The sequence below is a fragment of the Planktotalea sp. genome, from assembly GCF_050633725.1.
GTDB lineage: Bacteria > Pseudomonadota > Alphaproteobacteria > Rhodobacterales > Rhodobacteraceae > Planktotalea.
In genome coordinates, this window is the sequence record NZ_JBOEHB010000009.1 from 57672 (window position 1) to 114019 (window position 56348).

The window sequence follows — 56348 nt, forward strand, 5'->3', positions numbered from 1 at the left end:
CATCCATACCGCCATTGCCAATGAGCAGGTCGGTTCCGCCGCCGCCGATGATCATGTCATCGCCGTCTCCACCTCGAATGGCGTCGTCGCCGTTGTTGCCTTCGAGAACATCATCGCCAGACTTGCCGCGCAGAACATCATCGCCCTTGCCGCCTGTGATGACATCGTCACCGGAACCGCCGCGGATGTTGTCTGCGCCCTCATTGCCTTCGATGACGTCATCACCTTCGCCGCCGCGGATCTTGTCGGATCCCAAACCACCCAGAAGATTATCTTCACCATCGCGACCCCGAATTACATCGTTGTCATCTTCGCCTTCGATAAAGTCGTCGTTCTGACCCCCAAAGAGCGTGTCATTGCCTTCACCACCAAGAATGATTCCCGTGACATTGCTGTTGCCACCGCCTTGATAGAGATCATCGCCTTCGCCCATGTCCACATCGCCGCGAACAAGACCCGAATTGATCAAATCATCACCGCCGTTTTGCAGAATAACATGTCCTTCGATTGATCCTGTGTTCAGGATACTGTCGGTCGCATCCGCCACAGCCGAGCCACGAAGTGCAATCCCGTTAGCGCTAGACGTAACCAGAAGGCCATGGTTGGAAAAGCTGCTGACTGAACCGGACGAACTACCCAATTGTACAGCTTCTTCACCAAGCGAAGAAATTGTGCCATTGTTGATGACATGATAATTCTGTCCGGAAATGCTCAGCCCTTCATTTTCAGCGAGTATCGTGCCGTCATTTATCAATGCGCGTGACCCCGATGCTCCCGACAAGATGATACCCGTAGCACTCCGAGAAACGATCATCCCCGAGTTATAAACCTGACTGTTGGACCCATCTGCAATGTGGATTCCGTGATCTTCGGCAATGATATCACCGGTATTGGTGACAAAGTTGCCACCGCCCGTACCTGAAATAACAACACCATCGCGCACATCAGAAGACACGCGGCCCGAGTTGGTAAACTGATGGAAGCCACCAGATAGTTGAACGGCCTCAAGTTCAGACACGATTGAACCCGAGTTATAAATATCGGTTGAAGACGATGTGCTACGAATAGCATGGCCATCCGAGCTGCTAATGGTGCCTTCGTTGGAAAGCGTAAAGCCGAAGCTGGAATCAATACCGCCCGTGTAACCAGTAATATTGCCTGTGTTCGTGATCGAAAGTCTCGCCGCGGCAACATTAATCGCGTCACCTCCTGACAGAATCGACCCCGAATTGGTCAAAGAATTTTCGGACGCTAGAGCGAGGAAATCAACACCAGTCGTGTCTCCGAAAATCGATCCATTGTTTAATATGTGCGCACCAAAACCATTTGACGTGACTGCTTCGTCCCCAGAGACGAAACTGCCAGTTGCCGAGATATTCACAAGCGATCTATGATCAAGGTAAATACCGTCGCCTTGCCCAACGACTGTGCCAGCAACAAATATTTGCGCGTCTTCTGCGGTGTTCGCGGCGATTACGTCCGCTGTCGTTGTCGACTCGACGACAACCCCTGCATTGATGAAGAGAACGTCGTTGCTTGCAATGGAATAGGCATTGCCAGCCGTAGCAATGTTCGACGTAATTGTATGGATAGCCATAGATAGTGTCCTTTTGAAAAAAGGATTGCGGCCTGCGAAAAAATAAACCGCAACCATTGTATTTAATAAAAATTGCCCCGAACGAGGCGACTACGGCGTCAGAAAAGCAGAATATTTTCGCTTTGTCATCCTTGAATGAGGGTGACTGCGACAGGAAAATCGCTGGGCAATTCGCACCCATAAAATTTGCATATAAAATTCAGCGACTTAAAATGGAGGCGCTCCAAAATAAAACCTCCGATTGTACATCTCCGTTAAGACAGCGCGCCTGTTTCTGCCCCTCTTGCTCTGTTGCGCCACACGATAATTGCGAGCCCTGCAAGGACGAGAGAGCCGATGAAACCTTGCAGTTCGATCCCTTGGAAAAACACTTGGGACATCAATCGGCCCGGAATGAGAGTAAACAGCCCTGCCCCCAACAACCCGCCCATCGCTCCTATCATATGAGATTTATGGGCCTGAATCCGACCTGCGCGGGCTTGGTAGATTGCGCCCGCAAGAGAATAGAGCGTCAGCAACGAAAGCAAATGGATCGGGCTGAAGAGGCCAATCAAGCGGATGTCATGAATTGCAAAAGAGCTTAGCGCGGTGAGAGCCATAACAAGCACCCAAAATCGCCCAAGGAGTTTGTGAACCCGGTCCCCCTTGCGTCTAAGGAGAATGACCGGCGTCAAAACCAACGAAAGCACGGCGCAAACGACATGCATTTGCGTTTCTAGTGGCGCGTTCAAAAGCGGCGAAATGTCCATGGCAAACTTCCTTTTCTTCGACCAAACTAATGCGATAGGAATGCTTAGAATGTTGCGTTCACTTGCGTCACGCGGCTTTGTTTCGAAATGCGGAGGTTCTACGTGACACACGGCCCCATGCAATACGCGCTTCGTGAAGTGCGGCGCGCCTTTAGCGCTCGTGTTTCTCAAGCGATCATGTTGTCCGTTGTCATGCTGCTTGCGATATCTGGGCCTTTCGGAACATTAGAAGTAATGCCCTTTGGCCCTCGTCTGGCCTATTGGGCGGCCACTGTGCCCTCGACCTTCGCCACTGGAGTCTTTGCCTCTTCGCTCGTGTCCGAATGGACGCGAACGTGGGAGCCAGTCTGGATCCGCCGCGCGCTGCCAGCTTTGGCAACCGCCTTGCTCGTCACATTGCTTATGGCGATCATCAACGTGATGGCCTTTGGATCAACATTGTTCCTCGAAAGCGAGATCGGGCCGCTTTTGTTTTCAATCGCGGCGACCGCGATCGTCGTCGCGCTGATTTTGCAATATGTGTTCGACACTAGTTTCCCCCCTGAGAGCGTGACCGATTTGACCGCCCCATTGCTGGATCGTCTTGAACTGGACAAACGCGGAGCATTGATCTCTCTTTCGGTGCAGGATCACTATGTGGAAGTAACTACGACGAAAGGCACCTCTCTGATTTTGTTGCGCCTTTCAGATGCGATACGGGAAACACCACCAGTAGACGGGTTGCAAATCCACCGCTCTCATTGGGTCGCGCGCTCGCATGTGGTTTCGGCAAAGCGAAATGGCGACAAGGCCCTGCTTACGCTTTCTGACGGCCGCGAATTGCCCGCCAGCCGAAGCAACATCAGCGCGCTTAAAGAAGCAGGTATTCTTCCAAAGTAGCCTCGTGCCGCCAAGAAGCGTTTGCCAGGCCCTTTCCCGCATAGTATCGCGGACGGCATGGTTGAATGGAAAATATCTAACGAATTGGTAGACTACGAATCCGCATGCGCAGCGATGGAGCAACGCGCAGCGCAGATCGCAGCAGGTGAAGCAGATGAGCTGATCTGGCTGCTAGAGCACCCCCCGCTTTATACCGCTGGCACTTCGGCCAATGTGACGGATCTAACCGATCCTGATCGCTTTCCGGTGCACACAACAAAGCGCGGTGGGCAATATACCTACCACGGGCCCGGTCAACGTATCGCTTATGTCATGCTCGACGTTGGGAAACGTGGCCGCGATGTACGCGCGTTTGTGCAGCAGCTAGAGACTTGGGTGATCGAAACCCTAGCCGAGTTCAATGTAACAGGCGAAATTCGTGAAGGGCGCGTTGGCGTTTGGGTCGAACGCCCTGACAAGCCGTTGCAAGCCGATGGCACGCTGGCCGAAGACAAGGTTGCGGCAATTGGAATTCGCCTGCGCAAATGGGTGAGTTTCCATGGGATTTCCATTAACGTCGAACCTGACCTAGAGCACTTCACAGGCATCGTGCCCTGCGGCATTACCCAATACGGCGTCACCAGCCTTGTTGATCTTGGGCTTCCAGTCACCATCGAAGACTTGGATGTAGCTCTGCGTCGAAATTTTTCAAAGGTATTCGCAGCGAGCTAACTTTTGTTCTGCCCTTCCAATGCGCTCCCGTGGAGTGGATCAACTTTGAGCAATTGTTTCACAATCACGGGCAGCTCATCCTGTGCCATATACATGGGATAGCGGGTGATATCGCGATAGGACTTAAAATTTCGAGGCAAAGCGATCAGAACACTTCTCGCGAATCGTTCAAGACCGATCTGAGCTGGCCGAGAAAGGATGCTGATGCCTGACACCGTCACTGGAGAGCGCGCGTCCATAAGGACTTCGTAAAAGTAGCTCGTCGTTCGTGCGTCAGGGGTCCAGCTGAAAAACACCGCGGAATACCCGGCACCGTGTTGCATCAAAATTCCCTTATACTCACGTTCCCGCGGCTTAACCCGCACCTCTTTTGGAAGCATTTGTTTCGCATCAAACCCACGCATTATGCGCGACGTTCCTTGTGTGGTTAACTGCAACAAGGTCACAACATAGCTCCCGGGGTTGGATAAGCTATTGCGCCAATTGGCGTACATACCATCGGGAAAATCGTCTTGATCACGGAAAAACTGGTGGCCCTTGGTTACGACGCCAAACGCCTGCACCAGATCACCTTGGATCAAAGTCGCCCGTTCTTCTCGCGGTAACGCCGGCGCGCCGTCCGGCCCAAAATGCAAAGGCTCCAGAACAATCCGCGCATCAACTTTGAAATATTCGCAAATTTTTTCAAGCACGTTGGGCTTGGGAAACGATTGGCTCGCGATGTACCTGTGGAACTGAACCTTACCGATTCCCAAGTCTCTCGCAACCGAAGCAATCGATTCTCTCTTGGAACACAATAACCTGAGGTTCTGACCAAAGACTTCGTTAACACTCATAAATCACCTAAACCGAGCACCAAGCATAGTTCATGACCAGGGAATCACAAAATTAAGGCAAAATGGAACGGCAGCTTTATGCCGCCCACCTATGCAGCACTAAGATTCGGGCGAACTGGTTTGCTTGAAATCTCTCTCAACCATTGAAACGATCCGAACATCTAGCGATGTGGCCACAGCCGACAGAAACTCCGTTCTGCTAACGGGGATATAACCGGACGTTTCAACGGCAACTTTCTCAACCAACTGCGCGGCGCGGCGCAATTGCTCGATAGCTTGCTCTAAAAGCAAGTCGTTGGCTTCAGGATTAGGAGAGCAAGGGCTTGCGTCAACAGGAGTGTGTGAGTGAACGTGTTGAAGGTTATCGAAAGTTACAGACATGCACAAAACCTAGGTGTCAATCGTTGTTGGGAACGAAAATACACAAGAATCCACACGCTAAAAGTGCATCAATTGTGAACGCTTGGCGGAATGCGGATACAAATCTGTATACAAAGGATGCGGGGCACACGATTTTTGAGACCAGCAGTATCAAAGTAACGGCCTGTTCACAGATTCCCTATATCGAGGCGGTCTCAGATCAAGAGAGTGCGACAATTTTTGTTGATCTGCGTCAAAGTCAGACATTGAAGCGGCGGTGGAAGCATTCTAGAACCTGAATGGAATAGTGGGCGCAAGAAGACACTCTTTTTGCGCCTTTTGAACACATCAGCAGGAGGCACGCATGGCAGACGCAGCCATTCATGGCCATGAACACGAAGATAATCGCGGATTCTTTACCCGCTGGTTCATGTCCACAAATCACAAAGACATTGGTATTCTATACCTCTTTACCGCAGCGATAGTTGGCTTCATTTCCGTTGCCTTCACCGTTTACATGCGTCTAGAGCTCATGGATCCAGGTGTGCAGTATATGTGCCTCGAAGGCGCGCGCATCACAGCTGCGGCAGCTGGCGAATGTACGCCAAACGGCCACCTTTGGAACGTTTTGATCACAGGGCACGGCATCTTGATGATGTTCTTCGTTGTGATTCCCGCGCTTTTTGGCGGCTTTGGTAACTACCTGATGCCACTTCAGCTTGGCGCGCCTGACATGGCGTTCCCGCGTTTGAACAACCTCTCCTACTGGATGTATGTTGCGGGTACGACGCTGGCAGTTTGCTCCGTTCTGTCTCCGGGCGGCAACGACCAACTCGGCTCCGGCGTTGGTTGGGTTCTCTACCCACCGCTTTCCGTGAACGAGGGCGGTATGTCCATGGATCTCGCGATCTTTGCGGTTCACGTCTCTGGTGCCAGCTCCATCCTTGGTGCGATCAACATGATCACAACCTTCCTGAACATGCGCGCTCCGGGCATGTCCCTATTCAAAGTGCCTTTGTTCTCATGGTCGATCTTTGTGACAGCGTGGCTGATCCTGCTTTCCTTGCCAGTTCTGGCGGGTGCGATCACGATGCTTTTGACAGACCGTAACTTTGGAACAACCTTCTTTGATCCAGCAGGCGGCGGCGATCCGATCCTTTACCAGCACATTCTCTGGTTCTTCGGTCACCCAGAAGTTTACATCATTATTCTTCCTGGCTTCGGCATTATCAGCCACGTCATCGCGACATTCTCTCGCAAACCAGTCTTTGGCTACCTGCCAATGGTTTGGGCGATCATCGCGATTGGTGCATTGGGCTTCGTTGTTTGGGCGCACCACATGTACACGGTTGGTATGTCCTTGACGCAGCAGTCCTACTTCATGCTGGCGACAATGGTGATTGCGGTTCCGACAGGTGTTAAGGTCTTCTCTTGGATCGCCACCATGTGGGGCGGCTCTATCGAATTCAAAACACCAATGTACTGGGCATTTGGCTTCTTGTTCCTCTTCACAGTTGGCGGCGTAACAGGCATCGTTCTGTCCCAAGCAGCCGTGGACCGTGCATATCACGACACATACTACGTTGTTGCGCACTTCCACTACGTGATGAGCCTTGGTGCTGTCTTTGCGATCTTTGCGGGTATCTACTTCTACCTGCCAAAGTTCTCTGGCCGCATGTACCCTGAATGGGCAGGTAAACTGCACTTCTGGGCAATGTTCGTCGGCGCGAACTTGACCTTCTTCCCACAGCACTTCTTGGGTCGTCAGGGCATGCCACGTCGTTACATCGACTATCCTGAAGCATACGCATACTGGAACTATGTCTCCAGCTGGGGCGCGTTTATTTCCTTCGCATCCTTCGTCTTCTTCATCGGCGTTATCCTTTACACTCTGCGCTCTGGCGCGAAGGTTACGGAAAACAACCCATGGAACGAATTTGCGGACACGCTTGAGTGGACACTTCCTTGCCCACCACCAGAGCATACGTTCGAGCAGCTTCCAAAGCAGGAAGACTGGGACAAGGCACCGTCGCATTAACGCACGGGCCTAACCTGAAAAAACAACAAAGCCCCGGCGTAACGCGCTGGGGCTTTCTTTTAGGCCAATGGCCAACTCCGACAATATGCGACTTGGACTAAGCAATGCCCTACAAATGGTCCCCCGAAGAACCAAACGGTAAAACCATCCTGCGCCTCTGGCCACATCAATCGCTACCGCAACGCGGCATGGCTGCTTTCGTTCTAGGAACCTTCGGCATGATTTCTTTGCCGCTTTTCGGGCTTCTTGGAACCAAGCTGCTCTGGGGGTTGCTTCCCTTTCTCATGATTGCAGTGGGCGGCATTTGGTATGCGCTTGATCGCTCCTACAAAGATCGCAACATTCTAGAAACGTTAACAATAACACCCAATGAGACGACATTAGAGCGGAGCAATCCGCGCGGCTCCGATCAGCATTGGAACTGCAATACATATTGGGTGCAAGCCACGCTCCACCCGAAAGAAGGCCCCGTTCCCAATTATGTCACTCTGAAAGGTGGCGGCCGGGAAGTTGAAATCGGAGCATTTTTAGCAGAAGAGGAACGTATCGCCCTCTTCGCAGAGCTTCAGCAAACACTGTCAAAACACAGATCGAGATAAGCCGATGAAACAATCAGCCAACCTAACGCGATGGAAACGGCTCGCGTCACTCCTCGGTGCTCGTCTTAATTTTTCCGCGTCAAATCCGTCACACGCCCAATCGGCCGCACTTGCTTTGCGTCAAAGCTCGTTCAGCGCCCCTGCTGAAGGGGTGACATTTATTGTTCCGCTCGTATCCAAGGACCAAGTGCAAGACTGGGACACGGTCTGCGATAAACTGAACGGCACACTGGAAAGCTTTGTGCAGCAAAGTAACCCGAACTGGAAAGCACTGGTTATCGGCCAAACCAAGCCGCAGACATTGAACGAAGATCCAAGAATTACCTTCCTCCCCTTCACACAACCGGTTGAGGGCAATGACAAATGGGTCAAACTCAAGTTCGGGTGCGGCGCCCTGCCCGATCATGGATGGCAGTCTGGCTATGCGATGAGTTTTGATGCCGACGATCTTGCTCATGAGAGCCTCGTTGAAGAGGTTCTCAAACAGCAAAGATCTGGCTACCTCGTCACTGACGGATATCTTTTTGATGCAACGACAAAAGAGATTGCGCGCACTGGCAAGCAGTCTTTGCTGCATCCCCATAGAAAACCATTTTGGAAACTGTGTGGGTCATGCGCCGTTTGGCGTTATGACTTGGGTAACGGAAATGGAGAAATCGAATTCCTTCAAGAAACCCTACAACATGAACACCGCATGTTTCCCTACTTTGCGAAACTCGCCAAACGGGGCCTGACCCCGTTAGGTTTTCCTGCCGCGCTCTACCTCATTAATCATGGGGACAATTTCTCAGAGCGACGTGGACGCGGCGGGTTCAAGACCCGCCTCGTTGAGAAATATGCAATCAGCGACGCAGAACAAAAACGCGAAGCCTTGCAGCCTTTTCCCGATCTTTAAACGCAGGCAATGCCCCTAGCCTGCGCAAAGACGATCTTTGACGACGGGACCAACTGAGCCAAAATCCATCTGACCCGTATAACGGGTTTTGAGAATTCCCATAACCTTGCCCATATCACGGATCGAATCTGCTTCGACCTCTTTGATCGCGTCATTCACCGCTTGAGCGACTTCAGCCTCATCAAGTTGGCGCGGCAAGAATTCTTCAATCACGATAATCTCAGACCGCTCCCGCTCTGCCAAATCAATCCGTCCGCCCTCTTCATAAGCGCGTGCGCTTTCGAGGCGTTGCTTGGCCATTTTTCCAAGGATAGCAAGAACTTCCGCCTCATCGGCGCCTGCTTCGCGTCCTTCAGAACGCGCTGCAATATCGCGATCCTTTATCGCAGCGTTGATCAAGCGCAGTGTTGACAGGCGATCAGCCGCCTTGTCGCGCATCGCTTGCTTAAGCGCCGTGCTAATTTTTTCGCGCATAGTAAATCCCAAACCCATCCCCGGTTGCTCAGAGCCTTGGACCATAGTCAAAGGTAGCGCACGGCGCAAGAGTCTGGATTTTATTTAACCCATTGATTTAAAACAATTTCGTTTTTAGTCTTTCTCTTGACCTTATAAGGGCTGGCACATAGTTTCCGCCAAGTTTAGCTGCCAAAATCGCAAAACCGAACATTGGGGAAATGCCACATGCCCACGTCAACAAAGACACTCGCAGATGTTAAAAACGCCGTAAAGCCAACAGCCTGCCTCGCGTTAGCGGATGGAACACTGCTGTATGGACATGGGTTTGGTGCAACTGGAATCACCGTTGCAGAGCTTTGCTTTAACACTTCGATGACCGGATATCAGGAAATCATGACCGACCCGTCATATGCGGGTCAGATCGTAACCTTCACTTTCCCGCATATTGGCAACACCGGTACAAATAGCGAAGACGATGAAACAGGTGATCCTGTTGCGGCCGGCATGGTCGTCAAATGGAATCCCACAGAGGCATCCAATTGGCGCAACACTCAAGAATTGGGCGATTGGCTTGCCGCACGCGGACGTATCGCGATCGGCGGCGTTGATACACGGCGCCTGACACGTGCTATTCGACAGCAGGGTTCGCCACATGCGGCGCTTGAGCACAACGCTGATGGCTTTTTTGACACCGACGCATTGGTTGCCAAAGCGAAAGAGTTTGCTGGTCTCGAAGGTCTTGATCTGGCGAAAGAAGTCACTTGCGCGCAAAGCTATCGCTGGGATGAAATGCGGTGGGCTTGGCCTGATGGGTATCCAACCCAGACAGCGCCAAAGTACAAAGTTGTCGCGGTAGATTTCGGCGCCAAGCGCAACATTTTGCGCTGCCTTGCCTCTGCAGGGTGTGACGTCACTGTCTTACCAGCCACGGCAACCGCCGAAGATGTACTGGCACACAATCCTGATGGTGTTTTCCTGTCGAACGGACCGGGCGATCCTGCTGCAACAGGCGAATATGCGGTTCCGATGATCCAAGAGATTCTGGCGCAGGACAACTTGCCTGTTTTTGGAATTTGCCTTGGGCATCAAATGCTTGCGCTCGCAGTAGGTGCCAAGACGATCAAAATGAACCACGGCCACCATGGGGCGAACCACCCAGTGAAAGATCATGACACAGGGAAGGTCGAAATTACATCGATGAACCATGGTTTTGCGGTGGACAGCCAAACCTTGCCAGAGGGCGTCGTTGAAAGCCATGTGTCATTGTTTGATGGCTCGAACTGCGGAATTCGCCTAGATGGACGCGCGGTCTTTTCAGTTCAGCACCATCCGGAAGCAAGCCCAGGTCCACAGGACAGCTACTACCTGTTTGAACGCTTTGCGCAAAACATGGCCGACGCAAAAGCTTAACGCTTAGGTAATTCCTAAGGGCGTTAACGCGTCCTTAACTTTAAAGCTCCCATAAATGGGCCAGATGCTACGACATCTAGCCCAATTATGAGCGATCTAATGCCGCGTATCGCGACGCAAAATTACCCGCCATTACGTCACAAATCCAAAAGCCCCTTTGGCAGGCTTTTGGTCGATCGAGGTCTCATTCGCTCATCCGATGTTTTGGCCGCTTTGGGACGTCAAAGCGCCAGTGATGCCCATCTTGGTCAGATCCTGCTTGCCCGAAATCTGATTACTGAAACTCAGCTCTACCAAACCTTGGCATTGCAATATGGTGCCACCTATTTAGATGCAGAAGCCGTGCCCGCCGATCCTAAGCTTGTGCAGCAGCTTGAGCCCCAAGAGGCATTGCGCCTACAGGCCGTTCCTTGGGCCCGAAACGGGCCTGAAACCCTAATTGCGACCAGCTTGCCTGCCGAGTTTGAAAACACCTGCGCGGCACTCCCGCCCCATTTGCTGCCAGCGACGATGGTTGTCGTGAATAAATCTACCATTGAAGCCGTCGTCTGCGCTTCCGGCAGCGACGTCTTGGCTCAAAGAGCAGAAGTCTCTGTGCCAGAGGATTTGAGCTGTCGAAATTTACCAAATCAAATCAAAACGCTACTTGCGGCTGTCATCCCCCTAGCGCTTATCGCTTTGGCCCTGAACTGGTTCGCGCTTTCTGACCTCTATCGCGCCCTTTTCTTCTTTGCGGTGTCTATGGTCTGCGTCGGGATTGTAATCAAAACAACCGCAGCCTTTCTCCAGCTGGCTTCCAAAACACCGCTGTTTGCAAGGGCAAAGTCCCCCCCGAACAAGTTGCCCAATGTTAGTCTTTTGATCCCGTTGCACGACGAGAGCGATATTCTGGATGCATTGCTACATAGGATTGGCCGACTGACCTATCCCAAAGCGCTTCTCGATGTTTTGGTGATTGTCGAACAAAACGACACCCGAACGCGCGCGCATCTTGAAACCAAAGAACTTCCCTCTTGGATGCGTGTCTTGGTTGTTCCGCCGGGACGAATTACGACCAAGCCCCGCGCGCTCAACTACGCTTTGCCGTTCTGCCGAGGCGACATAATCGGCATCTACGACGCAGAAGACGCGCCCCATCCTGATCAAATTTCCGACGTGGTTTCCGCGTTTCATGCGCTCCCTCATTCGACAGCTTGCATTCAGGCCATCCTCGATTTCTATAACGCCCGCGCCAATGCGCTATCGCGGTTCTTTGCGATAGAATACGCGACTTGGTTTCGGCTTGTTTTGCCGGGCGTTGCGCGTATGGGGTTTGCGATCCCCCTTGGTGGAACAAGCGTGTTCTTTCGCACCAAAATTCTGAAAGAACTGCATGGTTGGGATGCGCATAACGTCACTGAAGATGCGGATTTGGGCATTCGACTGGCCCGCGCTGGGTATCGAACCGCCCTGATTGATTCAGTTACGATGGAAGAGGCAAACAACGCTCCGTGGCCTTGGATTAAACAAAGGTCTCGCTGGCTTAAAGGATATTTGATCACCTACTTCACCCATATGCGCCGACCAGTTCGATTGTTATTTGAACTTGGCATGTGGAAGTTTCTTGGCTTCCAAGCCTTTTTCCTCTCCTCCATAAGCCAATACTTACTTGCGCCGCTCATTTGGTCTTGCATGCTACTCTATCTCGGCGCGCCGCATTGGATGGCCTCTGCGCTACCAGTATCGCTCTTGGCCACGCTTATGGTCGGCTTTATTGCGATGTGGTGTGCAAGCACGATAGTCTACATCATCGCAGTTTCAGGCAAAACGCACCGTCACTTGATCCCTTGGTCTATCTGTATGAGCGTTTACATGTCTCTCGGAACGCTTGCGATTTACAAAGGCGCATGGGAGCTCTTAACTCGACCCTTTTATTGGGAAAAAACCTCGCACGGCCACAGTAGCAAAAATTCCAATCAAAAAGACGTTCACGCGCCGCCAGAATCCAGTTTAAGCCGCGTCACGAAGGCCACCGAGATATGACTGCGTAGCGCGTTTTGCGCAGCGTCTTCATCGCGGTGTGCAATCGCCTGAACAATGGCCTGATGCTCATCCATCGCAACCTCTCCGCGCCCATCAGCAGCGAGCGACGTCGTTGCCATTAGCGCCATCGAGCGATGCACTAGATCAAGTTGCCGCACGAGAAACCGGTTATGAGACGCGAGGTGAATTTGCTTATGAAACCGCCTGTTTGCTCGGGATAACGCATTTGGATCGTCAATGATTTTGCGGTCATCTTCGACCATGTCTTGCAAAACACGCACTTCTTCCTCGGTCGCATGGCGCGCAGCAAGGCGAGCCGCCAGCCCTTCTAGCTCGGCGCGCACGACATATAGCTCGGACATTTGGTTGTGACTAAGGGAGGCGACGATCAAAGAGCGTCCGTCGCGCGTCAGCAGGTTTTGCGTCTCCAGACGTTGCAAGGCTTCGCGAATAGGCGTGCGCGAGACACCAAAGCGGTCCGCAAGATCGCTTTCAACCAAACGATCACCAGGCTTAAAAACACCGACGTCAATCGCTTCCAGAATAAGGGAATAGGCATCCGTTTGGCCTGCCCGCACTTGACCCATGTTAAATACCTCGCCTTCGTTTGCGCGAGACTATGCGTAAGGCCTATAGCAATCAACCTATTGTCGCTGTTGCTTTATCCCGTTAGCGTCCCACGCATGCCAAAGACTGATTTTTCTCACGTGACCACTTGGGTGTTCGATCTAGATAACACCCTTTATCCGCCTCATATGCGTTTATTCGATCAGATCGAGGTGCGCATGACCGCTTACGTGATGGACGCCCTTGGCGTTGACAAAGAACGGGCTGACTATCTTCGCGGGCACTATTGGCGAACCCATGGCACGACGCTGGCAGGGCTAATGCGCGAACACGATGTTGATCCAACGCCTTACCTTACGGATGTGCATGACATTGATTTCACTGTTCTTTCGCCCGATCCCGATCTGCGCTGCGCGGTAAATGCGCTGCCCGGGCGAAAAATCGTTTATACCAACGGATCGGCACCCTATGCCGAAAACGTGTTGGACGCACGAGGATTGGCCGGACTTTTCGATGCGATTTACGGCGTGGAACATGCAGATTTCCACCCTAAACCAGACGCCGCTGCCTTCGAAATGGTTTTCGCAAAAGACGGTGTTACGCCTCACAAGGCTGCTATGTTTGAAGATGATCCTCGAAATTTGGCTGTGCCCCATGCATTGGGCATGCGCACGGTCCACATTGCCGAAGAACCGCTTGATCTGGATCACATCCACCATCACACAGATGATCTAACTGCATTTCTGCGTTCACTTCGTTAGCTTGCGGCGATTTGCCTATAGCGGCGCGGTCGCATCAGCCTATCTCTTAGGTAACAGTGGAGAAAGTCATGGATCACGACATCATCGTTTCAGGCGGCGGCATTGCTGGCCTTACCGCAAGCGCGGCTTTTGCTAGCGCCGGCTTTGATGTTCTTTGTGTCGATCCTGCTCCGCCCATAACCGCGCGCGATGCAAAGGGTGCGGATCAGCGCAGCACTGCATTTTTGCAACCCGCACGACAATTTTTGATCGACATCGGCCTATGGGACAGACTTGCCCCGTTTGCGGCTCCTTTGCAAATCATGCGGATTATTGATGCGGGCGGCCCCGAAGCCGAAGCGCGCATGTCCAAAGAATTTGACGCCTCAGATATCTCCGAACTGCCCTTTGGGTGGAACCTGCCCAACTGGCTATTGCGCCGGGAAATGTCCGCGCATTTAGAAGATCTGCCAAATGTCACTTATCGAACTGGCGTTGGTGCAAATACCCTTTTCACGCGCACGACAGAGGCGCGCGTCGGACTAAGTGACGGCACCCGCGCCCGTGCGCATTTGATTATTGCCGCTGACGGACGCGGCTCGCCGATGCGGGAAGCGGCAGGAATAAACGTGAAAACAACGCGTTATGGGCAAAAGGCCTTGGCCTTCTCGGTGACCCATGAGTTGCCGCATGAGAACGTTTCCACAGAAATTCATCGCACTGGCGGGCCGTTCACATTGGTACCTTTGCCAGACTTTGAGGGCAAACCAAGCTCCGCGATTGTCTGGATGGAGGAAGGCCCGAAGGCCAAAGCACTGGCTGAGATGAGTGTCCCTACGTTTGAAGAGGCAATGAACACCCGTTCGTGCGACGTGCTTGGACACCTCACGCTCAACTCAGCGCGCGCTGTCTGGCCGATTATTTCACAACATGCAGAGCAACTTAGCGGTGAACGAATTGCGCTTGTGGCCGAAGCAGCGCATGTGATCCCGCCGATTGGAGCGCAAGGGCTCAACATGTCCTTAAACGATCTGCGCGCGCTGCTTGATCTTGCAGTTGCGCGCCCCGAAGGCTTGGGCGACGCTACGATGCTCGATGCTTATCACAAGGCTCGTATCGGCGACATTCGGATGCGCGTGGCAGGGGTTACGATGCTCAACCGCACCTCTATGCTGAGCGCTCCGCCACTGCGCGACGCACGCGCCGCGGGTCTGAATGCGCTCTATTCTTTTGCACCGCTGCGCAAGTCTATCATGCAGATGGGCCTTGGTGCCAAGGGATAAGTAAGGTGCGTGAAACCACGCACCTTACGGGCCGTCTCAGAGGACTTGATCGAGAACTTTGCTCAAGCGTGCGACTGTGCCGTCCACATCATAAAGCTTGTCGAGACCAAAGAGCCCAAGGCGGAACGTGCGGAAATCATCGGGCTCATCGCAGGCCAGCGGAACACCCGCTGCGATCTGCATACCAAGGGCCGCGAACTTGCTGCCGTTCTGGATCGCGGGATCGTCCGTGTAGCTGACCACGACGCCAGGAGCACCGAACCCATCGGCCGCGACAGAAGTAATCCCCTTGCCTTTCAGATAGTTGCGCACCGCATCGCCTAACTGCCATTGCGCCGCTTGCAGCTTGTCGAAACCATATTCTTTCGTCTCAAGCATCGTATCGCGGAACGCGCGCAGCGCATCGGTCGGCATCGTCGCGTGATAGGCATGGCCACCGTTTTCATAGGCCTGCATGATCTGATACCATTTCTTCAGATCAATCGCGAAGCTGTCTGATGTGGTTTCTTCCAAGCGTGCCAGCGCGCGCTCTGACATCATTACAAGACCCGCAGACGGGGAAGCGGACCAACCCTTTTGCGGCGCTGAGATCAACACATCAACGCCGCTCGCTTTCATATCCACCCAAGCGCAGCCCGATGCAATGCAATCGAGGACCATCAACGCGCCAACCTCGTGCGCGGCGGCTGCCATGGCGGTCACATAGTCATCGGGCAGGATCACGCCCGCGGATGTTTCCACATGCGGTGCAAACACGATCTGCGGTTTCTCATCGCGGATCGTTGCGACGACCTCTTCAATCGGCGCAGGCGCAAAGGGCGCGCGCGTGTCGTTGCCCGTTTGGCGCGCTTTCATCACTGTGCAGCTCTCGGTGAAACCGCCCGCCTCGAAAATCTGAGACCAGCGGTAGGAGAACCACCCGTTGCGCACGACCAGCGCGTGGGAACCACGCGCGAACTGGCGCGCGACGGCTTCCATGCCGTAAGACCCGCCGCCAGGGATAAGGGCGACACCGTCCGCTTTGTAGACGTCCTTAAGCATTGAGGAGATATCGTTCATCACCTTTTGGAACGCGCCGCTCATGTGATTGAGCGAGCGGTCAGTGAAAACGACCGAAAATTCTTCGAGACCGTTAGGGTCAATAGTGTCGAGCAATGCGGGCATGGGATTCTCCAAAACTAGGTTGCCTCTTTGCTATCGCTCCAAGGTGACATTGGCAAAGTCTACTTTCGCATACTGCCCTAACCCAGCGGACCGGGCCTGCGTTCTTCGCTCAAGAGCACGTTGGCTTCCACATCCCCTGCCCCGGGCAGCGTCATAATTCTACGCCGAAGAACCCGTTCGAAATCTGGAATATCGCGTGCAACCACGCGCAAGCGATAGTCATAAAGACCAAGCACATGCTCAATCGTTTGCACTTCAGGAATGGCGCTGGCCGCACGCTCGAAATCCTCTAAACTGACACGCCCTTTGGTCGCCAGCTTAACGCCCAGAAAAACGGTCACCCCAAAGCCCAGCTTTTCATGATCCAGTACCAAGCGCCGACCACGGATCGCGCCGCCGTCTTGCAAACGCTTCACCCGCCGCCACATCGCGGGTTGGGACATGTCGAAGCGCCGCCCCAATGCGCCTGCCCCAAGCGTTGCGTCTTTGGCCAACGCGCGCAGTATTTTGCGGTCGATCTCGTCAAGTTCGATCATAGCGGCAGGGTCTCGCCTTGTTTGATCCGCGCCACATGCATGAGCGCTTCGATATCCGCGATATGAGGCAGGCTGAGAATCTGTTCGCGGTAAATCTGCTGGTAGTGCGCCATATCGCGGGCGATCACAGAGAGGCGCACATCGACGCGGCCAAGGAAGGTCTGGATTTCAATTACATGGCGCACATCGCGCGCCGCCTCGATAAATTCATCGAACGCGCGCGTTTGGGTTTTGTCGAGCGTGATGCGCAAACTCACCTCTACCGCATAGCCAAGCGCCTGCCAGTCAATCACCGCTTGTTGGCCACCGAGCACGCCATTGGCCTGCATTTTCTCGATACGTCGATAGCAGGTCGCGGGCGTCAGATCACAGCGCGCAGCGAGTTCGGCATTTGGCAGCTCTGGCGCGGCTTGCATCTGGCGAAGTATGCGCCGATCTATGTCATCAAGCATGATTTTCACCGCTTTTCGAAAAATGAAGAATGAAAATATCCATCTGAGGTGAATATAGTCAAAATCAGAAAAGTTCAACGCAGGACATAGCGTAGTTTGCCCTCAATAGCTGATTCCAACCTAAAAGGACGAAACACATGCGCGTTTATTATGATCGTGATTGCGACGTTAACCTCATCAAAGAAGCCAAAGTTGCCATTCTTGGCTATGGCTCCCAAGGTCACGCGCACGCGTTGAACCTGCGCGACTCTGGCGCGAAGAACGTTGTTGTTGCGCTTCGCGATGGCTCCCCTTCCAAAGCAAAAGCTGAAGGCGAAGGCCTGAAAGTTATGGAAATCGCTGAAGCGGCGGCATGGGCGGACGTGATCATGTTCACAATGCCCGATGAGCTTCAGGCAGAGACATACAAGAAATACGTTCACGACAACATCCGTGATGGCGCAGCGATTGCGTTCGCTCACGGCCTCAACGTTCACTTCGGCCTGATCGAGCCAAAGCCAGGCGTAGACGTGATCATGATGGCGCCAAAAGGCCCAGGTCACACAGTACGCGGCGAATACACAAAAGGCGGCGGCGTGCCTTGCCTCGTTGCTGTAAACCAGAACGCATCCGGCAAAGCGCTTGAAATCGGTCTTTCCTACTGCTCCGCAATCGGTGGCGGTCGCTCAGGCATTATTGAGACAGACTTCCGCGAAGAGTGCGAAACAGACCTCTTCGGTGAGCAAGCGGTTCTTTGCGGCGGTATCGTTGAATTGATCCGCATGGGCTTTGAAACTCTTGTTGAAGCAGGTTACGAGCCTGAAATGGCGTACTTCGAGTGCTTGCACGAAACAAAGCTGATTGTTGACCTGATCTATGAAGGCGGCATCGCGAACATGGATTACTCCATCTCCAACACTGCTGAGTACGGTCAGTATGTTTCTGGTCCACGCATCTTGCCATACGACGAGACAAAAGCGCGTATGAAAGCGGTTCTGAGCGACATTCAGTCTGGCAAGTTCGTGCGTGACTTCATGCTCGAGAATGCTGTTGGCCAGCCAACAATCAAATCTTCTCGCCGTGCAAACGATGAGCACCAGATCGAAGTCGTCGGCGGCAAGCTGCGCGACATGATGCCTTGGATCTCTGCGGGCAAGATGGTCGATAAGTCTAAGAACTAATCGCAGGTATCTTTTAAAGTACCGATACAATACAAGGATTGACCTTGGCCTCGGCTGGGGTCATTCCATTTAGGCATGCGCCCATCACCTTCTCCAGAAAATCCCGGCCTAATAAACTGGCTCTTGATCATGTTCCTTGGAATCGTATGGGGCACAGCCTTTCTCAGCACCGCTATCGCGCTGGAAGGGATTGGACCTCGCGTGGTCGCTGCGGGTCGGATTGCCATTGCTGCGCTCGTGTTGAATGTTTTGGCCACAGCAATGGGACAACCGATCACCCGCATCTCAAAAGAAGCAGGTAAGCGCGGCGTCATTTTTGTTTGCGTCATCGGCACGATTGCACTGGCTCTGCCGCTATCGCTTTTGTCATGGGGCCAGCAGCATGTGCCCTCGGCATTCGCCGGAGTTGCAATGACAACGGTGCCAATCCTAGTGCTGCCGCTTGTTTATGTCTTTTCACCAGAAGAAGGGATCGGCCCGCGCCGCATCATCGGCATGGGAATCGGATTTGTCGGCTTGGCCATGCTCGTGGGCAAAGGGGCCTTCGCCCAAACTGGCAGCGATCTTGCCTTATGGGGGCGCCTTGCCTGCATCGGGTGCGCATGTGGATATGCGATAGGCTCAGTCCTCACACGCCGAGCCCCGAAAATGCCTCCGCTTGCCTTGGCCGCTGGCACGATGAGCATGGCGGCACTCATTGTTGTGCCATTTGCACTCTTGACCGAAGATTTGCCTGAAACATTTACATTGCGCCCCAGCCTTTCCCTGCTTTACGCAGCGCTCTTTCCAACCGCGCTCGGCGCGATCATCCGCGTGCGGGTGATCACCACCGCAGGTTCGCTGTTTATGAATATCACCAGCTACATGGTGCCGATCTGGTCTGTCATCTTTGGCATAACATTGCTTGGTGAAGAGCTTCCGCCACAGCTTTTTGCGGCGTTAGCTCTTGTTTTGCTAGGTATATTCATCAGCCAAAGCCGCCAGATCATGGCCGCGTTGCGCCGCTAGTACCGACCAATTTTGATGTTCTTTTCAGTCGCAATCACTTTACCAGCGGAATTCACAACCTTTATGTCGACGCTATAGGTATTTCCGCGCCCACCAGAACATGGTGGCAAATATCCTGCCGACTTATATCTTCCTGTTCCTCGAGCCGCTTTCATAACCTGCGCCCCATGTGGCAGTTTCGCAGACAAGCCAGGCACCGACTTCAACGTCGTCGTGCCTGCTTTGGCTGGCCAAGCGATTATGCCATGTCCGCCATTGCGTGACAGGGGTTGATAGCTCTTGTCATTGAATTCTGCGATGATCCAAGCCGCGCCAGCGGGAACGCCTGAAACCTGCATCGGAGGTGTACTGCCTTTGCCGCCAAACAAAGTGCATTGCTGCCCCTTCGGGACAGATTTCCCGTCCCAGGGCGAGCCAAGTGAAACCGAAATATCAGCGCTTGCGCCGCCCGCGATCAGTGCAAAAGCACCCGCCAAAAGAAAACGTGTCATACCAATTCCTTTCCTGAAAAAGCTTTTGGCAAAACGCTAAAACAATTTCTGATTGAAAGACAGGCCTATGATGCCGTCGCGCGTGCAACCTCGTCCACGATGCGATCAACGACGTTTTCAAGCAAGGCCGGATCTTCGCATTCCGCCATAACGCGGATCAAGGGCTCGGTCCCAGACTTGCGGATCAGCAAGCGGCCCTTACCGATCAATTCCTTTTCAGCGCCAGCGATCACGGACTGGACGCTTTCGACCTCTAGCGGGGCTTGGCCAAGCGAATAACGCACGTTCTTGAGCATCTGCGGAACAGGTTCAAATACGTTCATCAGCTCAGAGGCTTTGTGCCCAGTGCGGGCCATTTCCCCCAAGAACTGCAAACCCGCCATCAAACCGTCGCCTGTGGTCGCGTAGTCGGTCATCACGATATGGCCAGACTGCTCACCACCAAGGTTGAACCCGTTTTTGCGCATTTCCTCAACCACATAGCGATCGCCAACGCCTGTGCGCGCAAGGTTCAAACCCTTACTGTCCAAGTGCCGCTCCAAACCAAGGTTAGACATCACCGTCGCCACCAAAGTACCGCCCTTAAGGCGGCCTTCCTCGGCCCAGCGCCCTGCAATCATTCCCATGAATTGATCGCCATCAGCGACATTTCCGTGCTCGTCCAAAATGATGCAACGATCCGCATCCCCGTCAAGGCAAATCCCCACGTCCGCCCCATGGGCGATTACCGTTTCGGAGGCTGTCGTCGGCTGGGTGGAACCGCAATTCTCGTTAATATTATACCCGTTAGGCGACACGCCAACGGGTATCACTTCCGCGCCAAGCTCCCACAGAACCTCTGGGGCAGCGCGATAAGCGGCACCATTGGCGCAATCAATTACAACCTTCATACCGTCCAGAGACAGATTGCTGGGAAAGGCGGCTTTTACCCGTTCGTTATAGCGATAGCGGCCATCATAGATGTGGCGCGTGCGGCCAATTTTTGTCGGCTCCGCAAGATCGACCCCGCTCTCGACCAATGCTTCTATTTCCATTTCCGCTTCATCAGAAAGTTTAAATCCGTCCGGGCCGAAAAACTTGATACCATTGTCATGATGCGGATTGTGGCTCGCCGAGATCATCACCCCGAGGTCCGCGCGCATTGATGGTGTAAGCATTCCAATTGCAGGTGTTGGCACAGGCCCCATAAGGAAAACACTCATCCCCGTAGAGGTCAGACCCGCAGTCAAAGCGCTCTCAAGCATATAACCAGAGCGGCGCGTATCCTTGCCAATCACCACGCGGTGGACATTGGCTTTGTTGCGTTTGAAATATACGCCAGCAGCGGCTCCAATTCGAAGCGCCATTTCTGCGGTCATCGGATAGGAATTCGCTGTGCCTCGCACACCATCAGTGCCGAATAATTTCCTGCTCATGATCCAACTCCAGTCGTTGATGCCTGCCAAAGTGCGAGCGCTTGTCTTGTTTCTGCAACGTCATGCACGCGCACAATTTGCACGCCTTGTGCCACCGCCGCAAGGGCAACTGCAACAGAACCAGGCGCGCGATCTGCGGCCTTTGGTGCCTGCCCGATATCTCGGATAAATCCTTTGCGCGACGCGCCAAGTAAAATCGGGCAACCCAGCCCATGAAACAGCGATAGTCCGCGAATAAGCGCCAGATTGTGTGCTTGCGTCTTTCCAAACCCTAGCCCCGGATCCACTATGATCTGCTCGCGTCGAACACCAAATCCAACGGCCAAATCTATTTGCCGTGCAAGAAAGTCATAAACGTCGAGCAAAACATCTTCATAGTGCGGCGCGAGCTGCATTGTTTCGGGTAGCCCTTGCGCGTGCATCAAACAAACCGGCGCAGAGGTCGTTGCACAAAACGGTCCAAGATCGGGATCAAATTCAAATCCAGACACATCATTGATGAAATTTGCCCCAGCTTCCAAGGCCGCATGGGCAACCCGCGCTTTGCGCGTATCGATGGACAGAGGGATACTTAACTTTCGTCTGATCGCTTCGATCACAGGCACCGTACGCGCGATCTCGGCTTCAAAGGGAACTTCGAGCGCGCCGGGACGTGTGCTTTCGCCGCCAATGTCCAAAAGATCTGCGCCCGCTGCCACCATTTCGTTCGCGACCCGAAGCGCGTTGGCCGGGCTAGAGTGCTGCCCCCCATCGGAAAAACTATCAGGCGTCACATTGAGAATACCCATGATAACAGGCTGATCGAAGCGAAGACCTTCGATGGGCTTGCGAGCACCGCAAACAATCTTGCGCCAGTCTTCTGGAGTATCATCGAGCGACAAAATACGCGCGGATTGACCACGCGCGAGATGCTCAACATGGGTAAACCAGCAATCCGTGCCAGCGATGCCAAGCGCCTCATCAGGACGGGCATCGCCAGTTTGTGCCAATGGACGGAAATAGTCAGTCATCATTCTATCCAATCAACGAAACATATTTTCAGGAAAACCATCAAAGGTTCTCTTGCTCAAGACGAATGGCGTGAACGGGCATTCGGGCATCTCTAGGTGCCTCAGATCCGATTACCCATAAAGCTCGCGCACCCAGCTCAAAAGCCAGCCACTCCGAGAGCAAAACAGCATCGCCGATGCGATCCAATGGGCCACCAACCCCATCAAGCACAAGTTTGGATGGTGCCCACACGCAGGTTTGGCCATTTTTCATCGACCAATCGAGCTCGGTTCGTGTGCCAACAACAGCGCAGGATGGCTGGCGCGCGGCTAATGCCCATGCTGCCTGCTCGATAGCGAGCAATGCAATTCGGCGCTCCGCCATAGTTTCACATGACACCGCAGCTCCATCAGATTTTGCAGAAACACATAGAACAAGGGGGGCACCCTGTGCGGTTAACTGTTCAAGCCAGCTAGACAGATACTCAGACTTTGCAGCTTCATCGCTAAGGAAAACACAGTTGGGTGCGCTCGCGATGTCGCTATCGGGCGCTTGCTCGACCTCCTGCGCCGCGCGCATGATTTCAACGCCAAGCGCCCCGCCCCCACGATCGAGCTTTTCAATTCGAATGAACACCCGCTCAGCTTGCGGCTCGATCAAGATGCGATCGGCAATCCGTTCGGCCAAGGTCTCAAGCAGATTCAACCGCTCCGCTGCAAGCTCAATGTCAATCGCTTCTGTCACGCGATCATAGGATAAGATCAAATCAACATCATCACGCAGATCTTCACTAATCTGGCGCACTTCAACGACGATGTTAAATTTCAACCGTTGCGTGATCTCACGTTCTAGCTGAAACGCACCTATTTCTACTGAAACAATATGATCACGCAGTGAAATACGATCCAGCATAGGATCAGTGGCGCTCGCTAAAGATCGCTCTTCAGGATGCGCAAAGGCGAGAGAAATTTCACTGCTCAAGAAAGGCGCTCCGCATATCAACAAGATCTAACAAAGACCTTTTCGCCGTTTGGTTTTGGCGCAGGCAAACAGCGCATTCAAGGGGAGTGTCTATTTCTTACTCAGACGCGTGGGCTCTCGGTAGAAATGATGCACGCCAATCGTGGCTGTGCGCGGGAAAACACGGCTCCACTTAGGGCTAACGGCTTTGGTATGGTAATGCGTCGCCCCTTTGGTCAGCGGCTTTGGCATATCCGTCAGCATCAACTTGGCAATCTTGCGCAATCGCACGTAGGCCGCCTTCTCATTGATAACCTCTTTGCGCCCGTCACAGGTGTAGGTGAACTGGCAGGCAAATTTGCGTCCTGTTCCTTGATTGATAACGGCGCACACATTGTCAGGATACCGTTTGCTCGCAACGCGGTTCATGATGACTTCGGCGACAGCGAATTGACCTTTGACCGTTTCGCCGCGTGCTTCAAAATAAAGCGCTTCAGACAAGCACGTCAGATGCTTTCCGCCCGTGGCGGCGGGAAGTCCGTCTAGAAAGCTACGCGTATATTCGATTTCTCCAGCGTGCCCGGAGCTTACTCTGCGAAACAACGCATCGACACGGGCAGTCGACAGTTTGGACAAGACCGCTTCTTCTTTGCGGATCATCGTTGACAACTCACCCAAAACCGCATCCGCGGAGGCAGGCAAGGCCATTGTCATGGCGAAAAATGTCAAAACGAAAGCGCGCATTATCAATCACAAGCATTGTTCAAATCTCGCGCTTGATACCACTAAATGCGTAAAAATCCACCCCGCCGCAAATCAACGATCTGTTGCTGCAAATGTAACAACGCGAAAACCTAGCGCTTTTTCAACATTTTGTGGCGTTATCTTCGCGTTCTACCCTAGCTTGTCGAATATCGCCAGTTGGGCTGCGGCTAAACGCGCAACCGGAACGCGGAAGGGAGAGCAAGACACATAGTCGAATCCCGCCGCGCGACAGAAGGCAATCGATTCGGGATTGCCGCCATGCTCGCCACACATAGACAGCACAAGATCAGCTCGCACCGCCCGCCCTCGTTTCGCGCCCAAGATAAGCAGCTCGCCAACCCCGTCCACATCTAGCGTGTGAAACGGATCTTCGCTGAACACGCCCTGACGGACATAGTCAGACATAAAGCGCCCAGCATCATCGCGCGACAAGCCATAGGTCATCTGTGTCAAATCGTTGGTGCCAAAGCTGAGGAATGTCGCTTCTTGCGCAATCTCTTCCGCCCGAAGCGCAGCACGCGGCGTTTCCACCATAACGCCGAGCTTGTAGTCAAACTCAGCGCCGGTTTCCGAACGTACGGCAGCAGCGACAAGATCAATGCGCATCTTGACCAATTCGACTTCGCGTTTGGCTGAAACCAATGGGATCATGATCTCTGGCACAACCGACGCGCCACTTTTTCCTGCAGTAATCGCCGCCTCGAAAATCGCGCGCGCCTGCATGTCATAGATTTCTGGCACGGTAATCCCAAGGCGAACCCCGCGCATTCCCAGCATCGGATTGTATTCCCCCATTGCATCAACGCGGCGCGTCACCTGCGAAAGTGGCAAATCTAATGCCTCGGCCAATGCGCGGTGTCCTGCATGATCGGACGGTAAAAACTCGTGCAGAGGTGGGTCAAGTAAACGAATGCAAACGGGCAGACCGGCCATCGTTTGAAACAGTTCGGTAAAATCCGCGCGTTGAACAGGCAACAAACGTTCGAGCGCGGCGCGCCGATCCTCGCTGTTGTCCGCGAAAATCATCTCTCGCATAACCGTTAAGCGATCATCATCAAAGAACATGTGTTCCGTTCGACAAAGACCAATGCCTTGAGCCTGAAACGACTTGGCCAGCCGCGCATCCGCAGGGGTATCCGCATTCGCACGAATGCTGATATCCCGTTCTTCGTCGGCCCAGGTGAGCAAAGTTTGAAACGCATCATCCAGCGTCGCCTCTAGCATCGCGACATCGCCTGCTAAAATTTCACCGTGCGTGCCATCAACGGTGATGACATCGCCTTCTTTGAACACCCGTCCCCCTGGCCCGGTCAGCAGTTTTTTGCGCATTTGAAAGCGCATCTCGTTCGCGCCAACAACGCAAGGCAAGCCGATGCCCCGACCGATCACAGCGGCGTGCGACGTCATTCCGCCCCGCTCGGTTAAAACAGCGCTGGCCGCATGCATGCCGCGAATATCTTCGGGCGAAGTTTCACGCCGCACCAAAACACAAGCCTCACCGCGCGCTGCGCTGGCTTGTGCATCTGCCGCAGAAAAGACGATCTTTCCCGTCGCAGCGCCCGGGCTCGCCGCAACGCCGCGACCGACGACATCGTGGGCAAAATCGCGATCAACCTGCTTGTGTAGCAATTCATTCAGCGCCACGGGCGGCACACGCATCAAAGCCTCTTGCTGCGTGATAATCTTATCTTCTGCCAAACGCACAGCAATACGCACAGCCGCGCGCGAATTGCGCGACACCCGCACGCCGTCAAGAAGATGCACACGCCCGTCTTCGATAACAAACTCGGCCTGCATTTCTTCGCGCAGTTTTGTACGCATCAATCCAGCATATCTGATCAGGTCTTTGAACGCAGTCGGGGCCAATTCTTCCAACGACGGTCCACGGGGATCGCGCTCGAGGAACAATGCTTCCGCCCGCCCTTCCAAGGCGTCTCGCCCTTGGCTTTGGCTCAGATATCGCCCCGTTAATTGCAACAGGCCTGTTTGCCCATCAACAAGCTGAATAACCCCAGAGCCACACTCGCCAGTGCCAAACCCAAGCGCCATAGATTGCACAACCAGCCCAAGCCCTGCATCCGCAGGCGCGCCCTTCGCTTGTCGCAGCAAACGCGCAGAGGTACCTTCCCAAGCGCGCGCCATCGAGCGTAGAACCTCGGCCAACTGCACTGCCGGATCTTGGGGGAACGGCTCATCGGTTTCATCCTCAAACGCGTGCAGCGCCGCGGACAGTGACGCCTTCCCTTCCATTCCGATTTCATCAAAAACATCTGGATCAAGCCGCGCGACAAGAACCGCGTAAGAGTGCACAAATCGCGCGTAGAGCGACGCGGCCGCCTCTTCGCCCAAGCGTTCCGACAAATCCACATACCGCGCGTCATTCATGCCGATATTCAGGATCGCGCCGGGGCCGCCCCAGTCTGGATCTTCGGATGAGGGACGCACGCACAGCAATTCACCAGCGTCAAAAGGCGAGAGCAACATACCCAAATCAGGCATTTCCCCGCGTGCAATATTGTGAACAGCGTCAAAAGACAGTCCAACCGTGCGCGGCACAGGCAGATCAAGCCGAACCAAACGCTGCAAACACTTTGTGCGCCCACCGTGCGTCTGCACCGCTACCGGCGCTTCGGGTGTTATCAATGTGACATTAGGATCATTCTGCACTGCGGCATCCTTTCGGGTTGCCTGCAGCATAGGGGCGAATTCGAAGGGCGCAAGCGCGCCCTTCATCTTACGTTAAAACGAGCCAAAAAGGGCGCGTGAATTGAGGATCGCGTCTAGCTACCCTTCAACGCGGGTCAAATCTGCGACAGACCCCACAAGTTTACGAATATCGCTCAGCAGGTTCAAACGATTGCGTCGCACCGTTTGATTGTCGCTGTTGACCTGAACTGCCTCAAAAAACGCATCAATCGGTGCGCGAAGTGCAGCCATGCCCGTCATTGCCGCTGCGAAATCCTCAACATTCAAAGCCGCTTCAATCTTTGGCGTTTCTGCCTCTAGCGCCGCAAACAAAGCGCGTTCTTCGTCCGTTTCAGCAAATTTCACATCCCCGCCATAGGAATATTCAACACCGTCTTTTTCTTCTTCTTTGGACAGAATGTTATTTGCGCGTTTGAAGCCTTGGAGCAGATTGGTGCCGTCCTCGGTCTTCATAAACGCCTCAAGCGCGATAGCACGTTTCACCAACAATGCTATGTCGTCATTGCCTTCCATCGCGATGCAGGCGTCGATCACGTCGTGCCGGATGCCCTGATCGCGCAGATAAACTTTGAGGCGGTCGTGGAAGAAGGATAGCAAGTTTACGGATTTATCAGGAACTTGTGCACCGATCTCGTTCAAACCATCGCTACCATCTCCGTCCAGCGCGTCTTTAACGGCCCTGAACGCTGCGCCAAACACACCATGCTCCGCAATTTCTTGCAGCAGATCATTCAATTCGCTTTGTTCGACATTTGTCGTCGCCTGACCTTTGTTGCGCACAAGTTGCGCGTCAACAAAACGATCAAGGCGCATTGAAACGCTGTTCTCCAAAACCAAACGAATAACACCGAGCGCGGCGCGCCGCAGCGCAAACGGATCTTTCGATCCTGTCGGCTTTTCGTCAATCGCCCAGAAGCCGGTCAGCGTATCAATCTTATCTGCCAAGGACACGGCCACCGAAACAGGCGCGGTCGGCACATCATCGGACGGGCCAAGAGGCGCATAATGCTCTTCAGCGGTAGCGGCCACCGCTGCGCTTTCGCCAGCCGCCTCAGCGTAATAACGCCCCATCAAGCCCTGAAGTTCAGGGAATTCATAGACCATTTCTGAAGACAGGTCCGCTTTTGCCAACTTGGCTGCGCGTTCTGCTTCATCCGCATCCGCGCCAACGACAGGGGCAAGTTCACGCGCCAAGGCAGCGATGCGTTCGATGCGTTCGGATTGTGTGCCCAACTTGTTGTGGAACGTCACATTTGAGAGCGCATCCGTCCAAGAAGCCATATCGGCCTTTGCAACGCGCAGATCGTTTTCCCAGAAGAACTTTGCATCCGACAAACGCGCAAACAAAACCTTTTGGTTCCCCGCAAGGATCGTCGCGCCGTTGTCGGAAGTTTCGCGATTTGCCACGGTGATAAAGCGTTCAATGCGGCCCGTTTTCGGGTTCTTGACCGAGAAAAACTTCTGATGTTCTTTCATCGAGGTTTGCAGCACCTCAGGCGGTAGACCAAGGAAATCCTCTGCGATCTCTCCCATCAAGACGACGGGCCATTCAACAAGCCCCGCGACCTCGCGCAGCAGTCCTGCATCTTCGACCACTTCGAGGCCATTGGCAAAGGCTTGGTTCGTCGCGTCCTGCCAAATCGCATCTGCGCGTTCAGCGGCGCTCAGAACGACGAAAGACCGCTTTAGCTGGGCTTCATAATCCTCAAAGCCGCTTACCGTTAGCTGTTTAGCAGCCATGAAACGATGCCCAAATGTCGTGTTTCCAGCTTTGATGCCGTCCACATCCAACGGCACAACTTCGCTGCCAGCCTCGTCACTTAAAAGGCAAATGATCGAATGGAGCGGACGCACCCACCGCAAAGACCCCGCGCCCCAGCGCATTGCCTTTGGCCAAGGGAAATTACGGATCGCACCCTCGAGAACCTCGGCAATGATGTCCGCCGCAGGGCGCCCCGCTTTTTCAATCGTAGCAAAATATACCGCACCCTTTGGCGTGTCGCGCTCTTCCAATTGATCGCGGGTCAGGCCAGCGCCGCGCAGAAACCCTTCAATCGCTTTGTCAGGGGCTCCAACTTTCGGGCCTTTGCGCTCTTCGCTAACATTTGGACTTTCAGCCAACACACCATCAACGGTTAGGCACAACCGGCGCGGCGTTGAAAAGGCAGCCGCCGAGCCGTAGGTCAGACCAGCTTCGACCATTCCATTGGTGATCAGCTTTTTCAGATCATCCGCAGCTTTGCCCTGCATGCGCGCAGGGATTTCTTCGGAAAACAACTCGATCAGCAGATCAGGCATCAGTTTTGTCCTTCAAATTCTTCACGTGGCGGGCAAGCCTCGCCAACGGGCGAGCCATCATAGGCCTTCGCTCCGCATTCATTCAGTTCGTGCCACGCATACCCGCGTCCATCTTCGGTGATCGCAACGACGCGATCCACGCCATAGGCGATATTTTTATGGCTCAAAAACGTAAGCGCCGTGCCCTCGATCAGCTCCGCGCCCAAAGCCTCTGCATCAAAGCAATCAAACCAAACCGGCGCGTTGCGCGGCTCTGCTTTTTCAACAGCTTCATAGGTTTCGCTGAGCAAGGCGTGGCTCATCGGAGTCGTAAAGCACGCGCGATAGCGGATCGGCGAGCTGTCCGCGTCGATGGCTCGGAAGTCGTCGAACAGGATCGGTTCGGGTTCTCCCGACACGAGAGACACCAATTGCACATCATCGCCGCTCGGCGTGATCTCGTCGTAAAAGGCGTAGACCTGTAAATAATACATAGCCCCGCCAGCAGCCAATGCAGCAAACACAGTAAACCCCGCTAGGAATTGCCCCATCTTCATTGAACGTAACCGCCGGCTTCGGTCAACACAAAGGCGTCAGCGCAAGCTTTGGCCAACGCACGCACGCGTCCAATATAAGCCTGACGCTCGGTCACAGAAATTACTCCGCGCGCGTCAAGCAAGTTAAAGATGTGGCTGGCTTTAATGCATTGATCATAAGCAGGATGCGCCATGATGATGCGTTTCCCCGTCTTTGGATCGTCATGCTCTTGCGCAAGAATGCTGGCGCATTCTGCTTCCGCCTCTTCAAAATGGCGCAGCAAAACCTCTGTGTTGGCAACATCAAAGTTCCAGCGCGCGAATTCTTCTTCGGTCTGCTTGAAAACATCGCCATAAGTCAGCGGGATCGGTGACTGCGGATCATTGTAGGGCATGTCCATGACGTGATCGCAGTTTAGGATATACATCGCGAGACGTTCCAGACCATAAGTCAGTTCACCAGACACAGGCGTGCAATCATGCCCGCCCACCTGTTGGAAATAGGTGAATTGGCTGACTTCCATACCGTCACACCAGACTTCCCAGCCAAGCCCCCAAGCACCCAGCGTTGGGCTTTCCCAGTCATCTTCCACAAAGCGGATATCGTGCATTTCCATGTCGATGCCGATTGCCTCAAGCGAGCCAAGGTAGAGCGCCTGAAGATCGGGCGGGCTGGGTTTGATCAGCACTTGATACTGGTAATAATGCTGCAAACGGTTCGGATTCTCGCCATAGCGCCCATCCGTTGGGCGACGCGAGGGTTGAACATAAGCTGCGGCCCATGGCTTGGAGCCAAGGGAACGCAATGTCGTTGCCGGATGGAAGGTGCCTGCGCCCACCTCCATATCATAGGGCTGCATCATCGCGCAGCCGCGCGCAGCCCAATATGCCTGCAATCGCAGGATAATCTCTTGAAATGATTTAGGTTTTTCTAAGCTCATCACACATGCCACCAAATGGATCGCACGCCGCGCGTGCCTTTGCGCCTGATTAGCCGCTGCGCTGGCGGGGGTCAATCAATCAACATATCGCGCAAATCACAGAAATGTTGCGCAAATGCTGTGGACTAATGCCTAAAAATTGCCGAAAACCGCTCGCAATCTGTGCCAATTCGTTGGGTAAGCTCAGTGCAAGCAACAACTACATGTTCAGCAGTTCGATTATTGAGGCATTTTTCATGGTACGCATAATCCTGTCCTTCATTCTGATTTCTTTTACTTTCTTGCGTCCAGCGGTCGCGCAAGATGCGGCTTGGGTCCAGATCGAAGCCCAACCAAGCTTGACAGCTGCCGAAGAGCGCGCCCGCTCCTATGCGGCGGCCTTGCCAGACGTAAATGGGTTTTCCTTGGGCGGCGGATGGTACGCAGTCGCACTTGGCCCTTACTCGCCAGAGGATGCTGAAACTGTGCTACGTGGATACCGCAACGAAGGCCGCATCCCGCGCGATAGTTTTATCGCGTTTTCAGCCGCATTTCGTCAGCAGTTTTGGCCCGTTGGCGCAAACCTTCTGAATGTTACGCCTTTGGCACCTGCCCTTCCATCTGAGCAAAGCGAAGTTGTCGAAGTCGCTCCCGAGCCCGAACCTGAGCCAGAAGTCGCAGACGAAACACCCCGACAAGCCCGCGCAAGTGAAGCTGCATTAAGCCGCGACGAAAAGAAAGATCTGCAATCGATGCTGCAATGGGCGGGTTTTTACAACGCTGCCATTGACGGATCCTTTGGTCGTGGAACCCGTGGTTCAATGGCCGCTTGGCAAGACGCGAATGGCTATGAAAAAACGGGTATTTTAACAACGCTGCAGCGCGCAGAGCTATACAAACAGTTCACCGCAGTTCTTGAAGGCCTTGATTTGCAGGTCGTCGAAGATAGCGAAGCGGGGATCGAAATGGTTCTCCCAATTGGCGCTGTTAAATTTGACCGTTATGAATCGCCCTTCTCTCACTTTGAAGGCACTGGTTTTGCAAAAGGTGCGAAGGTTATCTTGATCAGCCAAGCTGGCGATCAAAACACATTGTTTGGCCTCTATGACATTTTGCAAACGCTCGAGATTGTTCCGCTTGACGGCGCGCGTTCGCGCAACAAAAACAGCTTTTCCCTGATTGGTGAAAACGATGAGTTTATCTCGCAAACCGAGGTCAGCTTAAAGGACGGGCATGTCAAAGGGTTCACCCTTATCTGGCCCACAGGCGATGAAGAGCGACGCACCCGTCTTTTAGGTGAAATGCAAGCCAGCTTTACGCGGCTGGACGGCGTTCTTGATCCAACAGCTGGAATGGACGAACTCCAGAGCATTGATCTTGTTTCTGGTCTGAAAATTCGGACACCAAAACTATCGCGCTCTGGATTCTATGTGACCACAAAAGGTACCGCCTTGACCACATTGGAGGCTGTGCAATCGTGTTCCCGCATCACAATAGATGGCGATTACGACGCGAAAGTTGTGGCCATGGACGAGGCCAATGGACTTGCCCTGCTCAACCCGGAAGAATCCTTATCGCCATCAGGCATCGCGACCTTCCATGACGGATCACCGAGGCTAAAGAGCGAAATCGCTGTTGCGGGCTATCCGTTTGAAGGGGCCCTGAACGCACCGACACTCACCTATGGTATGCTTGCCGACTTACGTGGTTTGGGCGGTGAGACTGCAATCAATCGCCTAGAGCTGAACGCAATGTCCGGTGACATTGGCGGGCCTGTTTTGAACACGGCAGGCGCTGTGATTGGCATGCTTGCGCCTAAAGATATGAAAGGGCGCACTCTGCCCGAAGGCGTCGGGTTCTCCCTAACCAATGAGGTCATCGCCAAGTTGCTTAGCGGCGCAGGCATTTCAGCGACACCTGCAACAGCAACAGCCGCACTTTCTGCCGTTGATCTGGTGAATGTCGCGGCAGACATGACCGTCTTGATCAGCTGCTGGGAATAGTCCTAGCGATCCAGAATATCTGGTGTGATGTGAATAAGCGTTGGCCCATTGTGGGCCAGCGCTTTTTCTATGTCTTTCGCGAGGGCCTCAAGTGACCTTGGCCTAGCGCTCGCACCGCCATAGGCCTCGATCAATTTGCAAAAATCGGGGTTGCGCGCGACGACCGCGTTGGGCGCAATCTGGCTTCGCACCATCGACTCCTCGATCTCTTTCAACTTGCCATTGTCCCAAAGGATAATCGGCAAGCTAAGCTCTAACTCAACAGCGACCCCGAGTTCTTGTAGGGTGTACTGAAACCCATAATCGCCAGCGATAGCGATGACAGGTTGATCGCCTAGGCCAATCTTGCCACCAATTGCGGCAGGCAGCGCATACCCGAGCGTGCCAAAACCAAAAGGATGATGCCAATGCGCGGGTTTCGGCATGTCCCAAACCTCTTTGGCAACATACGCAAATTGGGTCATGTCAGAATAGATCATCGTATCTTTGGGCAGAGCGGCGCGAAGCGCATCACAAATCGGCACAATACCGGGACGCTCCGCATCGGTTTCAGCCCGCCAGCGCGCGCGCGCCTGCGCTACAACACTGGCATCCCAACACGGCGCGCGATCATCGACACGCGCTGGGATCGCGATGGCCATCGCTTTCAAAAACGCCCCCGCATCCCCATGGATAAGCAGATCACCTGCTTTTCCTTGCGCAAGAACGCTTGGGTCGATGTCTACGCGCACCATCGGACAGGTGTGACCCAAGGCGTCGCGCCAAAGGTCTACCTCTGCCAACTCGCTACCGATCGTACAAACCAAATCCGCCTGAGCAAAAATCTCTGCGGTCTCTGCACGTGCCAACGTGCTGCCAAAATTCAATGCGGTGTTTTCCGGAACAACGCCCCGCCCTGCGTAAGTGGTAAAGCTCGCGGCTCCAGTCATGCGCATCAAATCACCCACGGCCTCGCTGCCAGACACAGCCCCGCCGCCAAAAACAAAGATGGGCTTCTTGGCCGCAAGGATCAGTGCAACCGCTTCTGAAAGCTGCGCATGCGATGCCTGCGGCCGCTTTGGTGCAGGCAACGGCAACGCAGCATCTTGTGCCAAAGAGCCGCCCAACGCGATTGGGACTTGCAGGTGTTTTGATCTGGGACGCTTTGATGCAAATTCGGCAAATGCGCGATCTATCAACGCGTAGGCTGCATCCGCATTGCGTACTTCTTCGGACCATTCACACACCGTGCGCGCTGCGCCCGCCTGATCGAGCATCTGGTGCAGTTGTCCGCGTTTGGCTGAGGTTTCATCCAAACCAGACGAAATCGCAAGCACCGGCACGCTATCAGAATAGGCTTGCCCAAGCGGGGTCATCGCATTGCAAAGACCCGGCCCTGTAATCACATAGGCCACGCCCGGCTTGCCAGTTGCGCGGGCATAACCGTCGGCCATAAAACCCGCGCCTTGTTCATGACGCGCAAGAACATGGGTGATCCCGGCATCTTCGATGCCACGATACATTTCTATGTTGTGCACCCCCGGAATGCCGAAAATTACATCAACCCCGCGGGCCTTGAGCATATGAGAAATCTGTGCGCCTAGGGGCTTTTGCGTCATGTCACGCTCTCCAAAATCCGACAGTTAGAATGGCATAAACAGCCATCAATTCCAGTCGCCCAATCAACATCCCGACGGCAAGCAACCATTTCGCTGTATCGTTTAACCCGCCATAATTTCCCGCTGGTCCAATTTCCTCGCCAAGCCCAGGCCCAATGTTAGCAAGAGCAGATGCCGCTCCGGAAAGAGCCGTCACCAAATCCAACCCAGTCAAACTCAGAGCAACCGCCAGCAAACCCATTGTCACGATGAAGAATACAAAGAAGGACATAACCGAGCTCAGCACATCTTCTGTTACAGCACGGCCTTCATATCGAGGTGAAAAAATACCGTTTGGAGAATGAATGCGGCGAACCTGCGTTTTGATCGACGCGAGCAGTAACTGATACCGAAAGATCTTGATTGAGCAGGCAGTCGAGCCAGCGCAGCCACCAATCAACCCTGCGAAAAAGAACAAAGCGATAAGGAACGAGCCCCACATCATATAATCAGCGCTCGCATATCCCGTTCCAGACACAATCGAGATGATGTTAAAGAGCGACTGGCGGAAAGCGGGCTCAAACGCGCGATCTTGCGCGAGCGCGAGAACCGCAGCGCAGACCAAGACCAACACCGCAATCGTAATCAGAAAGCCTCGCACTTGCGCATCATGCCACAGCGCTGATTTGCTACCGTTCAACAATTGTACATAGCGAACAAATGGCAACGCCGCGAGAACCATAAAGAAGGATGCGATATATTCGGTTCCATTTGAGAATGCACCGAAAGATGCATCGTAATTCGCGAATCCGCCCGTAGCGACCGTCGTCATGGAATGCACGCTCGCATCAAATGCGTTCATGCCTAACACCATATAACTCACTGCGCAGAGCAGCGTTATGCCAACGTAGATATAGGACACTTGAGAGGCAATCGTTGTCGCGCGCGGCAAGATTTTCCCCATTGTATCAAAGCCTTCGGCTCTGAATATTTGCATACCGCCAACGCGTAGCTCGGGCAGAAATACCATCGCCACAACAATGATACCCACGCCGCCGATCCATTGCATCAAGCCCCGCCAAAGCAGCAGACCCTTGGGCAATGTGTCCAGCCCGCTGATGACAGTTGAGCCGGTCGTGGTAAGGCCAGACATTGCCTCGAAAAACGCATCAACAAAGCGTAACTCTGTCGCGCCGAACACAAATGGCAGCGCTCCGAAAACAGGCAAGGTTAGCCAAACGCCAGTTGTGAGAAGAAAGGTCTGTTGAATCGTAAGCCCTTGCTTCACCCCATTAGAGCAAGCCAGAGCAATCATGCCGCCTACAAGCCCTGTCAGCAAAGCGCTTTGTAGGAACGCGGGCCAATGCCCGCGCGCTTCGGCAAGATCGACCAACAAGGGCAGCAGCATTGCAAACCCAAGCATCATGACCAAAAGGCCGATCACATATCCAACAGGGCGCAGGTCTAACATGAGTGGCAGGCTTGGCCCCAAGCCTGTGCCCTGTCAAGCATTTGCTCGCGCATAGACGCGCAAATTTTGTCTTTATTACAGGATGTACATATCGCGGAAAACGTGACGCGCAATCTCTGAGCGCTCAAGCCCCAAAGAAGCGAGTTCTTCGTCAGACATCGCACTGTAATACTCAACTTCAGAACTCCGCGTCCGCGCTTCGGCGGCGTTCATCAGCATCTCCCAAATGGCAGCGCCAATACGTGGTAGGAATGAAGACGTCGTCGCGGGAACCTGATCAAGAACAGCCATGTGTCGTACCTTTCTGCGTCGCAGCAAATATGCTTTGTGGAAAGATAACATCTGGAAACGATGGCGAAAACGGCGCTTTCTGCATTGCAGCAATGCGCTCACCGCATCGCTACACCGTTGTTATGCGTTCTCAGAATTGGTCTTTATCCGACGTGGAAGAGCGTACTGAACAGTTTCGGATCAAGGCTGGTGTTTGCAAGACTCGGCCCTTCGGTCAAAACGCTTACCGCATCATGGCTATGAAGGCTTTCTTGATGCGACGCGACAACCCGAAAATCACCAATTCGCTCATCGCTTTGCATTTGCTCGCAAAATAGACGCGCTGCATCCTCAACAAAAATCGGGTTAGCGGCGTTGAGTTCTGCGAAAGCTTGCTCGTCTTCACGCTTGACCATGACCTGCGTTTCCGTTGGCACAGCCGTTCGGCAATGATTGATCAAATCTTCAAACCAGAGGATGGATTTGCCGACCAGCTCAACCGAAACCCTTGCAACAGAACGCTGCGAATGGGGCGTAGCGAGCTGGCCACGCGCGCGCCGCGCATGTTCGCTAAGCTCAAGGGAGCAAGGGCAAGTTGACGAATAGACGTAGTCCAAGTGCATGAACTTCTGGCGCACTCCATTTTGCTCAACAAGCTCAAGCGCAATGTCATAATATTGATAGCCAGTAAGCCCGGAACGCAGGCTTTCGATTTTCATCGGAAAGGAAAAGCGCATCTGAATGCGTGCATCAAAGCTCTCTAAATCGGACTTATAGTCGTCAAGCGTCGCTTCGATTACATCAAAACTGAACGTTTCTTCTGCGCGGCGATAAAACGTGCGCATGATACGGGACATGTTGATGCCCTTTTTGTCGGCCTCAAGGCTAACTGAACCCGTAACCGAGGTTTCGAGCGTCAGATCGCCGCCGTGTTTGGTGTGAAACCGGATCGGCAGACGGAAGTTTGAAATACCAACATGCTGAATAAGCTGCTTTGAGCCGCGAATAAGTGAACTCGGACCGTTCTGAAGATCAGGCAAGCTTGCTTTATATTCTGCATCGACCTTGAAATCACTGGGGTAGTCTTGGCTCAACTCTGGGTAAAACCCACCTTCGACAAGCGCTTGCAAATTTGGGTCCAGCGCTTTGACGTCATCAGCGCTCGCGTTTTCGGCCCAGCGTTTCAAGAGCGCTAAAGCCATCTCAGCTTCTGCGCGTTCCGTTTCAGCATTAGGAACTGGCGTTTGCATATTCATCTGTGGCCCCCAAAGTGACTGTGCCAGTGTCACTATATAGGACACCGGACCCATTTTCCTATGCCATAACGATCAAGAACAGCGGGAAAGACGAAGCGATATCCAGCAAACGCGACATGAAGACGGGCAAAACTGGCTATCCAGACATCTGATTCGCACTTAGCGTTGAAACCAAGACGCGAAAAGGGGCTTGAGTTTTGCAAAGTATTCTAGATTTGACACGCTATCCGCTAGATCAGCCCGAAAGCGCCGCTTATCGCGCTCTTGTTGAGCGTTGCAGGAGCGATCTATCCAGCAGCGGAATGTTCAACTTGCAAGGTTTCATGGGCCCTGCGCCAATTGCGCAGACCCTTGCTCATGTCATGCCCAAATTTGAAACAGAAGCCTTCAGACACGAACGCCAACACAACATTTACTTCAAGAAAAGCATCCCCGATGTTCCCGAAGATTCGCCCCTGTATACAGAATTTTCCACTTCCAATCTGACGCTCTGCGGCGATCAGGTTAGCGAGACACCTCTTACCCAGCTTTATGAGTGGCCACCCTTCTTCAGCTTTCTAGCAGATGTCATGGAGCGGCCCGCGCTTTATCAAATGGGCGATCCGCTCGCGCGGCTGAACGTGATGGCCTATGAAGATGGTCAAGGCTTGAACTGGCATTTTGATCGCTCGGAGTTCACCACGACCTTGTTGCTACAAGCGCCAGAAGAGGGCAGCCGTTTTCTCTATCGCACCGATCTGCGCAGCGCTGATGATCCAAATTATGCTGGGGTTGAGCGTTTGGTGCGCGGAGATGATCCAGATGTGCAGTCCCTTGACGTTAAAGCGGGGACACTGAACGTTTTTCGTGGTGTGAACACCCCGCATTGCGTCACCCCCGCACAGGGCGCACGCGCGCGGGTCGTGAGCGTTTTCACCTATTTCGAAACGCCCGATGTGTCGTTCAGTGACGAAGATCGACTTGGCTTTTACGGGCGAACGACATGACGTCTGCTTTCAAGGACGAACGAAAGGAAACCTTCCTGAATGCTGAAGGTGTAGACAAGCCGTTGAAAAGCCCCGTCCCTGATAGCGTCCTCGCAGGTGCGCGTCGCTACCGCTTGCAACGGCTACGCGATCAAATGGAAATCGCTGATGTGGCCGCTTTGCTGCTCTACGATCCGATCAATATTCGATATGCTTTTGACAGCTCCAACATGGGGGTTTGGACGGGCCACAACCCAATTCGCTATGCGCTTATCCTCGCAGGTGGGCCTGCAATCATGTTTGAATTCAAAGGGTGCGAACATCTGAACGATGGATTGCCCGGAATTGACGAGTTACGCAATTCCATTGGCTGGATGTTCATGTGCGCGGGCGATCGCGCTGAAGAACGCTTGGCCGCATGGGCTGACGAAATCGTTGGTTTGGTAACCCATCACGTGGACAAAGGTGCAAAGATTGCGGTGGATCGGATAGAGCCAGATGGCGCATTTGCTCTACAAAAGCGCGGCCTCACAATTGTTGATGGCGGCCAAGTTACCGAGCTGGCGCGCGCAATCAAAAACGAGGATGAGATCGAATTGATGCGTTGGACCATCCGTGTCTGCGAAGCGGGAATGGCGCGCATCTACGAACATTCTACGCCAGGCGTCACAGAACGCGAACTATGGGCTCATTTGCACTTTGAAAACGCGCGATCTGGTGGCGAGTGGCTTGAAACCAAGCTCCTGACCTGCGGTCCGAATACAAATCCCTGGTACAAGGAATGCTCTGATCGCGAATGCCAAACTGGCGAAATGATCGCCTTTGATACCGATATGATTGGCCCTTATGGCTATTGCGCTGATCTATCGCGGAGCTGGACATGCGGTTACACAAAGATGAACGCGACGCAGAGTGAAATTTACACCGCTGCGCGCGATCAGATCGAACACAACATGGCCTTGATACGCGACGGACTCAGTTTTGCCGACTTCAATGACAAGAGTTGGCAAATTCCAGATCGGTTTGTTCCATACCGCTATTCTTTGGCCGCGCACGGCGTCGGCATGGCAGACGAATGGCCCGTGATCGCCCTACACCCGGACTTTGAAGCAAGCATGGGTGGGCACTTTGAAGCGGGCCAAGTCATTTGCGTTGAAAGCTTGATTGGCGCTAAAGGCACAGAAAGTGTGAAGTTAGAGACCCAAGTCTTGGTCACCGAAACAGGCGTTGAACGCCTCGACAGCTTCCCTTGGGAAATGTGACGAGGCGATTTGAGAACGGTTTATGCGTGGCTCAAGGCCTGTAGAACATCCGCAATAAGATCATCGGTATCTTCAATACCGAGGCTGAGGCGGATCAAACCCGGGGTAATCCCAAGCATCTGTTTTTGCTCATCAGGCAAACGTTGATGGGTTGTGGCCGCAGGCGGGGTCGCAATCGTTTTTGCATCCCCAAGATTGTTCGAAATTAATGCGATCTTCATCGCGTTAAGCACGCGGAATGCAGCGTCCTTGCCGCCCTTCACATCAAAAGACAGCATCGTGCCGCCATTACCCATTTGCTCCAGTACCAGCTTTTGTTGAGGGTGGCTTGTATGGCCGGGATAAATCAGGCGCTCAAGCTTGGCATGCCCAGCAAGCGCATCTGCGAGTTTGGCAGCCGTTGCAGCCTGCGCACGCACGCGCAGGTCCATCGTCTCCAGCCCCTTCAACATGATCCAAGCTGTAAACGGGCTCATCGAGCCACCGGTGTGCTTCATATAAGGCTCAACCGTGCCGCGAATAAGCTCTTTTGACCCTAAGATAATGCCGCCAAGGGCACGCCCCTGCCCGTCAATGTGTTTGGTCGCAGAATAGACGACAAGATCAACTCCCTGCGCTATTGCATTGGAAAACACGGGCGTTGCAAAGACATTGTCCGCGACCACGAGCGCCCCAACACCATGAGCCATGCGAGACACCGCTTTGATGTCGATGACCTCAAGTGTAGGGTTCGAGATGGTCTCAAAGAACACCAGTTTTGTGTCATCCCGGATCGCTGCTTTCCAAGCATCAAGGTTTCGCCCGTCGACAAGAGTAACCTCAACGCCCAAGCGGGGTAGGATTTCATCCAAGATATAAAGACAGGATCCGAACAAAGCCCGCGATGCCACAACATGATCGCCCGCTTTTACGATAGACATGATCGCGCCATTGACGGCCGCCATCCCCGAGGCCGTTGCAAACCCGTCTTCGCAACGCTCAATCGTGGCCATACGCTCTTCGAACATCGCAACGCTTGGGTTGCCATAACGTGCGTAGATATATTCGTCAGGTTCCGTTTTGATAAACCGCGCTTCTGCTTGCTCTGCAGTGTCATAGACAAAGCCTTGTGTCAGGAAGATCGCTTCGCTGACCTCATTCCACTGGCTACGCTTCGATCCGCTATGAACCAATTTGGTGCGGGTATTCCAATCTTTGCTCATCATCTTCTCCTGCTCGCAAGGCGCGTGCCCCACGAAAAAACCCCGATGCGGTCAAGCAAACGGGGTTCCCGAGCATTGACCTTTTAGCGGCATGTTTAACGTGGCCCACAATCCGGTATCAAATCGCCACAAGTGCTATTTACGCGCGAGCGTTGAGTTCGTCAACGCGCTAGCCTTCAAGGTCCATATACTTTTGCAACATGGCGAACTGGGCCCAAAGGAATCCGAACAACAAAATGGGAAAGCCAAATGTCTCGATCTTGACCCACGCATCAGTAGACATCGTGCGCCAAACCAATTCATTGCCAACCGCGAGTGCACCAAACATCGCCGTCAAACGACGCGTTAAGATCATCCATCCCTCTTGCGCCATCGGCAGAGCATCGGACAGAACGAAAGCGAGGTAGCTTTTGCCCTGCACAAGGCCAATTCCAAGAATCACTGCGAAAAAGCCGTATACCAGCGTGGTTTTCATCTTAAAGAACCGCTCATCATTGAAATAAGCTGTCAGCCCGCCAAAGAAGATCACCATAAACGCTGTAAACACCTGCATACGGCTCAGTTTGCCTGTCAAAAACCAAAGCGCGCCCATTGCGATCAAAAGGACCGGTACGAAGATCACAGTTGCGGCGATAAAACCGGAGTAATCAGTGCCAAAGACTTGGTACGTTTGATCGCGCATTCTGAGATAGAGCAGGAAGAATACCAACGTCGGGCCAAGCTCGAGCACTTGCTTCAAGATTGGGTTAATGTCTTTCTCGTCAGCCATGGGTGGCCCTCTCTAGGCGGTCAGCCTGCAAATTCTACGATCACTGCCCCTAGTGCAATCAGCGCCATCAGCGCGATGCGGCGGGGGCCGACGGTTTCTTTCAGCACCAACCATCCGATAAGCGCGGCGAAAACCGTTGATGTTTCGCGCAAAATGGCGGCTTCACCGACCTTGTCAAGCCGCGTTGCCAGCATGATTGAGCCAAATGACGCGAAAGCGATAAATGCTCCCAAAATTCCACGCATTGCTAAAGGCGCGAGCGCGGGTGGGTTCAGCATGCGCCGATAGCGCATGAACGCGATGGGTGGAATAGCAAGGCCATCAATAAAAAAGAACCAAGCGAGGAAAGTAAACGGATCCGCCGTCGCGCGTATGCCGTAAGCGTCATAGGTCGTATAGAGCGCTACAAAAAGCCCCGTCGCAATCGCAAGGCCCAGTGCAGGGACCAAGGTCGAGCGGTCACTTTCCAAATAGAGGAAATTATAGAGTGCGAGGCCGAAGATGCCGCTCAGCAAGACCAAAACGCCAATCCATTGCACTGCGTTGAAGGTTTCGCCAAAGATCAGATAGGCACCAAGCACAGTGAACAAAGGCCCTGTGCCGCGGACAACGGGGTAAACAACCGTATATGCCCCTTTGGAATAGGCAAAAGCTTGAAGCAGCTTATAGCAAAGATGGATCACAAAAACGCCGCCGAAGATCGGCCACATATGGGGCTCTGGCCATGGAACCACGAACAGTGCGATTGGCGCCGCCATAAGGCCATAGCTTGCATCAATTGCACCGCGACTAAGCCAGGGATCGTGCCGCCCTTTCTGAAGCGCCCCGAAAACAGCGTGTAGCAGCGCCGCCATAAGCGCCAAGACAAGCGCGACTTGATGGCCCTTGGCGGTGCCTTCCAGCGAGATCAGCCAGTCCGAGAGTGTCATCAGCGCATGGACGGGGGCCAGCCCCCGACCCCCCGGAGTTTAATTTGGAAAATGAAGATCAAACAGTTTTGCCAGTGAGCGCGTTTGCAAAATCTTCAGGGTCAAAGGCATCAAGATCGTCGATTTGCTCGCCCACTCCGATCGCATGGATTGGTAGGCCGAACTTGTCTGCCAGCGCAACAAGCACACCGCCTTTGGCTGTGCCATCAAGTTTTGTCATCACAAGGCCGCTGACATCTGCAAGTTTCTGGAAGGTTTCAACTTGGCTGAGCGCGTTTTGCCCAGTCGTTGCATCCAAAACGAGCAAGGTGTTGTGCGGCGCGCTTGGGTCTTTCTTTTGAATGACGCGCACGATCTTTGATAGCTCTTCCATCAAGTCGGCGCGGTTTTGCAAACGTCCTGCCGTGTCGATCATCAACAGATCTGCGCCATCGGCTTCTGCTTTGCTCATTGCATCAAAGGCGAGGCTCGCAGGGTCAGAGCCTTCTGGCGCAGTGAGAACCGGAACGCCCGCGCGCTCACCCCAAACCTGAAGTTGTTCGACGGCAGCGGCGCGAAAGGTGTCGCCTGCCGCGATCACAACATTTTTGCCAGCATCGCGGAACTGGCTGGCAAGTTTTCCGATAGTAGTGGTTTTGCCAGAACCATTCACGCCCACAACCAAGACGACCTGCGGCTTTTTTGGATAAATTGGTAAGGGTTTGGCGACAGGCTCCATAATTCGGGCAATTTCGCTCGCGAGCAAGTCTTTGATCTCGGCGCTGGAGAGCTTTCTTCCCATACGCCCTTCAGCCATGTTCGCAGTGACGCGAAGCGCCGTATCAACGCCCATGTCAGAGCTGATCAACAGTTCTTCCAATTGCTCTAACATATCATCATCAAGCACGCGGCGCGGCGCGGCAGCACTGGGTGCGCGGCCCATCATACGGCCAAGGATGCCAGGCTTGGCAACGTCCTCTTTAGGCTGGGCGGGCTTAGCAGGCTCGGCCTCTACTGGCGCGGGTTTTGGATCAGTGGCTGGCTGAATTTCTGGCTCAGGGTCTACTGCTGGCTCAGCAGTTTCTTCCAGCGGCTCAGCTTCTATCGAGGCGATCTCTTCGTCGATTGCTTCCTCGGGCGCTTCGTCAATGATTGCATCCAAACCTTCTTCCAGCTTTGAAGAAGATTTGAACAATTTGTCTTTAAGTTTCTTAAAAAACGCCATGGGCAGAACTCCGCTAATGGGTTTCACCTAAAGGCGAATGCAACGATTTGAAAGGGCAGCACGATTGAAATTGCGCTCATCCAGTGCCAGTTTGTAGAGGAACAAGGAGAAAATCCCATGCTTCGATTGGCGATATCCATTTCTTTAGCCTTAGCCGCAACAATAACGCAGGCGGCCCCGATGACCGCCGAAGCCTTCGAAAGCTACACCACTGGCAAAACTTTGTACTTTTCAGAAAGCGGTGAAACCTACGGAGCAGAGCGGTATTTACCAAATCGCAGAGTGGAATGGTCTTTTCTAGACGGCAAATGCAAGACCGGCGAATGGTATCCTGATGACGGGGCGATATGCTTCGTCTACGAAGATCGGCCCGATCCACAATGTTGGGAATTTGAAGCAAGCGCCGCCGGATTACGCGCCACATTTTTAGGAAGCGGCGAAACGACGGAACTCTATGAAGCGAATAAAACCGAGGAACCGATGTATTGCATGGGTCCAGACGTAGGCGTGTAAATCAAGGTTAGAATAGCGATCCTTGATCTTCTGGCGGTGACTTTGGCTTGGCCCCCTTTGCTGGTTTGCCCGTGCTAATATGCAAGGTTCCATCGGAAAATTCGATATCTAACGCCGACTGGGTTTTTGCCGCTTTTTGCGTGGTCAGAACTTGGCCCGTAGCGCTGCGCACAACCGCATAACCACGATCAAGCGTGGCCTTATAGCCCAAAGTTAATCTCAGGCGGTCCAAGGCCTCTAGTTTGCGCATCTTTTGATCTTGCGACACCAAAGCTGCCTGAGTGAAACGCGCGAGCATTCTGGCCAATTCGTCTCTTCGTCGATCCAGTTGCGGCCGCAAAGACAGGCTATCGTAACGCTTGGCGGCGCGATCAAGGTCCGTGCTCGCGGCGGCGCGGCGGCGCTCCAATGCAGGCGCAAGGCGCGATCCGCGATCGTCAACACGCTGGCGCGCGACGGAGATTGTTCTCGCAAGCAAAGACGAGCGCAACGCCCCTGCCGCTTGATTCAAATTGGCCCGTCCTCGATCAACGCGCGAGGTTAAAGCCCTCGGCAAACGTGCTGACACAAGATCGAGGCGTTGCTGAGGAGCTGCCAACAAAGCATCGCGGCGCGGAAGAGCGCGGCTCAGATCGCGCAGTTTCTCGCCACGGTAGTTGAGCGCGGCGCGCATAGCTGAAATTCGTCGCGCTTCCGTTTCCTCCAAACGCGCAAGCAATTCTGCGCGCACGGGCACTGCATGCTCGGCAGCCGCCGTTGGAGTTGGCGCGCGCAAATCAGAGGCGAAATCAATCAACGTCGTATCCGTTTCATGACCAACCGCAGATATCAGCGGAATTTGCGACGCCGCAGCAGCGCGTGCGACGCTTTCTTCGTTAAAGCCCCAAAGATCCTCTATCGAGCCACCACCACGCGCAACGATTAACAGGTCAGGGCGCGGCAGAGCGCCGCCCGCAGTAAACGCGTTGAACCCCTCGATGGCACGGGTAACTTCAGGCGCGCAGCGCTCGCCTTGCACCGCGACAGGCCAGATAAGAACCTTGCGCGGAAAGCGATCCCGTAAGCGGTGCAGAATATCGCGGATGACTGCGCCAGTGGGTGAGGTGATAACCCCGATAACTTCGGGCAAATACGGCAATTCTTGCTTGCGCTCTGGGGCAAACACCCCTTCAGCAGCCAGCTTTTTCTTGCGCTTTTCGAGCATCGCCATCAACGCGCCCTCACCCGCAACGCTGACATCTTGCACGTTCATCTGATACTTGGATTGGCCCGGGAAGGTCGTTAACCGCCCTGTCGCGATGATCTCCATGCCCTCTTCGGGCATAACAGCAAGGCGCGCGACTTGCCCTTTCCAAGCGGTGCAGCCAAGCACAGCGCGATCATCTTTGATGTCGAAATACAAATGCCCCGAGCGCGCATGCACAACCCGTCCCACTTCACCGCGAATCCTAACGTGATCGAATGTGCCCTCAATCGTGCGTTTTACCGCGCCGGAAATCTCCGAAACGGTAAATTCAGGCTCATTTGCCCCTTCGCGGGGGTCATCAATCAAATCAGACATGGTGGTTTGCTCGCCGATTGCTTGTGCATCTTTGGGCACCAGACTAGAACGCGCCAAGCAAAAGGCCAAGGTGGCGTAGTCAGGAGATCGCAATGAATATTCTCATCCTCGGTGGCGGCGGGCGCGAACATTCGCTGGCTTGGGCAGTCATGCAGAACCCGAAATGCGACAAATTGATTGTTGCCCCCGGAAATGCGGGCATTGCCCAGATCGCGACCTGCGCGGCGCTTGATATCGAAGATAGCGCTGCGGTCATTGGATTTGCAGAAGAAGAAGCGATTGATTTCGTGATCATCGGCCCCGAAGCGCCGCTTGCTGCGGGCGTATCTGATGATTTGCGCGCCGCTGGGTTCTTGACCTTTGGCCCGTCCAAAGCAGCGGCGCAACTCGAAGCGTCAAAAGCCTTTACCAAAGAAATTTGCGATGCCGCTAACGCGCCAACCGCAGGCTATGGACACTTTACGGATGCGGCCAGTGCAAAGGCCTATATCCAAGAAAAGGGCGCGCCCATCGTTGTGAAGGCAGACGGCCTTGCGGCGGGCAAAGGCGTTGTCGTTGCGATGACTTTGGAAGAAGCGCTAGGCGCTGTAGACGACATGTTCGGCGGCGCGTTTGGTGGCGCGGGTGCAGAAGTCGTCATCGAAGAATTTATGGACGGCGAAGAAGCCTCCTTTTTCATCCTGTGCGATGGTGAAAACGTTCTGCCAATCGGCACAGCGCAAGATCACAAACGCGTAGGCGATGGTGATACAGGGCCAAATACGGGCGGAATGGGCGCTTACTCGCCCGCGCCCGTTCTAAGCGATGCAATCGCGGAGCAGGCACTCAATGAAATCGTAAAGCCCTGCGTCGCTGAAATGGCCAAGCGCGGAACACCATACCAAGGTGTGCTCTATGCCGGCCTTATGATCAAAGATGGCGCGCCGCGTTTGGTTGAATACAACGCGCGTTTTGGTGATCCTGAATGTCAGGTTTTGATGATGCGCCTTGGCGGACAGGTGTTGGACCTATTGCAAGCGACCGCCGAAGAAACACTCGCCGATGCAAAGGTTAACTGGGCTGACGATCACGCGATGACCGTTGTAATGGCGGCGAAAGGCTATCCTGGCGCTTACGAAAAAGGAACGCCAATTGGCGGGCTTGAGACGCTGGAGGATGATAGTTTCAACGTCGCATTCCATGCTGGAACGAGCGAAAAAGCGGGTGCTATCGTCGCAACTGGGGGCCGTGTGCTAAACATTACCGCGCGCGGAGACACGCTGGCGGAGGCACACAAACGCGCCTACGATATGGTTGATGCGATTGACTGGCCCGATGGGTTCTATCGCCGGGACATTGGCTGGCGCGCCTTATGAAAGCGGCTGACTTGGGCAACCCAGATCTTCTGATGTAATCCGCGACACTTTTTGAACTTCAAAATTGCTGCGACTGATGACCAAAAGCTGTTTGTCTTTCATGAAAGGCATCCAGCAATTGTCATCTCTTGGATCATCCTCGTATTTGAAACAAAGAAGCGGGCCTTTCACTTCAATTTTTCCGTAAGTACAACGCCCGCTCTGTTCGACCCAAACACTCAAATCGCGCCGCAGAAACTGCTCCCGCCCTATTTCCGTGCCCGTACGATTATTTGAAAACGTCAAAGTGTTACCCGTAGCGTGATCAAGGAAAAGGTCGGGTGCTATCTGTTGCTGCGCACTGGCGCTGAAGGGCAGAAATGCGAGAAAGAGGGCAGCAATCTTTGCCCTAACCCCTTTCACTCGCACAGCAACGCCTTTGTCATACTCGCAGGACCGGTATAGGAGCCGACCGCCTCCATGCTAAACCGTTGGTTCTGGTAGGTCGTTGCAACGATCTTGGACCAATTGGCATCTGCTGTGATGATTTCTGACTGGCCTTCGCAGGAGCGAACGCCCCCCGAAATGAAATCATCGCCGATTTTGTGGTTGGTCAGGCCAGTTTGATCAGCCAGATGGACCAACTGGCCACGCTCAAAGCGCCAAATGCGCAGCGTTTTTGCCAAATGAGGACGATCAACGTAGGCAATTTCAACGAACCCATCACCGTCAAAATCAGCCGCCCCAACAGGTGCGAGCCAACGATGCGTACGGCCAATATAGGGCGTTGCGGCGATCAACCCCGTCTCGTCATAAATCGCGAGACGCGCACCTTGTCGAATGCTGGTTTCGACAACGATCACCTCGTTGTCGCCGTCCAGATCGACATCGAACAAGCGCGGCGCAAGGTCTTCAAACACACGAGTTTCAGGCAAACGCAGGGTAAGAGTATTTCCTGCGTCCGTTTCGATGCTTAGCGCACCATATTCAATCGCGTCTCCGAGAACGCCATGCGCGTAACGCGTGGTTGGTTCGGTATATTTCGCCTCAACCACGCCCGCATCAACGCTATTTGCGGCGCAAGCTATTGCGATGACAAGAGCCGCAAAACGCATTAGATTTGCTTTTCAGGCATCTGAACGATCAAGCCATCCAGTGCATCCGTCACCTTGAGCTGGCACGTCAAACGTGAGCGCGCTTCATCTGGTTCAAACGCAAAATCGAGCATATCGACTTCCATATCGTCCTTCGCAGGCACTTTTTCGACCCAATCAGGGTGAACATAAACGTGGCACGTCGAACAAGCGCAGGCACCGCCGCAGTCGGCTTCGATGCCCGGAATGTTATTATCGCGCGCGCCTTCCATAACAGTCATGCCATTTGCAACGTCAACAACGTGCTCTTTGCCGCTATGTTCAATATAAGTAATTTTAGCCATTTTCTGCTCCATAGAGTGCTTACAAAGATATCTAGCTGCACAAATCATCCACTGCCAGCCCCATTTCAAGCAACGTGGTGTAAATTCGTCGCGAGTTTGCAAGCATCGTCAACTTCTATCTGTTTCTTTTTTCTAAAGCTCTGTAAACTTGATGTTAGATCGCCATGAAGGCGGCAGGCAGTGAGACAGGCGCAATGCAGCATATCTCCTCTGATTTTCCGCGTTTCGCGGTGATCCGGCGCGCGAGCGGTGTGGCCGCGCTATGCGTTTTGGCGTCTTGCAGTCAGCCTTTCGAATCCGTGTCAAAGAATGCGTTTGATGAGCCTGATCTCGTTTACACAACCTCTACACCGCCCCCCGGCGCGAAAGAGGGGAGCTGTTGGGGAAAGCATGTCACCCCGGCAGAGTTGGAAACCGTAACGCACCAGATCCAACTACAGCCAGCAGAAGTTCGCTCTGATGGCACAATGAGCGCGCCAGCGGTTTACAAAACCGAAACCTCGCAAATGATCGTGAAGGAACGGCGCGAACTTTGGTTTGAAACGCCATGCGCACCCGAACTTACGCCAGAATTCATCTCGTCTTTACAGCGCGCCTTGAAAGCACGTGGGCACTACCGAGGCGGGGTCAGCGGCTATATCGATCCACGCACACGCGCAGCGATTAGAAAGTACCAAGCGCCGCAAGGCCTGGACAGCGCAATTCTATCGCTAGCAGCAGCGCGTAAACTTGGCCTGATTGCCTATGGTGAGACTGGAGATCGAGGATAGAGGCAACGAAAAAGGCCCGATGCTAGATCGGGCCTTTTCGTCGACGATATCTAAAGCTGATTTACTCTAGAGAAAGCGCCACAAATCGCGGATCTCCAGAGCGACGCACGAGCAATAGTAGCGATTTACGTCCCGCTTCCCGTGCAGCATCGATCTGCTTGTTCAGGTCAGCGACATCTGACAGTTTTTGCTGACCTGCTTCGGTGATGACGTCACCTGCGCGCAAGCCTTTTTCATAAGCTTTGCTCGTTTCCAGAACATCCTGAACAACAAGGCCCGTTGCGCTATCAGCGAGGTCAAGCTGCTCGCGCAGCTCGTCCGTGATCGCGGAAACCGTCATGCCGAGCAGGTCAGTTTTTTCAGGAACTTCAGGCTCCTTAGGCGCTGATGCTGGAACTGCATTCTCCGCTTCTTCGCGGCGCCCAAGCGTGACTTTCAGCGTTTGGGTTTTGCCATCACGGAACACGACGACGCGAACGGCTTTGCCAACCTCTGTGTTGCCAACTGTGCGTACCAAAGAGCGTGTGTCGGTGACATCTTTACCGTCAAAACTAAGGATGACGTCACCCGCTTCGATACCAGCTTCGGCAGAGGGACCTTCTGGCACGTCCGTTACAAGAGCGCCTGCAACTTTTTCAAGGCCAATTGCTTCGGCAACATCTTCAGTTACGTCTTGAATGCGTACGCCTAACCAACCACGACGGGTTTCCCCAAATTCCTTCAGCTGATCGACAACTTTAACCACAACGTTAGACGCCATAGAAAAACCGATCCCGATAGAGCCGCCATTCGGTGATAAGATCGCAGTGTTCACACCGACAACTTCGCCGTCCATATTGAACAAAGGACCGCCAGAGTTGCCGCGATTGATCGCAGCGTCCGTTTGCAGATAGTCATCGTATGATCCGCTGAGCGCACGGTTGCGCGCCGACACGATGCCAGCGGACACAGAGAACCCCTGCCCCAATGGATTACCCATTGCCATTACCCAGTCACCGACGCGAGAAATGTCGCTATCGCCAAAGTTCACAAAGGCCAGCGGCGCTTCTGCCTCGACCTTGAGCAAAGCAATGTCGGTTTTCGGGTCGGTGCCAATAACTTTCGCAACCAGTTCACCGCCCTCGAAGAACTCGATCATAATTTCGTCAGCGCCTTCGATGACGTGATTGTTAGTAACGACAAACCCGTCTTCGGAAATGACGAACCCAGATCCCAATGCCGACGAACGTCTGGGGCGATTACGATTGCCATCGTTTCCGCCGTTGTTGCGATCTTGAAATTCACGGAAGAAGTCCTCGAACGGCGAACCTTCGGGAACAACTCCGCGCGGCGCAGCATTACGCGCGACGGTGGTCGTTGTCGTGATATTGACGACAGCGGGGCTGATTTTCTCCGCTAAATCGGCAAAGCTTTCTGGTGCGCCGCGCGCAGCAGCGCTGAGCGTCTGCAAGAGCAAAAGGACGACGCTTAGCCCCATTGCGAGTGCGAGCGGCAGCGCTTTACGGCTTTCGCGTTGGTTATCATATGAGAGGGCAAGTGCCTGTGACATTGTGAGAAGACCTCCTTCTTGGTCAGAGCCTCTACCAGGTCAAAACCGACCTTGGTTTTCTTACTCACCATCTATCTAGGCACTTAAAGGTGCAACGCAAATCTCGTTACAGTGTTTCAAGCGGATGTGAAGATAACGTGAATACTGCCCCGATTTGTTTCATCCAGCCCCTAAAGCGCGGGCTGCGAGCAAGAAACAGACGCCTAAGACCAATACAAGCAGGCCAAAAGTGCGGCGCATTTCCAGAGACAGGTTGCGCAAGGCTTCGAGCAGCTCTTCAATAAGCGAAGGGGCCAGTGCGTACACCAGCCCCTCGATTATGCAGACTAACCCGATTGCCAATAAGATGTTGGCAAACATAGGGTTACTCCGATTTTGAGTCAGACTTTAGATAGTTAAAGAAGTCACTGTCAGGTGACAAAACCATCGTCGAGTTGTTTGCGCCCAGCGCACCGCGGTACGCTTCAAGAGAGCGATAGAATTCAAAGAACTCCTGATCCGCGCCATAGGCTGTCGCGAAAATCGCGTTTCGCTCGGCATCCGCTTCACCACGGGTGATTTCGCTATCACGGCGGGCGTCTGAAACAATTTCAACCTGCGTTCTGTCCGCCAAAGCGCGCACACGTTGCGCTGCCTCGTTACCGCGCGCGATCTCGTCTGCCGCTTCACGTTCACGTTCCGCGCGCATACGAGCGAATGTGGACTCAAGGTTTTGAGACGGCAAATCTGTCCGCTTCAAACGCACATCGATGACTTCAAGGCCAAGGCCCCGCGCTTCTGCGATCGCGCCATTACGAATGCGCAACATCAAAGCTGCACGATCGGTGCTGAGGATATCGTTTGAAGAAACGCTACCGAGAACCCCGCGCAATTCGTCGCGCAAAATACCATCAAGGCGGCTTTCAGCTGTGCGTTCGCCGCCGGAACCAACCGCTTGGCGGAATTGGTTCACATCAGCAATTCTATACCGCGCGAAAGCATCCACAACGAGACGACGATCATCCAAAGGCGTAACTTCCAATGGTTCAACGTCAATACTCAAGATACGATCTTCATAGCGCACAACCTCTTGAATAAGAGGGATTTTAAACGCCAGACCCGGCTCTTCCTTTACATCGACAACACGGCCAAACTGAAGAACCAGAGCTTTTTCCCGTTCATCCACGATAAACATCGATGACAAAAGAGCAGCAATTGCGATCACTGCGATCGGTAGCAAATACGTTGTTTTACGCATTAGTTGCTCCCTCCTGAATTTTTACGAAGTTCGTTAAGCGGAAGATAGGGAACGACGCCTTGGCCGCCGTCACCGTTTTCATCCAGAATAATTTTATCCACACGACCGAGCACTTCTTCCATCGTTTCAAGATAGAGACGTTTGCGTGTCACTTCAGGGGCTTTTTCGTATTCGGCCAAAACAGCTGTGAAACGAGACGCTTCACCCGTTGCTTCATTCACCACACGTGCGCGGTAGCCTTCTGCCTCTTCGAGTACCTGCGCCGCTTCACCGCGTGCTTCCGCAACGATACGGTTCGCATAAGCATCAGCTTGCTTTTCAAGACGGTCACGTTCTTGCTCTGCAGCTTGAACCTCACGGAATGAGTCGATCACCTGTTGGGGCGGATCGGCTTTATCAAGGTTCACACGAACAATGTTTACGCCGGCATCATAGCCATTAAGCGTGTCTTGAATGAGATCCTTAAGACGATCTGCAATCGCAGAACGGTCACGGTTCAAAATCGGAGCCAGCTCAGATTGCGCGATAATTTCCCGCATCGCTGATTCAGATACCGCGCGGATGGTCATTTGCGGATCGCGCAAGTTGAATAAGTATTCTGCTGGATCAGTGATATTCCAAACAACTTGGAAATCGATATCCACAATGTTCTCATCACCCGTGAGCATAAGCCCTGCTTCGGAACCACGTCCGCCAACTCCGATATCTTCGGTTTGCTCGCGTGTTACTGGAATGATCTCTCTCGTCACTACTGGCCAAGGCGCAAAGTTCAGACCTGGATTGCCCGTGGCAGAGTATTTGCCAAGGAACAATTCGACCGACTGTTCTTCTGGTTTCACTGTGTAAAAGCTGGCCATGCCCCAGAGCACAACAGCCGCAATAACACCAAGACCGACAGTTCCGCGCGTAAACGCAGGACCGCTGGGCGCGCCGCCGCCAGAGCCGTTCGTGCCATTGCCGCCACCGCGACCGCCCATCAGGACGCGCAATTGCTCTTGGCCTTTTTTCATTAGCTCGTCAATTTCAGGGATCTGCGGTCCGTCACCCTCAGGAGGACGTCGTCCCCCGCCATTGTTACCAGAACCGCGATTGTCATCGCCTGATCCGTTGTTACCGCCGCCGCCCCATGGGCCGCCGTTGTTACCAGCCATCTAAGCTAATTCCCTTCAATTGTCGTCTTGGGCATTCCTTCACAGTCTAAACTGGTCAGGAATGCCGGAATTTCAACCCGTTCTAACAGGTGTTTTCATGGTTACCAGTTCTTCCGACATCGTTGGGTGAACTGCAACCGTGCGATCGAAGTCTTCTTTTGTTGCGCCCATCTTCACTGCGATGCCTGCAAGCTGGATCAATTCCCCTGCCCCCGGCGCAACGATGTGACAACCAAGCACTTTGCGCGTGGCTTGAGAGACGATGAGTTTCATCAACACACGCTCGCCGCGCCCCGCAAAGCTTTGCTGCATCGGCTTGAAGGACGTGGAATAGACCTCGATCGGTTCCTGCGCCTGCGCCTCTTCTTCGGACAAGCCTACGGTGCCCATTTCAGGCTGGGTGAAGATCGCCGTTGGAATCAATTCGTGATCCGGCTTGGTTGGATTGCCTTTAAACACGGTCTCGACAAAGGCCATGCCCTCGCGGATCGCAACAGGTGTGAGGTTCGCGCGGTCCGTGACATCGCCTACCGCATAGATCGACGGAACCGCGGTCTGGCTGTAGTCGTCAACGAGCACTTCACCCTTGCGGCCAAGCTTTACACCGACCTCTTCGAGACCCAAATCGTCAGAGTTTGGCGCGCGGCCCGTGGCAAACATTACTTGATCAAAGACGCGCTCTTCGCCGTTGGTCGCCTTGATCCAGATGCTATCGCCCTCTCGGCGCATTTCCAGAATGTTGGTGCCAAGATGCAGATCAACACCGCGCTGGCACATCTCTTCAGAGACAAGCCCACGCGCTTCGTCATCAAAGCCGCGCAGGATTTGCGCGCCACGATAGAATTGGGTCGTTGCGACGCCCATGCCGTTCATCACGCCCGCAAATTCAGAGGCAATATAGCCACCGCCGACGATCAACATCGACTTTGGCAACTCTTCCATATGGAAAATTTCGTTCGAGGTGATCGCCAGTTCCGCGCCTTCAATCTCAGGCTTCACCGCGCGGCCACCAACGGCAATCAAGATATGCTTGGCTGTTTTGCGCGACCCATCGGCGAGTTCGACCGTATGGGGATCAACGATGCGCGCACGCAAATCAAAGGTTTCAACACCAGCGTTTTTCAACAGCGAGCGGTAGATGCCTTCAAGGCGATCCAACTCAGCATGCATCTTACCCTGAAAGGCTTTCCAATCGAACCCGTTCGAGGTGACATCCCAACCATACGCCTGCGCATCTTCGGCCATGCCGCCATAGCCAGAGGCGAACACCATCAGCTTTTTGGGCACACAGCCGCGAATGACGCAGGTGCCGCCATAGCGATCCTCTTCGGCCAAAGCCACCTTTGCGCCTGTATCTTGCGCCGCAACGCGGGCCGCGCGCACACCGCCAGAGCCGCCGCCAATCACAAAGAGATCGTAGTCAAATGCCATGTTCAGTTCCTAAATTCTGGCGCAGAAGCGCTTAGTCAGCCAAATCGGTGAAAAGATTGTCGTTTTCAACAAAATCCAAACGATCATGTTCCACCGTGCCCGTATTTATGTCGCGCACCTCGACCTTGCCATCCCCGTGCCCGATCACAACTGCGTCACAAATGTCGATAAACAGGCCATTTTCAACAACGCCGGGCATCTGGTTGATCACCATCGCCAACTGGCGCGCGTTGCCGATACGTTTGAGGTTGAGATCAAGGATATGATTGCCCTCGTCAGTGACAAAGGGCGCATCGCCATTCATCCGCAAGCTGATCTGACGACCTAGTACATCCATAGAGACCAGCGTTTCTTCAACGAGCGCGCGGGTCGTTTGCCAGCCGAACGGGATCACTTCGATAGGCAATGGAAAAGCGCCAAGATGTTCGACCTCTTTACCTGCATCCGCAATTACAATCATTTGATCCGAGGCAGTCGCAACGATCTTTTCTTGCAGCAACGCACCGCCGCCGCCCTTAATCAGGTTCAGATCGCCGTCAAATTCATCCGCGCCGTCGATGGTAATATCTAGCCAACGCGCCTCATCGAGCGAGATAACTTCGATCCCCACTTCGCGCGCCAATTGCGCTGTGCGCGCCGACGTTGGAACACCGCGAATGCGCAGCCCATCATCTCGCACCATTTCGCCAAGGCACCGCACCAGCCAAGCCGCCGTGGACCCTGTTCCAAGTCCGACGCGCATACCATCTTCAACAAAGGCCGCCGCTCGCTTCGCAGCAACGAATTTCGCTTTATCGATGGGCGACAATTCTCCGGTCATGACGTGAATCTCCTTGGCAGCTTTATGCCTTATAAGCACAGCTTGGACGGGGCGCGAGAGTGGAATGTCGCTTTTCAGCGCCTTTACCTGTCCACTTCACAGTAAAACACCCCAATGACCGAACCGTATACACTTCATTTTGCACCAGATAATGCCTCACTCATCGTGCGGATCGCATTGAACATGCTTGATGTTCCCTATGACACGCAACTAGTGGACCGCGGCGTCAACGCACAAAGCGCGCCAGCCTATCGCGCGCTAAATCCGCTCGGCATGATCCCAGCGCTTGAGACCGAAGATGGCGTCCTTTTCGAAACCGGAGCGATCTTGCTCTGGCTCGCGGATCGCCATGGCGCGTTGTTTCCCTCGCAAAGTGATCAGGGCCGCGGTGACGCGCTCAAGTGGTTGTTTTTCATTTCAAATTCACTTCATGCGGGGATGCGGCAAATGTTTTATCCCGATAAATTCATCGCGCCCGAGCATAGAGAAGCATTGCGCTCAGGCATCGCGCAACGCATTCGCGCAGATTTCAGGCAAATCGACATGCTGATTGCTGATCCGAATTGCACAATTCTCGGTGGTGAGAGCATCAGCCTATTAGATATTTATGTCTGCGCGTGCTTGAGATGGGCGCAGCTTTACCCCGCCGATCACCCGCAGGGCTGGGTAAATGCAGCGGAGTTCACACATCTGCTAAACTTGGCGAAAGAACTAGAGCGTGTCCCCGCCGTCAATTCCGCGCAGGTCGCTGAGGGTCTGGGCCCGACACCATTTAGCGCACCCAGCCTCGCCAACCCACCAATCGGGAGCGCAACCTGATGTTTCTTTCAGTTTTCGATATGTTCAAAGTGGGCATCGGCCCGTCGTCTTCGCACACGATGGGGCCAATGGTGGCTGCGGGGCGGTTTCTAGATCTCATGCGCGCCTCGCCATTTGAGTTTGCAGGGCTTCGCGCATCGCTGCATGGCTCGCTCGCGTTCACAGGAGTTGGCCACGCCACAGACCGCGCTACTATTCTGGGATTGGCGGGCTTTTTGCCAGAAACCTATGATAGCGAAAAAGCCGAAGCGGCAATGCAAGGCATTATCAAAAGCAAAACTGTCGCGCCCGAAGG

At 53.8% G+C, this 56348-nt stretch carries 55 protein-coding genes and 1 riboswitch (2 of these 56 cut by a window edge); of the genes, 19 read left to right on the forward strand and 36 right to left on the reverse strand.

Translation table 11 applies throughout. The features are described from left to right. Positions 1-1597: the 5' portion of a hypothetical protein gene (locus ACRBCU_RS09325; RefSeq protein WP_431365111.1), read on the reverse strand. Its footprint begins 284 nt before the window's first position; the window shows 1597 of its 1881 coding nt (coding positions 1-1597); its start codon is at positions 1595-1597; its stop codon lies beyond the left edge, outside the window. Between the two features lie 254 nt (positions 1598-1851). Next, entirely contained in the window at positions 1852-2346 is a 495-nt protein-coding gene (locus ACRBCU_RS09330; protein WP_431365112.1) for a DUF2306 domain-containing protein, read from the reverse strand. A 102-nt stretch (positions 2347-2448) separates the two neighbouring features. Between ACRBCU_RS09330 and ACRBCU_RS09335 the strand changes: the two genes are divergently transcribed. Beyond that, positions 2449-3225 (forward strand): LytTR family DNA-binding domain-containing protein, encoded by a 777-nt coding sequence (locus ACRBCU_RS09335; protein WP_431365113.1) that lies wholly within the window; start codon positions 2449-2451, stop codon positions 3223-3225. A gap of 57 nt (positions 3226-3282) precedes the next feature. Continuing rightward, positions 3283-3936, forward strand: a complete 654-nt coding sequence (lipB, locus tag ACRBCU_RS09340; RefSeq protein WP_431365114.1) for a lipoyl(octanoyl) transferase LipB — start codon at positions 3283-3285, stop codon at positions 3934-3936. Here the strand turns inward: lipB and ACRBCU_RS09345 are convergent. Together ACRBCU_RS09345 and ACRBCU_RS09350 are read right to left on the reverse strand one after the other, a co-directional pair. After that, a complete protein-coding gene (locus ACRBCU_RS09345; RefSeq protein WP_431365115.1) occupies positions 3933-4772 on the reverse strand; it encodes a helix-turn-helix domain-containing protein in 840 nt (279 codons plus the stop codon). The genes lipB and ACRBCU_RS09345 overlap by 4 nt on opposite strands. 99 nt (positions 4773-4871) lie before the next feature. After that, positions 4872-5153: a hypothetical protein gene (locus ACRBCU_RS09350; RefSeq protein ID WP_431365116.1), complete on the reverse strand. Its 282-nt coding sequence runs from the start codon at positions 5151-5153 to the stop codon at positions 4872-4874. Positions 5154-5496: 343 nt separating this feature from the next. On the opposite strand from ACRBCU_RS09350, the gene ctaD reads away from it, so the two are divergent. The 3 genes from ctaD to ACRBCU_RS09365 all read left to right on the forward strand — a co-directional run bounded on the left by ctaD (position 5497) and on the right by ACRBCU_RS09365 (position 8664). Next, positions 5497-7170 (forward strand): cytochrome c oxidase subunit I, encoded by a 1674-nt coding sequence (ctaD, locus tag ACRBCU_RS09355; RefSeq protein ID WP_431365117.1) that lies wholly within the window; start codon positions 5497-5499, stop codon positions 7168-7170. Between the two features lie 104 nt (positions 7171-7274). Next, the gene (locus ACRBCU_RS09360; protein WP_431365118.1) at positions 7275-7769 is read left to right on the forward strand and encodes a DUF2244 domain-containing protein; all 495 of its coding nucleotides are present in this window, start codon (positions 7275-7277) and stop codon (positions 7767-7769) included. Between the two features lie 4 nt (positions 7770-7773). Then, positions 7774-8664 (forward strand): hypothetical protein, encoded by an 891-nt coding sequence (locus ACRBCU_RS09365; protein WP_431365119.1) that lies wholly within the window; start codon positions 7774-7776, stop codon positions 8662-8664. A 15-nt stretch (positions 8665-8679) separates the two neighbouring features. On the opposite strand, the gene ACRBCU_RS09370 is transcribed toward ACRBCU_RS09365, so the two are convergent. Beyond that, positions 8680-9138: a GatB/YqeY domain-containing protein gene (locus ACRBCU_RS09370; protein ID WP_431365120.1), complete on the reverse strand. Its 459-nt coding sequence runs from the start codon at positions 9136-9138 to the stop codon at positions 8680-8682. Between the two features lie 207 nt (positions 9139-9345). Here ACRBCU_RS09370 and carA point away from each other — a divergent pair, with 207 nt between their 5' ends. Together carA and ACRBCU_RS09380 are read left to right on the forward strand one after the other, a co-directional pair. Next, the gene (gene carA, locus ACRBCU_RS09375; protein WP_431365121.1) at positions 9346-10530 is read left to right on the forward strand and encodes a glutamine-hydrolyzing carbamoyl-phosphate synthase small subunit; all 1185 of its coding nucleotides are present in this window, start codon (positions 9346-9348) and stop codon (positions 10528-10530) included. Positions 10531-10629: 99 nt separating this feature from the next. After that, entirely contained in the window at positions 10630-12552 is a 1923-nt protein-coding gene (locus tag ACRBCU_RS09380) for a glycosyltransferase (RefSeq protein ID WP_431365122.1), read from the forward strand. Here the strand turns inward: ACRBCU_RS09380 and ACRBCU_RS09385 are convergent. Beyond that, a complete protein-coding gene (locus tag ACRBCU_RS09385; protein ID WP_431365123.1) occupies positions 12498-13139 on the reverse strand; it encodes a GntR family transcriptional regulator in 642 nt (213 codons plus the stop codon). The two genes, ACRBCU_RS09380 and ACRBCU_RS09385, sit on opposite strands and share 55 nt — an antisense overlap. A 96-nt stretch (positions 13140-13235) precedes the next feature. Here ACRBCU_RS09385 and ACRBCU_RS09390 point away from each other — a divergent pair, with 96 nt between their 5' ends. Further along, entirely contained in the window at positions 13236-13880 is a 645-nt protein-coding gene (locus ACRBCU_RS09390) for a pyrimidine 5'-nucleotidase (protein WP_431365124.1), read from the forward strand. A gap of 68 nt (positions 13881-13948) precedes the next feature. After that, positions 13949-15142, forward strand: coding sequence for a UbiH/UbiF family hydroxylase (locus ACRBCU_RS09395; RefSeq protein WP_431365125.1), 1194 nt, complete (start codon positions 13949-13951; stop codon positions 15140-15142). Positions 15143-15178: 36 nt separating this feature from the next. Here ACRBCU_RS09395 and ACRBCU_RS09400 read toward each other — a convergent pair whose 3' ends face one another. From ACRBCU_RS09400 to ACRBCU_RS09410, 3 genes are all read right to left on the reverse strand, one after another. After that, complete coding sequence (locus ACRBCU_RS09400; protein ID WP_431365126.1) at positions 15179-16306, reverse strand: aminotransferase class V-fold PLP-dependent enzyme; 1128 nt, start codon at positions 16304-16306, stop codon at positions 15179-15181. Between the two features lie 77 nt (positions 16307-16383). Beyond that, a complete protein-coding gene (locus ACRBCU_RS09405) occupies positions 16384-16842 on the reverse strand; it encodes an Lrp/AsnC family transcriptional regulator (RefSeq protein ID WP_431365127.1) in 459 nt (152 codons plus the stop codon). After that, positions 16839-17294, reverse strand: coding sequence for an Lrp/AsnC family transcriptional regulator (locus ACRBCU_RS09410; protein WP_431365128.1), 456 nt, complete (start codon positions 17292-17294; stop codon positions 16839-16841). Before ACRBCU_RS09410 ends, ACRBCU_RS09405 begins: the two co-directional genes overlap by 4 nt. Positions 17295-17431: 137 nt before the next feature. Here ACRBCU_RS09410 and ilvC point away from each other — a divergent pair, with 137 nt between their 5' ends. Beyond that, the gene (gene ilvC, locus ACRBCU_RS09415; protein ID WP_431365129.1) at positions 17432-18454 is read left to right on the forward strand and encodes a ketol-acid reductoisomerase; all 1023 of its coding nucleotides are present in this window, start codon (positions 17432-17434) and stop codon (positions 18452-18454) included. 129 nt (positions 18455-18583) lie between these two features. Next, positions 18584-19462 carry a DMT family transporter gene (locus ACRBCU_RS09420; RefSeq protein WP_431365130.1) on the forward strand — a complete coding sequence of 293 codons (879 nt, stop codon included), beginning with the start codon at positions 18584-18586 and terminating at the stop codon, positions 19460-19462. Here ACRBCU_RS09420 and ACRBCU_RS09425 read toward each other — a convergent pair. From ACRBCU_RS09425 to ACRBCU_RS09465, 9 genes are all read right to left on the reverse strand, one after another. Further along, positions 19459-19953 (reverse strand): hypothetical protein, encoded by a 495-nt coding sequence (locus ACRBCU_RS09425; RefSeq protein ID WP_431365131.1) that lies wholly within the window; start codon positions 19951-19953, stop codon positions 19459-19461. The genes ACRBCU_RS09420 and ACRBCU_RS09425 overlap by 4 nt on opposite strands. Before the next feature lie 65 nt (positions 19954-20018). Then, positions 20019-21368 carry a phosphoglucosamine mutase gene (glmM, locus tag ACRBCU_RS09430; RefSeq protein WP_431365132.1) on the reverse strand — a complete coding sequence of 450 codons (1350 nt, stop codon included), beginning with the start codon at positions 21366-21368 and terminating at the stop codon, positions 20019-20021. After that, complete coding sequence (folP, locus tag ACRBCU_RS09435) at positions 21365-22378, reverse strand: dihydropteroate synthase (RefSeq protein WP_431365133.1); 1014 nt, start codon at positions 22376-22378, stop codon at positions 21365-21367. Before folP ends, glmM begins: the two co-directional genes overlap by 4 nt. Before the next feature lie 40 nt (positions 22379-22418). Continuing rightward, complete coding sequence (locus ACRBCU_RS09440) at positions 22419-23339, reverse strand: dihydroneopterin aldolase (protein ID WP_431365134.1); 921 nt, start codon at positions 23337-23339, stop codon at positions 22419-22421. A 90-nt stretch (positions 23340-23429) separates the two neighbouring features. Next, positions 23430-24062 (reverse strand): cell wall hydrolase, encoded by a 633-nt coding sequence (locus ACRBCU_RS09445; protein WP_431365135.1) that lies wholly within the window; start codon positions 24060-24062, stop codon positions 23430-23432. Positions 24063-24212: 150 nt separating this feature from the next. Beyond that, entirely contained in the window at positions 24213-26780 is a 2568-nt protein-coding gene (locus ACRBCU_RS09450) for a putative PEP-binding protein (protein WP_431365136.1), read from the reverse strand. A gap of 87 nt (positions 26781-26867) precedes the next feature. Further along, a complete protein-coding gene (gene glyS, locus ACRBCU_RS09455; protein ID WP_431365137.1) occupies positions 26868-29087 on the reverse strand; it encodes a glycine--tRNA ligase subunit beta in 2220 nt (739 codons plus the stop codon). Continuing rightward, positions 29087-29617, reverse strand: coding sequence for a DUF6446 family protein (locus ACRBCU_RS09460; protein WP_431365253.1), 531 nt, complete (start codon positions 29615-29617; stop codon positions 29087-29089). The genes glyS and ACRBCU_RS09460 overlap by 1 nt, the downstream gene beginning before the upstream one ends. A 2-nt stretch (positions 29618-29619) precedes the next feature. Continuing rightward, positions 29620-30543, reverse strand: a complete 924-nt coding sequence (locus ACRBCU_RS09465) for a glycine--tRNA ligase subunit alpha (RefSeq protein ID WP_431365138.1) — start codon at positions 30541-30543, stop codon at positions 29620-29622. A gap of 236 nt (positions 30544-30779) precedes the next feature. Between ACRBCU_RS09465 and ACRBCU_RS09470 the strand changes: the two genes are divergently transcribed. Further along, the gene (locus tag ACRBCU_RS09470; RefSeq protein ID WP_431365139.1) at positions 30780-32525 is read left to right on the forward strand and encodes a trypsin-like peptidase domain-containing protein; all 1746 of its coding nucleotides are present in this window, start codon (positions 30780-30782) and stop codon (positions 32523-32525) included. Positions 32526-32527: 2 nt separating this feature from the next. On the opposite strand, the gene ACRBCU_RS09475 is transcribed toward ACRBCU_RS09470, so the two are convergent. The 4 genes from ACRBCU_RS09475 to folE2 form a co-directional block, all read right to left on the reverse strand. Beyond that, on the reverse strand, positions 32528-34123 hold the full coding sequence (locus tag ACRBCU_RS09475; protein ID WP_431365140.1) for a thiamine pyrophosphate-binding protein: 1596 nt from the start codon (positions 34121-34123) through the stop codon (positions 32528-32530). 1 nt (position 34124) lies between these two features. Further along, positions 34125-35573 carry a TrkH family potassium uptake protein gene (locus tag ACRBCU_RS09480; protein ID WP_431365141.1) on the reverse strand — a complete coding sequence of 483 codons (1449 nt, stop codon included), beginning with the start codon at positions 35571-35573 and terminating at the stop codon, positions 34125-34127. A gap of 75 nt (positions 35574-35648) precedes the next feature. After that, complete coding sequence (locus ACRBCU_RS09485) at positions 35649-35864, reverse strand: DUF1127 domain-containing protein (RefSeq protein ID WP_431365142.1); 216 nt, start codon at positions 35862-35864, stop codon at positions 35649-35651. Positions 35865-36007: 143 nt separating this feature from the next. Continuing rightward, positions 36008-37099 (reverse strand): GTP cyclohydrolase FolE2, encoded by a 1092-nt coding sequence (gene folE2, locus ACRBCU_RS09490; protein ID WP_431365143.1) that lies wholly within the window; start codon positions 37097-37099, stop codon positions 36008-36010. Between the two features lie 197 nt (positions 37100-37296). On the opposite strand from folE2, the gene ACRBCU_RS09495 reads away from it, so the two are divergent. Beyond that, on the forward strand, positions 37297-38085 hold the full coding sequence (locus ACRBCU_RS09495; RefSeq protein WP_431365144.1) for a HalD/BesD family halogenase: 789 nt from the start codon (positions 37297-37299) through the stop codon (positions 38083-38085). Further along, on the forward strand, positions 38082-39326 hold the full coding sequence (locus ACRBCU_RS09500; RefSeq protein WP_431365145.1) for a M24 family metallopeptidase: 1245 nt from the start codon (positions 38082-38084) through the stop codon (positions 39324-39326). The genes ACRBCU_RS09495 and ACRBCU_RS09500 overlap by 4 nt, the downstream gene beginning before the upstream one ends. A 20-nt stretch (positions 39327-39346) precedes the next feature. Here the strand turns inward: ACRBCU_RS09500 and metZ are convergent, their stop codons facing one another. From metZ to ftsY, 4 genes are all read right to left on the reverse strand, one after another. After that, positions 39347-40528, reverse strand: coding sequence for an O-succinylhomoserine sulfhydrylase (gene metZ, locus ACRBCU_RS09505; protein WP_431365146.1), 1182 nt, complete (start codon positions 40526-40528; stop codon positions 39347-39349). Between the two features lie 63 nt (positions 40529-40591). Continuing rightward, positions 40592-40668, reverse strand: a riboswitch (SAM riboswitch). 29 nt (positions 40669-40697) lie between these two features. Then, on the reverse strand, positions 40698-41297 hold the full coding sequence (locus ACRBCU_RS09510) for an inner membrane-spanning protein YciB (protein WP_431365147.1): 600 nt from the start codon (positions 41295-41297) through the stop codon (positions 40698-40700). Between the two features lie 20 nt (positions 41298-41317). Beyond that, complete coding sequence (locus ACRBCU_RS09515; RefSeq protein WP_431365148.1) at positions 41318-42226, reverse strand: EamA family transporter; 909 nt, start codon at positions 42224-42226, stop codon at positions 41318-41320. Between the two features lie 58 nt (positions 42227-42284). Continuing rightward, entirely contained in the window at positions 42285-43430 is a 1146-nt protein-coding gene (ftsY, locus tag ACRBCU_RS09520; protein WP_431365149.1) for a signal recognition particle-docking protein FtsY, read from the reverse strand. Between the two features lie 117 nt (positions 43431-43547). Between ftsY and ACRBCU_RS09525 the strand changes: the two genes are divergently transcribed. Next, positions 43548-43943 (forward strand): hypothetical protein, encoded by a 396-nt coding sequence (locus ACRBCU_RS09525; RefSeq protein WP_431365150.1) that lies wholly within the window; start codon positions 43548-43550, stop codon positions 43941-43943. Positions 43944-43950: 7 nt separating this feature from the next. On the opposite strand, the gene xseA is transcribed toward ACRBCU_RS09525, so the two are convergent. Next, positions 43951-45504: an exodeoxyribonuclease VII large subunit gene (gene xseA, locus ACRBCU_RS09530; RefSeq protein ID WP_431365151.1), complete on the reverse strand. Its 1554-nt coding sequence runs from the start codon at positions 45502-45504 to the stop codon at positions 43951-43953. Between the two features lie 92 nt (positions 45505-45596). Here xseA and purD point away from each other — a divergent pair, with 92 nt between their 5' ends. Beyond that, complete coding sequence (purD, locus tag ACRBCU_RS09535; RefSeq protein WP_431365152.1) at positions 45597-46859, forward strand: phosphoribosylamine--glycine ligase; 1263 nt, start codon at positions 45597-45599, stop codon at positions 46857-46859. Here purD and ACRBCU_RS09540 read toward each other — a convergent pair. Genes ACRBCU_RS09540 through ACRBCU_RS09550 form a run of 3 tightly spaced genes read right to left on the reverse strand, consistent with a single transcriptional unit; the run spans position 46854 to position 48276 of the window. Continuing rightward, positions 46854-47267, reverse strand: coding sequence for a hypothetical protein (locus ACRBCU_RS09540; protein ID WP_431365153.1), 414 nt, complete (start codon positions 47265-47267; stop codon positions 46854-46856). The genes purD and ACRBCU_RS09540 overlap by 6 nt on opposite strands. Further along, the gene (locus ACRBCU_RS09545) at positions 47258-47953 is read right to left on the reverse strand and encodes an FG-GAP repeat domain-containing protein (protein WP_431365154.1); all 696 of its coding nucleotides are present in this window, start codon (positions 47951-47953) and stop codon (positions 47258-47260) included. Before ACRBCU_RS09545 ends, ACRBCU_RS09540 begins: the two co-directional genes overlap by 10 nt. Further along, the gene (locus ACRBCU_RS09550) at positions 47953-48276 is read right to left on the reverse strand and encodes a 2Fe-2S iron-sulfur cluster-binding protein (RefSeq protein ID WP_431365155.1); all 324 of its coding nucleotides are present in this window, start codon (positions 48274-48276) and stop codon (positions 47953-47955) included. Before ACRBCU_RS09550 ends, ACRBCU_RS09545 begins: the two co-directional genes overlap by 1 nt. Before the next feature lie 194 nt (positions 48277-48470). Between ACRBCU_RS09550 and ACRBCU_RS09555 the strand changes: the two genes are divergently transcribed. Then, complete coding sequence (locus tag ACRBCU_RS09555) at positions 48471-49046, forward strand: peptidoglycan-binding domain-containing protein (RefSeq protein WP_431365156.1); 576 nt, start codon at positions 48471-48473, stop codon at positions 49044-49046. Between the two features lie 61 nt (positions 49047-49107). On the opposite strand, the gene ACRBCU_RS09560 is transcribed toward ACRBCU_RS09555, so the two are convergent. The 6 genes from ACRBCU_RS09560 to rpiA form a co-directional block, all read right to left on the reverse strand. Then, complete coding sequence (locus ACRBCU_RS09560) at positions 49108-50595, reverse strand: Do family serine endopeptidase (protein WP_431365157.1); 1488 nt, start codon at positions 50593-50595, stop codon at positions 49108-49110. Between the two features lie 159 nt (positions 50596-50754). Further along, a complete protein-coding gene (locus ACRBCU_RS09565) occupies positions 50755-50955 on the reverse strand; it encodes a DUF2065 domain-containing protein (protein ID WP_431365158.1) in 201 nt (66 codons plus the stop codon). Between the two features lie 4 nt (positions 50956-50959). Further along, positions 50960-51832: a protease modulator HflC gene (hflC, locus tag ACRBCU_RS09570; RefSeq protein WP_431365159.1), complete on the reverse strand. Its 873-nt coding sequence runs from the start codon at positions 51830-51832 to the stop codon at positions 50960-50962. Then, positions 51832-52983: an FtsH protease activity modulator HflK gene (gene hflK / locus ACRBCU_RS09575; protein ID WP_431365160.1), complete on the reverse strand. Its 1152-nt coding sequence runs from the start codon at positions 52981-52983 to the stop codon at positions 51832-51834. Before hflK ends, hflC begins: the two co-directional genes overlap by 1 nt. Before the next feature lie 72 nt (positions 52984-53055). Beyond that, positions 53056-54414 carry a glutathione-disulfide reductase gene (gene gor / locus ACRBCU_RS09580; RefSeq protein WP_431365161.1) on the reverse strand — a complete coding sequence of 453 codons (1359 nt, stop codon included), beginning with the start codon at positions 54412-54414 and terminating at the stop codon, positions 53056-53058. Positions 54415-54445: 31 nt separating this feature from the next. Then, positions 54446-55234, reverse strand: coding sequence for a ribose-5-phosphate isomerase RpiA (rpiA, locus tag ACRBCU_RS09585; RefSeq protein ID WP_431365162.1), 789 nt, complete (start codon positions 55232-55234; stop codon positions 54446-54448). Between the two features lie 114 nt (positions 55235-55348). Here rpiA and ACRBCU_RS09590 point away from each other — a divergent pair, with 114 nt between their 5' ends. Next, positions 55349-56053, forward strand: a complete 705-nt coding sequence (locus tag ACRBCU_RS09590) for a glutathione S-transferase family protein (RefSeq protein ID WP_431365163.1) — start codon at positions 55349-55351, stop codon at positions 56051-56053. After that, on the forward strand, positions 56053-56348 hold the 5' portion of the coding sequence (locus tag ACRBCU_RS09595) for an L-serine ammonia-lyase (RefSeq protein ID WP_431365164.1). It continues 1078 nt past the right edge of the window; 296 of the gene's 1374 nt are visible here — the first part of the coding sequence; it begins with the start codon at positions 56053-56055; the stop codon falls past the right edge of the window. The genes ACRBCU_RS09590 and ACRBCU_RS09595 overlap by 1 nt, the downstream gene beginning before the upstream one ends.

What these genes read in the sequence shown, in the direction of transcription:
- ACRBCU_RS09460 (WP_431365253.1), bottom strand. Translation starts at nt 29,617, where the DNA reads ATGGGGCAATTCCTAGCGGGGTTTACTGTGTTTGCTGCATTGGCTGCT.
- ACRBCU_RS09485 (WP_431365142.1), bottom strand. Translation starts at nt 35,864, where the DNA reads ATGGCTGTTCTTGATCAGGTTCCCGCGACGACGTCTTCATTCCTACCA.
- ACRBCU_RS09545 (WP_431365154.1), bottom strand. Translation starts at nt 47,953, where the DNA reads ATGCGTTTTGCGGCTCTTGTCATCGCAATAGCTTGCGCCGCAAATAGC.
- ACRBCU_RS09420 (WP_431365130.1), top strand. Translation starts at nt 18,584, where the DNA reads ATGTTCCTTGGAATCGTATGGGGCACAGCCTTTCTCAGCACCGCTATC.
- purD (WP_431365152.1), top strand. Translation starts at nt 45,597, where the DNA reads ATGAATATTCTCATCCTCGGTGGCGGCGGGCGCGAACATTCGCTGGCT.
- xseA (WP_431365151.1), bottom strand. Translation starts at nt 45,504, where the DNA reads ATGTCTGATTTGATTGATGACCCCCGCGAAGGGGCAAATGAGCCTGAA.
- ACRBCU_RS09445 (WP_431365135.1), bottom strand. Translation starts at nt 24,062, where the DNA reads ATGCGCGCTTTCGTTTTGACATTTTTCGCCATGACAATGGCCTTGCCT.
- ACRBCU_RS09550 (WP_431365155.1), bottom strand. Translation starts at nt 48,276, where the DNA reads ATGGCTAAAATTACTTATATTGAACATAGCGGCAAAGAGCACGTTGTT.
- ACRBCU_RS09405 (WP_431365127.1), bottom strand. Translation starts at nt 16,842, where the DNA reads ATGATCGAACTTGACGAGATCGACCGCAAAATACTGCGCGCGTTGGCC.
- ACRBCU_RS09525 (WP_431365150.1), top strand. Translation starts at nt 43,548, where the DNA reads ATGCTTCGATTGGCGATATCCATTTCTTTAGCCTTAGCCGCAACAATA.
- ACRBCU_RS09400 (WP_431365126.1), bottom strand. Translation starts at nt 16,306, where the DNA reads ATGCCCGCATTGCTCGACACTATTGACCCTAACGGTCTCGAAGAATTT.
- ACRBCU_RS09365 (WP_431365119.1), top strand. Translation starts at nt 7,774, where the DNA reads ATGAAACAATCAGCCAACCTAACGCGATGGAAACGGCTCGCGTCACTC.
- glmM (WP_431365132.1), bottom strand. Translation starts at nt 21,368, where the DNA reads ATGAGCAGGAAATTATTCGGCACTGATGGTGTGCGAGGCACAGCGAAT.
- hflC (WP_431365159.1), bottom strand. Translation starts at nt 51,832, where the DNA reads ATGCGTAAAACAACGTATTTGCTACCGATCGCAGTGATCGCAATTGCT.
- ctaD (WP_431365117.1), top strand. Translation starts at nt 5,497, where the DNA reads ATGGCAGACGCAGCCATTCATGGCCATGAACACGAAGATAATCGCGGA.
- gor (WP_431365161.1), bottom strand. Translation starts at nt 54,414, where the DNA reads ATGGCATTTGACTACGATCTCTTTGTGATTGGCGGCGGCTCTGGCGGT.
- ACRBCU_RS09370 (WP_431365120.1), bottom strand. Translation starts at nt 9,138, where the DNA reads ATGCGCGAAAAAATTAGCACGGCGCTTAAGCAAGCGATGCGCGACAAG.
- ACRBCU_RS09555 (WP_431365156.1), top strand. Translation starts at nt 48,471, where the DNA reads ATGCAGCATATCTCCTCTGATTTTCCGCGTTTCGCGGTGATCCGGCGC.
- ACRBCU_RS09380 (WP_431365122.1), top strand. Translation starts at nt 10,630, where the DNA reads ATGCCGCGTATCGCGACGCAAAATTACCCGCCATTACGTCACAAATCC.
- ACRBCU_RS09385 (WP_431365123.1), bottom strand. Translation starts at nt 13,139, where the DNA reads ATGGGTCAAGTGCGGGCAGGCCAAACGGATGCCTATTCCCTTATTCTG.
- carA (WP_431365121.1), top strand. Translation starts at nt 9,346, where the DNA reads ATGCCCACGTCAACAAAGACACTCGCAGATGTTAAAAACGCCGTAAAG.
- lipB (WP_431365114.1), top strand. Translation starts at nt 3,283, where the DNA reads ATGGTTGAATGGAAAATATCTAACGAATTGGTAGACTACGAATCCGCA.
- glyS (WP_431365137.1), bottom strand. Translation starts at nt 29,087, where the DNA reads ATGCCTGATCTGCTGATCGAGTTGTTTTCCGAAGAAATCCCTGCGCGC.
- ACRBCU_RS09450 (WP_431365136.1), bottom strand. Translation starts at nt 26,780, where the DNA reads ATGCTGCAGGCAACCCGAAAGGATGCCGCAGTGCAGAATGATCCTAAT.
- ACRBCU_RS09390 (WP_431365124.1), top strand. Translation starts at nt 13,236, where the DNA reads ATGCCAAAGACTGATTTTTCTCACGTGACCACTTGGGTGTTCGATCTA.
- ACRBCU_RS09590 (WP_431365163.1), top strand. Translation starts at nt 55,349, where the DNA reads ATGACCGAACCGTATACACTTCATTTTGCACCAGATAATGCCTCACTC.
- ACRBCU_RS09475 (WP_431365140.1), bottom strand. Translation starts at nt 34,123, where the DNA reads ATGACGCAAAAGCCCCTAGGCGCACAGATTTCTCATATGCTCAAGGCC.
- ACRBCU_RS09560 (WP_431365157.1), bottom strand. Translation starts at nt 50,595, where the DNA reads ATGTCACAGGCACTTGCCCTCTCATATGATAACCAACGCGAAAGCCGT.
- ACRBCU_RS09345 (WP_431365115.1), bottom strand. Translation starts at nt 4,772, where the DNA reads ATGAGTGTTAACGAAGTCTTTGGTCAGAACCTCAGGTTATTGTGTTCC.
- ACRBCU_RS09480 (WP_431365141.1), bottom strand. Translation starts at nt 35,573, where the DNA reads ATGTTAGACCTGCGCCCTGTTGGATATGTGATCGGCCTTTTGGTCATG.
- ACRBCU_RS09360 (WP_431365118.1), top strand. Translation starts at nt 7,275, where the DNA reads ATGCCCTACAAATGGTCCCCCGAAGAACCAAACGGTAAAACCATCCTG.
- metZ (WP_431365146.1), bottom strand. Translation starts at nt 40,528, where the DNA reads ATGAGCAAAGATTGGAATACCCGCACCAAATTGGTTCATAGCGGATCG.
- ACRBCU_RS09425 (WP_431365131.1), bottom strand. Translation starts at nt 19,953, where the DNA reads ATGACACGTTTTCTTTTGGCGGGTGCTTTTGCACTGATCGCGGGCGGC.
- ftsY (WP_431365149.1), bottom strand. Translation starts at nt 43,430, where the DNA reads ATGGCGTTTTTTAAGAAACTTAAAGACAAATTGTTCAAATCTTCTTCA.
- ACRBCU_RS09515 (WP_431365148.1), bottom strand. Translation starts at nt 42,226, where the DNA reads ATGACACTCTCGGACTGGCTGATCTCGCTGGAAGGCACCGCCAAGGGC.
- hflK (WP_431365160.1), bottom strand. Translation starts at nt 52,983, where the DNA reads ATGGCTGGTAACAACGGCGGCCCATGGGGCGGCGGCGGTAACAACGGA.
- ACRBCU_RS09565 (WP_431365158.1), bottom strand. Translation starts at nt 50,955, where the DNA reads ATGTTTGCCAACATCTTATTGGCAATCGGGTTAGTCTGCATAATCGAG.
- ACRBCU_RS09465 (WP_431365138.1), bottom strand. Translation starts at nt 30,543, where the DNA reads ATGAGCTTAGAAAAACCTAAATCATTTCAAGAGATTATCCTGCGATTG.
- ACRBCU_RS09330 (WP_431365112.1), bottom strand. Translation starts at nt 2,346, where the DNA reads ATGGACATTTCGCCGCTTTTGAACGCGCCACTAGAAACGCAAATGCAT.
- ACRBCU_RS09395 (WP_431365125.1), top strand. Translation starts at nt 13,949, where the DNA reads ATGGATCACGACATCATCGTTTCAGGCGGCGGCATTGCTGGCCTTACC.
- folE2 (WP_431365143.1), bottom strand. Translation starts at nt 37,099, where the DNA reads ATGAATATGCAAACGCCAGTTCCTAATGCTGAAACGGAACGCGCAGAA.
- ACRBCU_RS09350 (WP_431365116.1), bottom strand. Translation starts at nt 5,153, where the DNA reads ATGTCTGTAACTTTCGATAACCTTCAACACGTTCACTCACACACTCCT.
- ACRBCU_RS09500 (WP_431365145.1), top strand. Translation starts at nt 38,082, where the DNA reads ATGACGTCTGCTTTCAAGGACGAACGAAAGGAAACCTTCCTGAATGCT.
- rpiA (WP_431365162.1), bottom strand. Translation starts at nt 55,234, where the DNA reads ATGACCGGAGAATTGTCGCCCATCGATAAAGCGAAATTCGTTGCTGCG.
- folP (WP_431365133.1), bottom strand. Translation starts at nt 22,378, where the DNA reads ATGACTGACTATTTCCGTCCATTGGCACAAACTGGCGATGCCCGTCCT.
- ACRBCU_RS09410 (WP_431365128.1), bottom strand. Translation starts at nt 17,294, where the DNA reads ATGCTTGATGACATAGATCGGCGCATACTTCGCCAGATGCAAGCCGCG.
- ACRBCU_RS09510 (WP_431365147.1), bottom strand. Translation starts at nt 41,297, where the DNA reads ATGGCTGACGAGAAAGACATTAACCCAATCTTGAAGCAAGTGCTCGAG.
- ilvC (WP_431365129.1), top strand. Translation starts at nt 17,432, where the DNA reads ATGCGCGTTTATTATGATCGTGATTGCGACGTTAACCTCATCAAAGAA.
- ACRBCU_RS09470 (WP_431365139.1), top strand. Translation starts at nt 30,780, where the DNA reads ATGGTACGCATAATCCTGTCCTTCATTCTGATTTCTTTTACTTTCTTG.